Genomic DNA, 57671 nt, shown 5'->3' with positions numbered 1-57671 from the left:
AAATCTGAAGTGGACGCGGAAACAGCGTTGGAAAAAACGTTGGGCGCGCGCAAAGTTATTTGGTTGGATGGTGGTTTGATGAATGACCATACGGACGGCCATGTTGACAATGTGGCGCGTTTTGTGGGGCCCAGCCATGTTGTGTGTCAGGCACCAACAGGTGATGATGATCCAAATGCTGATGTGTTAAACGCAATCTATGATGTGTTGGTTCATTCAACGGACGCCGATGGCAATAAGCTTAAAGTGACGCAAATTCCTTCGCCTGGAAAATATCTCAATGATGAGGGAGATATTGTTCCGGCAAGTCACATGAATTTCCTGATTGGGAATGCATCTGTTGTGATGCCAACATATGGCGAGTTGAGTGAAGAAGCAGCTGAAGAAGCAGTGTCTATCTTGCAGGATGTATTCAAAGATCGGCAGGTCATTGGGCAGCCGTCCAACTATATCTTGACTGGAGGCGGATCGTTTCATTGCATCACTCAACAGCAACCTGCAGAATAGGTGTGCGTTGAAGCACTGAGTTTTGAATCTACTGGCTGGCAAATCAGCCAAGCATAAGGGGCGTGGCATGGCACGTACATTGAGTGTTGGTATTGTTCAATCTGCTTTTAGCGATGATATGGATGCAAACCTTACAAAGCTAGAAACGCATGTAAGGGAAGCAGCTGCATTGGGCGCAGGGGTTGTTCTATTGCCCGAGCTGTTTCAAGGGCTATACTTTTGTAAGACGCAGGAAGAAAAAGAGTTTTTGCGCGCATATCCTTGGCGTGAGCATCCATGTGTGACCTATTTTGCTCCAATTGCCAAAGAGCTTGGAATTGTGATGCCTATCTCTATTTATGAGAAAGCAGGACCACACTATTTCAACTCCATGGTGATGATTGATAGTGATGGAAGTCTGATGGGGGTTTATCGTAAGTCTCACATTCCAGATGGCCCAGGATATCAAGAAAAATTCTATTTCCGTCCAGGCGATACAGGTTTTAAAGTTTGGAACACGAAGAAGGGTCGCATTGGCGTCGGGATTTGCTGGGATCAATGGTATCCTGAATGCGCGCGCGCAATGGCATTGCAAGGTGCAGACTTGCTCCTTTATCCGACTGCGATCGGTGCAGAGCCACAAGATCTTGAAATGGATACGGCAGCACGTTGGCGGCGCGTAATGCAAGGCCATGCCGTCGCAAATGTGGTGCCGGTAGCAGCAGCAAACCGTGTTGGACTTGAGGAGGGGCAACTCTTCTACGGTACAAGTTTTATCTGTGATGCGACTGGAGAAGTGCAAACAGATATGGATCGCGTTGAAGAAGGCGTGCGAGTGGCGAATTTTGATCTGGATGAGAACGATCAAATGCGTGCGGCGTGGGGCTTTTTCCGTGATCGCCGTCCTGAGTTTTATGCAAGCTTGGTTTCGGGTGCTCCAACCGACGGACTTTCATGACCCGCGTTCTTGTCTTTGACAGTGGGGTAGGTGGCCTTTCTATAGTAAGGTCGATTGAAAATCAGGCACCGCATATCATCGTGGACTATGCGGCTGATGCTGGTTTTTTTCCTTATGGCTTGAAGACGGATGAAGAACTGCAAGCACGTTTGCCAATGTTGTGCGAGGCGCTGATTCAGGAAGCTAAGCCGGATATATTCGTGATGGCGTGCAATACGGCCAGCACTTTGGCGCTAGAAGGAGTACGCGCGCGTGTGAACATCCCTGTGGTGGGGACTGTTCCGGCAATAAAGCCAGCTGCCGCGTTGACGACATCGGGTGTGATCGGCGTTTTAGCGACGCCGGGTACGATTAGGCGCTCCTATCTTGATAAGCTTGAGCATGAATACGCAGCGAATATCACTGTCTTGCGCCATGGCACATCTGGACTTGTGGAGTTAGCCGAGCGTTATGTAAGAGGTGAAGCGCTATCGCAGGCGGCTTTTGATACTGTCATCGCGCCGTTATTTCAGATGGAGAACGGACATCGCATAGATGTGTTGGTGTTAGCTTGTACGCATTTTCCGCTCGTGCGCAGTCAAATTGAGAAAGCCTGCCCTGAGCATGTAATGCATATAATTGATACCGGAGAGGCGATTGCAAAACAGGTGTTGAGGCTCTCTTCGGGAGAAAAAGAAAATAAACATTCTCCAGATAGGCGTGTTTTACTTACTGGAGGAAAAGCGAACAGAAAAGCTTACGCTCCGGTATTAGAAAAATTTGGATTTACAAAAGTTAATACTTTAGATCTGTAGTAAAGGCGCTTATTGCCTTGATTTTATTTCATTCAGGTTTAGTTAATCATTACTAATGGAGTATTAATATTCCTTTAGAACATTCTGCAACTTTTTGCGGATGTGCGCGTTATTATTGTGACGGTTGGGAAGATGGGAATTCATTCCATCTATCAGGATCAATATAACGGTTTAATTTGGTAGGGGCCGATAATTATGAAATCTAGTTTGCAATCTAAAACACTTAAATCATTGTTGTTTGCGTCTGTCGCAGGTTTAGCAATGAGTTTTTCGCCCGCTATTGCTGAGGCTGCAAAAACGTCTCCGCAAGCGGAAGGTACGAAAGCTGAAGGTGCGGTGACTAATCACTTCACTATTACACCAAAGTTTATTCCAGTATTCTCACAAGCCGAAATTTCTTCAAACTTCGATGAAATGTTGGGTGCTGGTGCTGAAATCACAGTTTATGAAAAACAAGGTGATTGGGCACGCATCTCTGAAAACGGCGAAGCATCAAAATGGCTTTATCTTCCTTTTGTGAATGCTGCACCTGTTCTGGCTGAACAAGATTCTCTCACTAGCCTTGTAGCGCAAACTGTTGATGCGGACGCACCAGCTGCTCAAGAAGCAGTGGAAACTGAAGTTGAAGCTGAAGTCGCTGACATTGCTGAAGATGTGGAAGTTGATGCAGACATAAAAGCGGAAGCTGATGTAATGGCTGAAGCAGAAGCTGAAATTGATGCGATGGTGGAAACAGCTGACGCAGAAGATGCAATGGACGCCGTTGAGGCAGAGGTTTCTGACGAAGCTTCTGAGCTCGTGGAAGAAGTTGAAGTAGAAGTTGAGGACGCAGAAGCTGTTGTCGAAACTGAAGTAGATGCTCAAGCTGATGTACAAGATGTGATCGTTGAGGAAGTTGAAACAACTGTTGAGACAGTTGCAGTAGCGCCAATGGTTGCTGATGAGCCAGAAGACGAAGCATATGAAGCAGATGACTTAAACGCGAGCATTCTGGAGAAGCTAGATCAAGCAGATGCAGCTCTTGCTAAAGTTGAAGCAGCTGAGGCGGTTGAAGCTGAAGAAGTAGTGGAAGTTGAAGCTTTAGAAGCTGAAGAAATTTCAACTGAGGCTGTGGAAGCTGAAGTTGCCGGTGTTGCCGTTGACAGTACAGAAGCTGCTGTGGATGCAGCTGAGAATGCAAGTGAAGAAGTTGAGTCTGCGGTAGAGGCATTGGGCGAAGAGGTCGGTAAAGAAGAAGTTCAAGCCGATGCTGCTGTAGAAGAGGTTTCAGTTGATGCACTCGGCGCAAAAGCGGACGCAGTAGCTGCAGACGTTGCGGATGAAGCAGGCGTCAATCTCGATGCAGATGTTGATGCTGTTGCAACTGACGTAGTTGAAGATGCTAAAGCAGAAATGACTGAAGCTGCAGATGAAGCAGTTTCTGAGGTTGTTGCTGATACAACAGAAGAAATTGCAGCAGAAGCTGAGGCTGTTGCAGGTGTAACTGCGGCTGAAGAAGCTGTTGTCGAAGAACTGCAGACTGAAGCAGATGTTGCTGCTGAAGAGGCTGTAGAAGCTGCGACTGCTGACATTGAGGCCGAAGTTGAAGACGTTAAAACTGAAGCAATGGAAGATGCAAAAGCAGACATCGCAACTGAAGCTGAAGCTGTTGCACAACAGGCTGTAGAAGAAGCAGTTCAAGTTGAAAAAGCAGAACCAATCACGGATGTCGTGGAAGGTGTTGAAACTGACCTTGCCGCCGAAGCAGAAACTGCTTCAGACGCTATGGTGGAAGATGCTGCAGCGGCTGTAGAAGAAACACCATCTGGTGTTGTTGGAGAAGCTACAGAGACTGTGAAAACTGAAGCTGAAACAGTGACTTCCGATGTGGCAGCAGAAGTTGGCGCAGATGTTGAAGCTGAGGCCGAAATTGCAACTGAAGAAGTTGTAGAAGACGCTAAAGCAGATATCGCAACAGATCTTAAAGCAGCTGCAAGTGATGTTGTCGCTGAGAAAAAAGATGAGCTAACTGCAGACCTTAAAGAAAAAGCGAAAACTAAGGTTGAAGAAGTAGTTGAAGATAAAGCTGGTGACCTTGTAAGGGCTGACTAAGCTCTCTAGAAACTAAAATTAAAACCCCTCTACACTTGATGTGTGGAGGGGTTTTTTATCCGTTATAATTGCAGTTTCGACATGCGCGAGTGCTATGCATAGGGGCTGCTTATGGACTGGTCAGTGTGTGGTATTTCTCTGGTGTTGGCGAGTGTGTCAACCGGTCAGCTAGAGATGGTCAATTGGTTTTGGTGTGTCTGAGGTGTTGTTAAAACAGGAAGCGGGCGCGACCTTTAATTGGTCCGCGCCCGCATTTAAATTTATAGTCTTTAGGCAATTTAAAAGAGGTTTAGTTGAATGCGCCTGCTTTTCCGATGAGGTCTGTCGGCACTCCATTGAGAGTGAGTTTAGAATCCTCAACTGATATTTTTACATTTTCACCGTCTTTTATACGGCCTTCCAAAATCATCCGCGCAAGTGGATCTTGCACTTCTTTCTGGATCGCACGTTTAAGAGGGCGGGCACCATAGACTGGATCATAACCTTTATCCGCGAGCCATTTCCTTGCGTCCTCATCAATATCCATAGTGATACGACGGTCAGCCAGTAGTGTATCCAAACGTTTTAGCTGAACACTGACAATGGAGTCGATTTCGGCGCGACCAAGACGTTTGAAGAAAACAACTTCATCAACACGGTTAAGGAATTCAGGGCGGAAATGTCCCTGAATAGCTGTCATTACACTTTCGCGTGCTTCGTCTGACACATCTGTTTCTGACGTATCATTTGCCAATGCGTGTGCACCAAGGTTGGAGGTCATGACGATCAATGTATTGTTGAAATTAACAGTACGACCTTGACCGTCTGTCAGGCGACCATCATCGAGCACTTGCAATAAAGTGTTGAACACATCTGGATGTGCTTTCTCGATTTCGTCAAACAGGATGACCTGATATGGGCGACGGCGCACGGCTTCTGTTAAAGCACCACCTTCTTCATATCCAACATATCCTGGAGGTGCGCCGATCATGCGTGATACAGCGTGTTTCTCCATATATTCAGACATATCCAGACGCAAAACAGCGCTTTCATCATCAAACAGAAATTCTGCCAATGCTTTTGTAAGTTCTGTTTTACCTACCCCTGTCGGACCCACAAACATGAAGGAGCCAATAGGGCGATTGGGGTCTTGTAGACCTGCGCGCGCGCGGCGTACAGCATTTGAAACAGAGGAGAGGGCTTCTTCCTGTCCAACAACACGCTGGCGAAGGCCTTCTTCCATCGCTAAAAGCTTCTCGCGTTCACCTTCCATCATTTTGTCGACTGGAATACCTGTCCAGCGAGACACGACCGATGCGATTGCTTCTGCATCCACGACTTCTTTCACGAGACTGCCAGTGGCGCTATCGCCAACGGTTTCAGCGTCAGCAATCTGTTTTTCAAGACGCGGAATGGCAGAGTATTTAAGTTCACCTGCTTTTTCCCAATCAGCACGGCGCTCAGCATCAGCAAGTTCTGCGCGGGCGCGGTCGAGCTGTTCTTTCGCCTGTGTTGCGCCGCCTAGACGTGATTTTTCAGCCTCCCAAGCTGTCGTCATCTCGTTGGATTGAGCTTCAAGAGTTTGAATTTCAACATCTATATTTGATAAGCGATCTTTAGAGCCTTCATCTTTCTCTTTCTTGAGGGCTTCAGCTTCGATCCGCAATTGCATTAATCGGCGGTCAATCTCATCCAATTCTTCGGGTTTGGATTCCACTGCCATACGTAACCGTGATGCAGCTTCGTCCATCAAGTCGATGGCCTTATCAGGCATGAAACGATCAGTGATATACCGGTTTGAAAGCGTTGCAGCTGCCACAATGGCGGCATCAGAAATACGGATACCGTGGTGTACCTCGTATTTTTCTTTTAGACCGCGCAAAATAGAAATTGTGTCTTCTAAAGTTGGCTCTTCTACAAAAACAGGCTGGAAACGACGTGCAAGCGCTGCATCTTTTTCAACGTGTTTTTTGTATTCTTCCAATGTTGTTGCCCCGATACAGTGAAGTTCACCACGGGCGAGGGCAGGTTTTAACAAGTTAGACGCATCCATAGCGCCGTCTGACTTCCCAGCGCCGACAAGTGTATGCATCTCATCTATGAAAAGAATGATTTCGCCTTCAGCTGCGGTCACTTCATTGAGGACTGCTTTGAGGCGCTCTTCAAATTCACCGCGATATTTCGCGCCAGCGATCAGCGCCCCCATGTCTAGCGACAATAAGCGTTTAGTACGCAAGCTTTCGGGTACATCCCCATCAACGATACGGTTAGCAAGACCTTCGGCAATGGCTGTTTTACCTACGCCGGGTTCACCGATGAGAACAGGGTTGTTTTTGGTGCGGCGGGAGAGAACTTGAATGGCGCGACGTATCTCCTCGTCACGGCCAATGACAGGGTCTAGCTTACCAGCGCGTGCGGCATCTGTAAGGTCTAGCGCGTATTTAGATAGCGCTTCATAGCCAGCTTCTGCATTTGCGCTATCGGCTGTGCGACCTTGGCGCAATTGGTCAACAGCCTGTTGGAGTGCTTGAGGCGTAACACCTGAATCCTTTAAGGCGGAAGCGGCTTTATCGTTTCCCTTAGCGGCGGCGACAAGCAAACGTTCTACGGTGACGAAGGCGTCACCGGCTTTTTGGGCGTCCGCTTGTGCAGTTGTGAGGAGGGCAGCAGCGCCCTGACTGATGGTGAGCTGACCTGCGCCTGATCCAGAAACTCTAGGAATAGCGTTGAGGGCTTTTTCGACCAATTGTTGAGCTTGTTCTGGGCGACCGCCCGCAGCGCGGATAAGATTGGCGCTGAGCTGATCATTCTCTTTAAAAAGCTCGTTTAATATATGTTCGGAGGTGATCTGCTGATGGCCTGCAGCCAGAGCAGAAGTTTGCGCGGTGCCGATTAGAGTGCGGGCGCGATCAGTAAATTTTTCCATATCCATGGCAATCCCCTTTCAAAGGCAGATAGAATGAGCATCACACCGCAAAGAACGCATGTGACGTAATTTAGTTCATGTATGAGCACCGATGTCGGCTGCCCACAAATTGGATATGGGTATTCATAAAAAATGCTCAAGATACACCGAGGATAAAGTTCGGCATTTCTTGAGCATTTTATTTAAAATCAGTATATTAAGCGTAGGTTAGACAACTTTTTTGAGGAATTCATCCACGCTATTTCTAAGTTTGTCACTGGCGATTGCCACATTGCCAGATGCTGAAACGATTTTAGCGGCGATATCTGTTGTGGACTTAGCAGCAGCAATTGCAACTTTTACTTCATGGCCCACTTTGGATGTCCCCTGTGAAGCAATCCGTGTGCTGTTTGCGATTTCATTTGTTGCGCCGTTTTGCTCATCAACGTCCTGTGCCACAGAGGCCGTTTGGTGGGTGACTTCAGCAATAACTTTGGAAATTGCATCAATAATGTTGGATGTATCTTCGGATGCATTTTGAATGGATTGGACTTGTTCGGAAATTTCTACAGTTGCTTTTGCTGTTTGGTCAGCAAGCTGTTTAACTTCTGTAGCTACCACGGCGAAACCTCGACCCGCATCACCTGCCCGTGCAGCTTCGATAGTTGCATTGAGTGCGAGAAGGTTTGTTTGTTCGGCGATGTCACTAATGATGCTAATGACGTCGCCAATTTTGCGCGCATTATTTGAGAGTGTGGCGACGGTCGTTGTCGATGAACGTACTGATTCATCCGCATCAGATACGACAGCATTCATTGCTGCGATCTTTTTGGCGATTGTCGCAATAGAGGAAGACAGTTCTTCTGTTGCTGCGGCTGCGCTATCGACATTATGAGTTGCGAGTTGGGAGGCTTCATTCAAGCTTGTTGATGTGCCAATTGATGAATGTGCCGAAGCTTCCAGTTCAGTGGCGACATTATTTAACTCTTGTGCACGCTCTGTAAGTCCTTGCATCAATTCACAGACTTCAGCACGAAATTGTGTCGCAAAAGACTGTTGTGTTGAAAAACGGTGGGCGTTTTCTTCGGCAGCGGACTGTACCTTTTTTTGAAGCTCCAGGGCATCGCGAGTTGCTTTTTCTGATTGAAGCAGCGTTGTTGCATTGGCTTGAAAAAGTCTATGGATTTGGTGCGTTAGCCAGATAAGTACGGCACATTGAGAAAATAATATAACTGCATGAAGTGCAACACGAATAATGGGGGCACCATCAGGAAATACAGCAGCGGGGAAGACGAATGAGAGCGTAAGGTGATGAAAAATTACCACGCTTGAGAATGCGACAAGTGCCCGCCACTCAAGGAATCCGGCAACAATGGCTAGTCCTACAAAAAAGGCCATGTGCATATCAATTTGATACGCTACGCCTTCACCGCTCCAAGTAAAGTTGTACACTAAAACTGCGATAATTCCCGCAAAGGCCATGGAAATGCAGATGGAACCTGATTGGTTTCCCGGTGATTTTAGGTTTGCGAATGTTCCCAAAAGTGCGAGCAGGGTGGCCATTGCAATTGCAGGCCAACTATTGATGCCATTCTGATAAACACCAGATGCAATGATGATACCCACGAGCCCCCATAACATAAAAATGGAGTATTTGGAAAAGCTCGATCTCAGCGTTTCTATTGTAAAGGTGGGGGAGGAAGGTGAGCCCATTTTTGTGTACTCTATTTTCTGGTTTCTGAAGGGGTGTTTGAACAAAATTTAGCGAATTTTGCTTTCAGGACGAAGTTTGCGCCAGCGCGTTTAAGTCTATTTGGCGCATCGCCCTTTGGATTAGAAACAACGACATGTCGCCATTCCTCATCAAAGGAGACTATTTTCAAGCTTTGTGCATCTAGCTTGTTATAAATTTCAGGTAGAGAAAGATTCTTGTCAAAAGAGGCGAAAATATCGTCATTGGGTTGTGGCAGTAAGCATAGACCACTGACGCCCAAAGTAGCGATCAAACTCACGACAAAAGGCATGAGGTTCATATTTCTTCTTTCCCACCTAAATATTGCCGACAGTTCTTAACTATCTTTGGTGAAGAATTAGGTTGTGTTTATTAATATTTCGGAACCAAGAAAAGCGATGAGTGACATCAAATGCAGTTGAACATAAAAAAACCGCTGGCTTTGAACCAGCGGTTTTAAATTCATCAATCTGCTAAGGATTTAAGCAGCTTTTTTCAGAGCCTTTTTAGCTTTTTTAAGTTTTACTTCTTGTTTCGCGATTGTTTTTTTGCGGGATTTGATTTCGCTTTTGATCGCTTTAACTTTTTTGTTCGCCATGATGAAGGCTCCTTATATTTTCTTTTCCAATGACTGTTCCTATTCAGGTGTCAGAGGATTGAATTAAATGCAATAACATAGTTATGCATTGTGATGTCGTTGTATATACAAAACTAAATATAGAAAAGCAAGACTAGCTTGTGCAGAAAGTTTGAGGCTTGAAGCTTCATTGCAATTGAGGTGGATTTGATACGCCGTTTGGGGGGGGTATTCAAAGGCCAGCATTGGAGATGGTGTGTCCGCGCCGCATTTCCCATTGTTTACGGATGAATTTGCGCGATGGTTTTTCTACAAGGTGGTAGATAGGGCCAGACACAAGAATAACGACACTCATGAAAACGAGAGACGTCAAGGGTGTTGCGACAAATTCATATCCTGCAAGCGACCATATTTGTGCAAGGATGGTGTAGATTGGCGCATGCAGTATGAAGATGACATATGACCAGTTTCCCAATTCCTGCATGGGCTGACTGGAGAGACCGGTGGGGCATTTAAGTTCATCAAGGCGGGCTAAACCTATCATAAGAAATGCTGCGCCTAAGCCGACAAGGGGAACACCCCATTGCTGCATGGCGGAGGTAAACACTAATGAGATTCCCGCGATAGCAGTGATAATTGCCATTAGGGTATTGGGTTTGAAGATATTAAAAACAGACCGCGCTGCGACACCGCAAAACATAACAGATGCGCCGCGCAAAATTCCCCAATCTGTTGTCAGCTCATTCATAGGAAGGGGAGAGACGAATTGGAGGAAAATTTCGAGCAGTAAGACGAGGCCGATTGCAATCGCCAATAAGAGATAGGGTAGTTTTCGCGTGAGTTGCGCGAGATATATAAAGATCGGAAAAGCGATATATCCACCCATCTCGGCTGCGACAGCCCAAGCAGGGAAATTCCATGAATTTGTCTCTGTAAGTCCTGATGCTTGCAAAAAGAGAAGGTTCATCACCAAGTCAGAGAATGGGTAGCTGGTACTGGGCGCTTTGCCGAGTAAAGCACCGCCAGCAAGGTAAGCGATAATAATCCCTAAAGCGAGTAAATACATGGGGTAGATGCGGGCGAGGCGAGCCACCATGAAATCTGCGAAATTGAAGGGTTTTGTGCGCTGTGCCCAATATACATGGCTAAGTACAAAGCCAGATAGACAGAAGAATACATCTACACGTGCAATGCCTAGGCGTAAGAATGGAAGTGTTCCCATGCCCGCATCATCGAACATATGTCCGACGTGGAAATAGGCAATCCAAATTGCAAGGATGAAACGCAATCCATTGAGGGACAAAAAAACTTGTTTCGGCTTGGATATAGTATGCCCCGACATTGTGTACCCCCGCTATGTGCACCCGATGTATAATAATGGAGTGTTGCTTCTCGTTAAGGCAAGTAATACCAATGCCGTATTGGTCTATATGTTATCACAAGTGCGTGAAGTGGTGTTAGTCTGTCAGTTTGGCACAAAAAAATGGCAGGTTTTGATGCTGCCATTTCCTTAATTGATTAGATCGCCTTTTAGGATGCGTCGGCAAGTAAGATTGGCAATGGATGTTCATTGCGAATGTCATCAATACGTTGTTTTTCTTTTATGAAGGCTTCAAGCATATCGCCTGTAAGTTTGCGCCCTGTTGGTAATTTTAGGCTCATAGCATCCACATGCTTCCCATTGATCAGAACTTCATAGTGGAGATGGGGGCCAGTGGAGCGCCCAGTCGTCCCTACATATCCTATCACTTGTCCTTGTTTTACGCGGACGCCCGATTTGATGCCTGGCCCATATTTATTGAGGTGGGCATAGGCTGTTTTGTAGCCATCAGCATGACGAATACGTACGTAATTTCCGTAGCTACCATAGCGAGATGAGCGTTCAATGACGCCATTTCCGGCTGCGTATATTGGGGTGCCTCGTGGTGCAGCGAAGTCTGTGCCTTTGTGCACTTTTGTGTAGCCGAGAACAGGGTGACGACGTTTACCAAAATTGGATGAGAGACGCGCACCATTTATCGGCGTTTTCATCAAGAATTTACGCGCTGCTTTACCCGTTTCGTCATAATAGTCAGTAACGCCATCATCAGGTGTTGTGAAGCGGTAAAAGTTTCGGCTAACACGTTTCCCATCAAGTGAAGCATAAAGGATATTGCCGTTTTTAATGGGTTGGCCTAACTCATCGCGGAGAACTTCATAAGTGATTTCAAATGTATCACCTTCGCGGATTTCACGTTGAAAATCCACGTCATAAGCAAATATATCTGCAAAATCAGCTACTTGTTGGTCTTTTGCACCTTGTTTGAGCGCGAGTTCATATATTGTTGAATTGATCACGCCGCCAACTTTTGCAAAGTCTGGTGTGAGGCTGACCTTCAGCTCTCTGGACACCCAATTTCCGTTGTCATTGCGGGAGACTAAGACTTGGCGCTCAGCATCTGGTTGGAATGAAAGTGCCGTAAGGCTTGCATCATGTGTTTCATCAAAGAAAGCAACGACGTCTTGGCCTGGACGCAATTTTCGCATCTCAATATGTTGAGACGCTGCGTGTACAGCGCCATTAGATTGCTGGCGGTTGGCACCTAGGCGATCGAGGACGTTGATAAGCGTTTCGTTGCGTTTGAGCTTGTCTTGTTTGCGTTCCATCAACGGAGAGGGGGTAATGTCCTCTGCACTCAAGAAAGTGGCAAGTTCAGCCAGTGGATTTTTGGTTTTTTTGTTGGTTTCGTTTTGCGTTTTAGCAATATCAGTTGAAGTAGATTTGTTATCACAGCTTGTAATAACAAATGCAGTTAAAACGATTAAGGCGATATGACTTGCAGAAGCAGGTGTCTTTTGATTCCAAAGACTCTTCATTTTTGCAACGTCTCCAATACTCTACAATAACACAAATGCTCGTATGTTTGTTTGCTTCACAATTGATGAAATAAAAATACAATATTTGTATTAACCATCAACTTATCGACAGTGAACTTATTTTGGCAGTAAGGTCAGGCTTTCTGCAACTATAGAAAGCAGGAATTACGCCAGTTTTATTTTAAAGTGTTTGCTGTGACTGAATTAGATCAAGAACAATTGTCAGATATGCCTGATCCGAAAAAGAGCATTGCTAGAAAAAATGGCTTTGTTTGGGCAGGTTTTCTAATTCTTGCAGTGGTTTTGTGTGCAATTTATGTTGCCAGATTGGCGATTACGGATCGTTTTATTGCGGGAAAATGTTTAGATCTTGAAATTCCTTGTAATATCAAGGTGTCCCATATTGGCATAGACAGGGTTGATGTAACGCATCTTGAAGTTTCTATTTCAAACACTGAAAAAATATCTGGGCGTGACATAGAGATACAACTTGATTGGCTGGGTTTGTTCAAGCCGAATGTTTCAAAGGTGACGTTCAAAGAGGCTATTGCGAATGTGGATGTCTCGCAAGGGTCTGAAAATATTGAAAAATTTATAAGGCGATTACAGGATATAGCTGAGACGAATGGGCAGAGAGAGGCTCAGTCTTCGCCGATGCATGTCGAGATTGAATCTATTGGGCTAAAGCTAGCCACAAAAGGAGGAGATGTCGACGTCAAAGCATCAATGCAGGGAGAGCTATCTGACGGGCAAGGGCAGGTTGTTTTTCCGTTTGAAATTTTGCCGGTGGTTTATAAAACTTCTGACTTTCGGTCCGAAGTTAAGGTGTTGTCTGGTAAGGCTTTTTTGAATGGTGATCGCATTGAAAGTACGGTGGAATTTCAAGCAGAAGATACCCATATTGGGGCCACGAAATTAGGGGATGTATCTGGGACTTTGCCGTTTGAGCTTGATTTAAGCACGGGACAAATGTCGGGAATTTTAGACCTCGCGGTTGCTGATTTATTGTATGAAAACAAGGCTGCAGAAGAGCTGAGGGCGCAAATTGATTTGCGTGGAAAGTGGAATGTAGCAGATAGGTTGCTTAGTGATTTTTCCGCGCAAGGTGACGCTAAGTTTTATAAAATCATAGGATTTGAAAACGCATTTGCACAGATCAAGCATTACGCCTCCTTGTTTCCTGCTAATGGTCTGCTTGGGAAATGGTCTCCTTCTGAAGGGGGGGTAGATATGGTCTTGCCCTTCGCCTTCAACCTATCTGATGAGGGGATGGTGTTATCTTCGGTCCCCAAAGCAGTGACAGTTCAAAAAGTAGACGACTTTGAAATTAAATTGGGCAGCGCGTTATCACAGTGGGCTTATGATTTTGAAGCGCGAAAGTTTAACTTTACCGGTGACATGATTTTTCAATCCGATCTGGCGCGATTGGAAATGTCAGACCTAGACCTAGTTTTTCATGACAGTGAATTAAACGTTTTAGGAGCCGCGAAACTGAATGCAAGCAAGGATGCTGAAAGTTTAAAGGTGAGCGTTGAGGGAATGAAACTGATCTCAACCTCTCGGGCGGTTGAGGCAGAATTATTAAACACGCAGATAGATTTTTCTGGGCGCGCTTTTAATGCCGATTGGAAGGGCGTGTCTATCGGTGGTGATTTGAAGTTGGGTTTTGATGAGGGCGATTTTGCGTTCCACCAAGATCCAGTATTGGATATTAGCATTGAAAGTATCTCCACCCAGTCAGCTAAAATCGGTTCATTCAGAACGCAGTACAAATCGCGAAACTTTGCTTCCGCGAATGGAGGTTTTAGCGGTCAAGGCATGGTGGCGGGATTGAATGTTGATTTGCAACGAGCAGGGCAGATATTTGATATTGAAATAGATGGAGCTGATTTAGATTGGTCGATAGATGACACCTTAAATGCAAATATGGTGATTGCCGCGCCCAAGCTTTCATCGACATTTCAAGATAAACCCGTGCAGGCAAACGCACCGGAAATGGCAATTAGTCTGTACACGGACAGTCGTTGGCGGGTGGAAGGATATCTTGATGAGGGGCAGCTTAATTATCAAGCATTTGCGGTGAATGAGATAGCCTCAAAATTTCACATATCCGGTAGTGAAGCGGGTCTAATTGGAGGTATGAAATCGCTTTCATTTGGGGTGACAGATACAGCGGAGAATATCCGGTTTGTGCCTATGCGATGGAAGGGAGGGCTTGAGCTAGCAGCGGGTCATTTGCGTGCAATTGGGGAGTTGATGACAGAGCAGGAAGCGCATGCTTTGGGCAGCGTAGAAGTTAGGCATGACTTTGTTGAAAATGCTGGTGCTGTAAAGCTGTTTCCGACGAATCTAACTTTTTCGCCCGAGCGTATGCAGCCCTATTCAATTTTTCCTACCCTTCGGGGCGTAGCATCAAATGTACGCGGCAATGTGACATTGCAAGGCGGAATAAATTGGGTGAGGGGAAAGCTAAGTTCTTCTGGCATAATTGATCTTACAGATTTGGGATTTGTAACGGACAAGGCTGGCTTGTTTGAGGGGGTGTTTGGGCGCATTGAATTTGATGACATTCTAAAGCAGCACTCCTTGCCGCATCAGGAAATTTTGATTGATCAATGGAATGCGGGTGCGCCTATGGAGAATGGCAAGGTGCAGTTTCAAGTATTAGAATTTGGCGAAGTGTTTGTGCATGGTTCCCAATGGCCGTTTGCGACAGGCACTTTATCACTTGAGCCGATGATATGGAGTGTGTTTTCAGGAACAAACGCGGTCGAAGTGGAAGTGCAAAATGTTGACCTTGCTGGGTTTGTAAACGAGGTGAAGCTTCCCGGGGTTGAGGCGTCGGGAAAGTTGGATGGTCGTGTCAGTGCGGTATTCTCAACAGGAAGGGTGGCTATAGAGCGAGCGCATTTGGCCTCCTCCTCTGGAGGTATCATCCGATATTATACACCAGCAATGGAGGAATTAGCGACAACTGGAGATCGGGTCGCTCTATTGGTGAATGCGCTTAAAGACTTTCAGTATGATGAAATGGCTGTAGATGTGCGCGGCGACCTATCGGGTGAAATGATGCTGGATGTTTATCTGGCGGGGCAAAGTCCAGAGGTGATCGAGGGGCGGGGGATTGTCATGGATGTATCTATTGAATCTGAGCTGATGTCGTTATTGGGCAGTCAAAGAATGGTAGATGGCAAAATCAATGCTTTTGTGCAGCGTTTACATGAAAAGAAAAATGGAATGTAGCGTTAACGTCATCACTATGCCTAAAATAGAGTGCTCTATTATATTGGGTCATGTCAGATTGAAGGGAGGGCATTGAAATGAAAAATAAAAATAGCCTTCGCTTGTGTATTGGCACCGCCGCTTTAATGTCTCAGGCATGTTCTCCCATTATTCGGGTTCAGGCGCCTGACAAGCCAATCACCATCAATCTGAATGTGACAATTGATCAGCAAGTGCAGGTCAATTTGGATGAAGATGTGGATGATCTGATTGCAGAAAATCCTGATATTTTTTAACGGATGAATATAATGCGCGTCATTGCATATGTTGTTCTTTTATTGATCGCGAACCAAGCGTTTGTAGGTGCGGCTATAGCGCATCCTCAATTGGATGATGCAAAACGTTCTGGGCAGATTGGTGAGCGCTTTGACGGCTATATCGGCTTGGTGGATGCCGCGGGCGCTGATGTCGAGCTTAAACGATTTGTCGATGACATAAATGCGCGCCGCCGAGAAGCCTATACACGCTTGTCAGAAGAGACGGGCAAAAGCATGACGTCGATTGCGCGTAAAACAGCCGAAAAACAAATTGAGAAAGCCCAAATGGGTGAATTTGTAATGTATGACACCGGCAATTGGAAACTAAAGCAATAAAGCAAATAGGGGAGGCGTTTGGTGGCTATGTGTCATCTGCGTTGAACTGATCTTGCTGACCTGCATCACATTTGGATGGTGGGCCGAGCTTGAAATTTGCTCTGTTAAGTTGATTTCTGGAAAAAATCAGTGAAATACTGCTTTGAAATTCCCGTGTTGGGAAAGTCAATGCTTGTTTTAGCGCGTGCGAAGTGATTCGTATGGGGTAATTGAAACCGATTCATAGGGCTGTCATTCATCATGAAAGCATCGAAGCTAGCAGCGCTCGTCGCGTCACACATTTGCCATGAGCTCATATCTCCTGTGTCATCGTTCAAACTTGTGCAGGATTCTTTGAATGATCCTGACATGCGTGAACATGTTGAAGAGCTTATTCGCTCTGCATCTTTGACCGTTGAGTATAAACTCACTTTCTTGCGTTATGCGCTTGGGTCTGTGGGTATGCAGAATGGTTTTGCTGACCTGCATGAAGCACGTGGCTTATGTCAGAATTATATGAAGGGTTTCCGTGCTGACCTTGAATGGGATCACACGCCTGAAATCACAACGTATGCACAAGTGCGTCTCGTCATGAATATGATTATGATTGCATCGGCTGCATTGCCGCGCGGTGGTATGGTTACCGTGACCTCTGCAAAAATAGGCGATAAAGTTGAATTGAAGGTCGAAGGTAAGGGCGCACGCGTTCTTTTACCTACAGAAAAACGCGACTCATTGAACGGCGTTGAGCCAGAAGGTGGATGGACTGCGAAGACAATTCAGCCTTATTTTGCGCGTGTTTGTGCCGAAGAAATTGATGCCGTGATTGATTTGACGGACTCTGAAGGTGAAATTTTACTGAAATGTGTGACACCGGAGTAAGTTTTTGATTGAGAGTTAAGCGTTTGAACATGATTTCTTAACTCTCACAGCGTTTTCTATAGCCTGATCACCTGCCTCGATTTGGGGCGATTTGTGAAGCGGGCTATGATATGGACGATCTTCTAAGCGAATTCCTCACCGAAACTTCGGAAAGTCTCGATACGATTGATACCGAGCTAGTGCGATTTGAATCGCAGCCGAATGATAAGGAAACGCTCAATAATATTTTCCGTCTCGTGCATACCATTAAGGGAACTTGTGGGTTTTTGGGGCTGCCACGGCTAGAAGCTGTTGCGCATGCCGGTGAAACCTTACTTGGCAAATTTCGTGATGGTGCACTTCCTGTTACGCCGTCTGCTGTGACATTGGTTTTGGAGTCTATTGACCAGATTAAGTCTATTCTTGAATTTCTTGAGAGTTCGGGTGCAGAGCCAGCTGGTAATGATGAAGAACTTATTGCTCGCCTTGAAGATGCTTCCAATGGCGGACTTATTGCGGGAGCTATCGTTGAAGAGGCACCTGCCAATGATGCTGAGGCTGTGTTGGCAGGACTTGATGATGATGAAGATGAAGAAGATCCAAACGCACCGCCTCCAGGTATAGATCCAGCAAATTGGGATGCGCAATTGGGCCGTGAACTTCGCCCAGGCGAGGTTTCCCTTGCAGACCTTGAAGCTGCGTTCAATTCGGTTGAGCCAGACGAGATAGAACAACCTGCACCAGTTGTTGCTAAAGTTGAAGCGGCCGCAGCGGCTGCGCCTGTTGCCATTGAAAAAGCGTCTCCACTTGCAAACCAGACTATTCGCGTGGCTGTGGATGTTCTGGAAGATTTGATGACGATGGTGTCTGAGCTTGTGCTGACACGTAACCAACTTATGCAGATGGTACGTGGGTTAGACGATTCAGAATTTAAAGCACCATTGCAGCGTTTGTCTGCAATTACTGCTGAGTTGCAAGAAGGTGTCATGAAGACACGGATGCAACCAATTGGTACAGCGTGGAAGAAGCTTCCGCGTATTGTGCGTGATGCGTGTCAGGACTTGAACAAGAAGATTGATCTTGTTTTGGATGGTGAGAGCACAGAGCTTGACCGTCAGGTACTTGAGCTAATCAAAGACCCATTGACCCACATGATCCGTAACTCATGTGACCATGGTGTAGAGACGCCTGAAGCGCGTAAATCTAATGGTAAGCCTGAAACAGGAACAATCCATTTGCGTGCTTACCATGAAGGTGGTCACATCATTATTGAAGTTGCAGATGATGGTGCGGGATTAAACACGCAGCGCATTAAAGAAAAAGCGATTGAGAAAGAGGTTGTAGATGCGGCTGAAGCTGCAAATATGACGGATGCTCAAATTCATCGCTTGATATTTGCGCCGGGTTTCTCAACCGCAGCGAAAATTACAAATATTTCGGGTCGCGGCGTCGGTATGGACGTTGTGAAAACCAATATCGAATTGATTGGTGGGGTGATTGATCTACGTGCTGTGGAAGGTGAGGGGACGACGTTCCTTATCAAAATCCCACTGACACTAGCGATTATTTCTGCACTTATTGTGGGTGTCGGTGAGGAGCGTTTTGCGCTTCCACAATTGTCTGTCGTGGAATTGGTGCGCACTGGTAATGAGCGTGATCAACGTGTTGAGCGTATTTCCAATACGCAAGTGTTGAGATTGCGTGACCGTCTATTGCCACTTGTTACATTGAACCAAATATTGGGACTTGGTGACGGGGCTGGCAGTGATGTCGTCGATGAGGACGGAAATGCTTTTGTTGTCGTCATGCAAGTTGGCGATACGCGCTTTGGTCTTGTCGTTGATGAAGTGTTTGACACTGAAGAGATTGTGGTGAAACCGCTTACAAACATGCTTAGTGGTCTGCGCCAGTATTCAGGTGCAACAATATTGGGTGATGGGTCAGTTATCATGATCCTTGATCCTAATGGCGTGGCAAAAGAAGTCTCAAGTATTGAGGGCGCAAGTCAGGCGAATGCAGCTTCTAAAGCTGAAGACAATATCAATGATGATAGAATGTCGCTTCTTCTCTTCCGCGCGGGTGGTGATGAGCCTATGGCATGTCCGCTTAGCCTTGTGACACGTCTTGAAGATTTGGATGCATCCACATTTGAGCATGCTCAAGGGCACCAAGTGGTGCAATATCGCGGCAAGTTGATGCCATTGGTGCACGCTGCTGGTTCGCACATGATTAAGTCTGAAGGCAAGCAACCAATCCTCGTGTTTAACCAAGGTGATACAGTGATTGGTGTGGCGGTTGATGAAATTCTCGACATCGTTCACGAGACTGTAAACTATGAAATGGCCGAAATGACACCGGGTGTGCTTGGTGCTGCTGTTCTTAAAGGTAAAACCACGCAGATCATTGATGTTGCTCACTTCCTTAATGAAGGTCAGCGTGATTGGGCGAAACTTGCGACGTCAATGAAGCAAAAACAACGTCGCCGCGTATTGCTTGTTGAAACGCACCCATTCTTCCAGAACATGCTTTCACCATTGTTGAAAGCTGCTGGATATGACGTGACATTGGCTCCGACTGAAGACAAAGCGATTGAGATATTAAAATCTGAAGCAAGCTTTGATGCTGTTCTTGCCGATATTGATGCCTCACAAGGTGTAAGCCGTCTTGCTGTGGCCATTGATGCAAATGCTCAGTTGATTTCAGCACCACGCTTTGGATTGTCGAACCGTGATGATGCACAACCGACTGAAATGGGAATGAGTATTCCAAAAGCTGACCGCCAAGCATTGCTGATGGCCTTGGATACAGCGCTTAAAGCAAGAGGAGATGCAGCATGAGCTCGACAGAGTATGTGACTTTTCAAATTGGTTCGCAGACCTTTGGAACATCTGTTTTGGAAGTTCATGATGTTTTTCGTCCCACTCAAGTGACAAAAGTTCCATTGGCGAAGCCAGATATTGCAGGAGTTCTTAACCTTCGTGGGCGTATAGTAACCGCAATAGATGCCAGAGCGCGTTTAGGATTGCCTCCGAGAGAAGGTGATCCTGACGATATTATGGCCATAGGAATTGAACAAAACGGTGAAAGTTTTGGATTGATTATCGACACTGTTGGCGAAGTTGTTCGCCTTGAAGACGTTAATCTGGAGAAAAATCCAGTGAATCTGGACCCAATATGGGCTTCAGTTTCAAAAGGCGTTCACCGCTTGGGCGATAAGCTTTTGATTGTTATGGATATTGGTAAAATTCTGGCCGTAAATGAGCCCGATGAGGGTTTGGCAGCATAAAGGACGACTTTGATGAAGCGTTGTTTAATAGTTGATGATAGCCGTGTGGTGCGTAAAGTCGCGAGACGTATTCTCGAAGACTTGAAATTCGACACGATGGAAGCCGCAGATGGCCAGCAGGCATTAGAGCAGTGTCGTGCGGATATGCCTGAAGCTATCTTGCTTGACTGGAATATGCCGGTCATGAATGGGATTGATTTCTTGCGTGCACTGCGCCGTGAGCCAGGCGGAGACCGTCCAACAGTAGTGTTCTGTACGACAGAAAATGACATGTCGCACATTGCAGAAGCAATCCGTTCAGGTGCCAATGAGTACATCATGAAGCCTTTCGATAGCGAAATTATCGAGTCGAAATTTGCGGAAGTGGGTCTCGTTTAGCATCACACACATAATAGATGTGCGGGCTGTGTATTAGATTGAAGGGGTGCCGATGGTGAACGCTTTTGCGACAAACCGGTCCTATGGACAGTCAATCCGCGTCATGATTGTTGATGATAGCGCTGTGGTGCGCGGTCTCACAAAACGCTGGCTGGAAGTAGAAAATGACATAGAGATCGTAGCTGTCAGTACTGACGGTATGCGAGCTGTCGGCGATGTCGTAGCGGCAAAACCAGACGTAATTATCCTTGACGTTGAAATGCCGCGCATGGATGGGCTGACGGCGCTGCCTCAGCTATTGAAGCTTGCACCTCATGCTCGTATCGTCATGGCGTCAACGCTGACACGTGAAGGGGCAACCACAACCCTACGCGCTATGTCATTGGGCGCGGCGGACTATATATCCAAGCCAGAAGCAACAGGCTTAGGTGGAGCAACGGCGTATCAGAAGGATTTGATCGCTAAAATTCGTGCCTTGGGTGGTGCTGCACAAACTGCTGCTAACCCTGCCAAACGCACGCCAATACCGCCAATGCGTCCAGCATTTGCATCTAAACCAGCGGTATTTCGCCCTAAAGCTTTGATGATTGGTTCATCAACAGGTGGCCCGCAGGCATTACAGAATTTTTTAAAGCCAATTGCGCAACAGATAAATGCACCGATTTTTATCGTGCAGCATATGCCGCCAACATTCACAACGATTTTGGCTGAGAAACTTGCACAAGTTACAGGTCGTCCGTGTAAAGAGCCGGAAAATGGTGATGTTGTTCAAGCGGGACATATATATTTAGCGCGCGGTGATTGGCACATGCGAGTTGAAAAGCAAGGTATCAATCAAGTCATCAAGATTGATCAATCTCCACAAGTTAATTTCTGTCGTCCTTCTGTTGATCCTCTATTCCGTTCAGGTGTGGATGTGTATGGCGGGTCATTATTGAGTGTCGTGTTGACAGGCATGGGGCATGATGGCCGTGATGGCGCAAAATTAATAAATGAAGCTGGTGGTCGTGTGTTCGTTCAAGATGAGGCATCTAGTGTCGTCTGGGGAATGCCGGGTGCTATTGCGCAAGCTGGTTTGGCGGATGAGATCAAACCCATTCCTGAGCTGTGCAAGCTGGTCGTAAAATATATGAATGGAGCCGGTTAGGTGAATAGTACTGATTTTGATTTCGTTTCGGGGCTTTTGCGTCGTCGTGCCGGTATTCAGCTTACAACTGATAAGACCTACCTCTTAGAGAGCCGTTTAGCACCATTGGCGCGAAAAGAAGGTTTGGCTTCTATCGAAGATTTGTTGTCTGTTGTGCGTTCGCGTCGAGATGAGAGGCTGATTGCGCTTATCGTTGATGTGATGACAACAAATGAAACATTCTTCTTCCGCGATAAAACGCCGTTTGAATTAATGAAGGATGTGGCGCTTCCAGACCTCACCGCGAAGAATAAATCGCGTATCCGCATTTGGTGTGCTGCGTGTTCTACGGGACAAGAACCTTACTCATTGGCGATGATGTTGAATGAAAATCCTGCTTTAACGAAAGGGGCGGCTGTCGAAATTATTGCTACAGATATTTCACCGCGCGTTTTGGAGAAAGCAAAATCGGGTCTTTATTCTCAGTTTGAAGTTCAGCGTGGTCTGCCTATTCAAATGATGATGAAACACTTCAAACAAAAAGACGACTTATGGCAGATTTCAGATAAAATCCGCTCAATGGTGACGTTCCGTGAACATAATTTGATGGATCAACCAAATATGTTTGGCAAATTTGATGTCGTGTTTATTAGGAACGTATTGATCTATTTTGATCAGGCGACAAAGTCTGAAGTGTTGGATCGTGTTGCATCTGTGATGAACCCAGGTGGATTTGTCTTATTGGGTGCTGCAGAGACGGTGATCGGCATTACGCGCAAGTTTGAAGCGATGAAAGAGCGCCGTGGCTTGTATCAATTGGCTGTGGGAGAGAGTAAATCAGGCATTCGTGCTGCTTAAACTATGGTTGCTTTCGCATGAGAAATAACAATAATGCCGCACACGACTCATAGGGTGCGGCATTATTGTTTATAAAAACTGGCATATTCTGATCGTTGAATTGTTGTCAGTTCTATAACCCCATGCTACGACCCGCGCGGTTGAGGCGTAGTCCCCGCGAAGGACTACAAATACCTCAAGTTATTTTGGGACATCTAATCCTGTAGTATTGTCGCGGCGATGCTCCAGATTAAGCGGGCAAGATTTTGGGCGCATCATCTAACTCCTCCTCTACCGGAGCAGCACAACGTTATGCACTAGCGTTGTTTGACTTGGCACTGGAAGCGAAAGAATTGGACAGCATTGAAGCTGGTCTAAAAACTTTGGCGACTCTTATTAATGACAATGACAGCCTATCAAAAGTGTTGGGCGCACCTTTACACTCTGTTGACGAGAAAAAGGCTGTGTTAGATACACTCGCAGACAAAATTCAACTTCCTGAACTGGCAAGACGTTTTATTGGTGTGGTCACGCAAAATGGCCGCGCTGGAGATCTTGTTGGGATTGAAAAAGCATTTTCTGAGCAAGTAGCGTTACACCGTGGTACGACACGTGTTGTAGCGGTAAGTGCTCAAAAATTAACGGCCGCTGAGGCCACTAAACTGACGTCTACTGTCTCTACAGCACTTGGTCGTGATGTAGAGGTGGAATTAGAGGTCAATCCCGCTCTCATTGGCGGGCTTCAACTTCGTGTGGGATCACGTCTTATTGACGCGTCTCTTCGCACGAAACTCGATGGTTTGACGAACGCGATGAAAGGGGCCTAGCCCAATGGACATTCGTGCCGCTGAAATTTCAGAAATCCTGAAGGCGCAGATTACTAATTACGGTGCTGAGGCAACTGTATCCGATGTCGGTCAAGTACTGTCCGTTGGTGACGGTATTGCCCGTATCTACGGTTTGGACAACGTCCAAGCTGGTGAGATGGTACAGTTCGAAAGTGGTGTTAAGGGGATGGCCCTTAACCTTGAAAGTGACAATGTTGGTGTTGTTATTTTCGGTGATGACCGCGGAATTAAAGAAGGCGAAAACGTAAAACGCCTTGAAGAAATTGTGTCTGCACCTGTTGGTAAAGCTATGCTTGGTCGCGTTGTTAACGCGCTAGGTGAGCCTATTGATGGTAAAGGCGAATTGGCTGGCGTTGAAAAACGTAGCCGTGTTGACGTGAAAGCACCTGGTATTTTGCCACGTAAGTCTGTTCACGAGCCAATGGCGACAGGTATCAAGGCAATTGATACACTTGTTCCAATCGGTCGTGGTCAACGTGAGCTCATCATTGGTGACCGTCAGACAGGTAAAACTGCGATTGCTATTGATGCAATCTTGAACCAAAAAGCCATTAACGAGAGCGGTTCTGAAAGCGAAAAGCTTTACTGTATCTACGTTGCTATTGGTCAAAAACGTTCAACAGTTGCTCAAGTTGTTAAAACTCTAGAAGAGCGCGGTGCACTTGATTACACAATCGTTGTATCAGCGACTGCTTCTGAGCCTGCACCTCTTCAATACATTGCACCATTTACTGCGACTGCAATGGGTGAGTATTTCCGTGACAACGGAATGCACGCTTTGATTATTTACGATGACTTGTCTAAGCAAGCTGTGGCATACCGCCAAATGTCTTTGCTTCTTCGTCGTCCTCCTGGTCGTGAAGCTTACCCTGGTGATGTTTTCTATCTTCACAGCCGTTTGCTTGAGCGTTCTGCGAAATTGAACGAATCAAATGGTTCTGGTTCTTTGACAGCTTTGCCTGTGATTGAAACACAAGGTAACGACGTATCAGCGTTTATCCCGACAAACGTGATCTCGATTACAGATGGTCAGATCTTCCTTGAAACAGATTTGTTCTACCAAGGTATCCGTCCTGCTGTGAACGTTGGTTTGTCTGTGTCTCGTGTGGGTTCATCTGCACAGCACAAAGCGACAAAACAAGTAGCAGGTACAATGAAGTCTGACTTGGCTCAGTTCCGTGAAATGGCAGCATTTGCTAAATTCGGTTCTGATCTTGACCCAGCTACTCAGCGCCAATTGGCACGTGGTGAGCGTTTGACTGCTCTCTTGAAGCAGCCACAATACTCTCCTTTGGCTATGGAAGAGCAAGTTGTCTCTATCTATGCTGGTACACGTGGTTATTTGGATAAAGTTCCTGTGGATCAAGTGCAGCGTTATGAAGCTGAGCTTCTAAGCTTTGCACACGCAAACCACAGCGCTTTGCTGAAAACTATTCGCGACGAGAAGAAACTGACTGGTGACACAGAAGGCAAAGTGAAAGAGTTGATCGAAACGTTCAACAAAACATTTAGCTAAACGTAGATCAGGCAAACAGTTGAGAGGCTGATAAATGGCCAGCTTGAAAGATCTTCGCGGTCGCATAGCGAGCGTGAAGTCAACGCAGAAAATCACGAAGGCCATGCAAATGGTGGCCGCAGCGAAGCTGAAACGGGCGCAACAAGCGGCTGAAGCTTCACGTCCATATGCACAGCGTATGGCTGCGGTTATCGGTAATTTGGCCGATTCCGTTGGTGTAGGTGAGGGCGGTCCCCGTCTTCTCGCCGGCACCGGCAGCGACCAAACACAGCTTGTTGTCGTTTTGACAGCAGAACGTGGATTGTGTGGCGGTTTTAACGGGAATGTCGCTAAATTGGCGCGCAAGAAAGTATTATCGCTTCAAGCTGATGGTAAGGATGTGAAAGTTCTTACTATTGGTAAGAAGGGTAATGACGTTCTTAAGCGTGAATTTGGTTCTATAATTGTTGATCACATTGATTTGCGCGGTGAAAAAGAACTGAACGGTGAAGTCGCCGCAAAGATCGGCCGCACGATCACTGGCATGTATGACGATGGCGCGTTTGATGTCTGCTCCTTTATCTATGCAGAGTTTAAAAACGTGTTGACCCAGAAGCCTGTTGTTCAGCAGCTTATTCCAGCTGTTGCACCAGAAGATGCACCAAAAGTGGATCTTAAAGGGGCAACATACCTGTATGAGCCAAATGAAACAGAGATTCTTGAGGCACTATTGCCACGTTATGTGAACACTCAAATCTTATCAGCACTTCTTGAAAGTTCAGCTGGTGAGCAAGGTGCTCGTATGACAGCTATGGACAACGCCACACGTAATGCTGGCGAAATGATCGATAGCTTGAACTTGACATATAACCGCGCCCGTCAGGCGCAGATCACAACAGAACTTACAGAAATCATCTCCGGCGCGGAAGCGCTGTAGGACCGACCGGGAGCAAAGACTATGGCGACGACAGCCAAAGGAAAGATCAGTCAGGTTATTGGAGCCGTTGTAGACGTCGAGTTCGACGGCACACTTCCAGACATCCTGAACGCACTTGTGACTGACAACAACGGCAACAAGCTTGTTCTCGAAGTTGCTCAGCACCTAGGTGAAAACACTGTTCGTACAATCGCGATGGACGCGACTGAGGGACTAACACGTGGTCACCCTGTAGAAGACACAGGCGCACCAATCATGGTTCCTGTTGGTCCTGCTACGCTGGGCCGCATCATGAACGTTATCGGTGAGCCGATTGATGAAGCAGGCGAAATCGCTACTGCTGAACGTCGTCCAATTCACGCGGATGCACCTGATTTTGTAGACCAAAACCCAGAGTCAGAAGTTTTGGCGACAGGTATCAAGGTTATCGACCTTCTTTGTCCATACGCAAAAGGTGGTAAAATCGGTCTCTTCGGTGGTGCCGGTGTGGGTAAAACAGTTCTTATCATGGAATTGATCAACAACATCGCGAAAGCATATGGTGGATACTCTGTGTTCGCTGGTGTGGGTGAGCGTACGCGTGAAGGTAACGACCTTTACTGGGAGATGATCGAATCTAAAGTGAACGTTGAGGGCGGCGGCGGCGACTCTCGTGCGACGCTTGTTTACGGTCAGATGAACGAGCCTCCAGGTGCACGTGCACGTGTTGCTTTGACGGGTCTTGCCCAAGCTGAGTATTTCCGTGATGAAGAAGGTAAAGACGTTCTGTTCTTCGTGGACAACATCTTCCGCTTCACGCAAGCTGGTTCTGAGGTGTCTGCGCTTCTTGGTCGTATCCCATCTGCTGTGGGTTACCAGCCAACACTTGCGACAGACATGGGTGGACTTCAAGAGCGTATTACATCAACACACAAAGGTTCTATTACCTCTGTGCAAGCGATCTACGTTCCTGCGGATGACTTGACTGACCCTGCGCCAGCCACATCATTTGCTCACTTGGATGCGACAACAGTTCTTAACCGTGCGATTTCAGAGAAGGGTATTTACCCAGCTGTGGACCCGCTAGACTCAACATCACGTATCCTATCTGGAGACGTTGTAGGTGAAGAGCACTACCAAGTCGCACGTGACGTTCAGTCAATCCTTCAGAAATATAAAGAACTTCAAGACATTATCGCGATCTTGGGTATGGATGAGTTGTCAGAAGATGACAAAATGACCGTTGCCCGTGCGCGTAAAGTTGAGCGTTTCTTGTCACAGCCATTCCACGTTGCTGAGATCTTTACAAACACACCAGGTGTGTTGGTTGATCTTAAAGAAACAGTGGAAAGTTTCCGTGACATCATTGCTGGTAAATATGATGACTTGCCTGAGCAGGCATTCCTCATGTGTGGTGGCATTAAAGACGTTGTTGAAAAAGCTCAAAAAATGGCAGCTGACGCTGCTTAAGGGCTGAGATGAAAAACGGATCGCTCGACATAAAGGATTGTGTGAATAGCATATGTCCTTGGTCGGGCGAACCAGTCAGCGCGGATGCGTTGACACTTTACAGGGGAGAAGTTGTCGGGTTTTGCAACACGGGTTGCCGCGACAAATTCGAAAAAGCTACCCAGCTTTTTGATCCTTTGGTTGATAAGAATTTGGACACCGGAGTTCAGGAATGAGCGACAAACTACACTTTTCTCTCGTATCGCCTGAGCGCGAACTTTTCGCTGGCGAAGTCGACCAAGTCGATGCACCAGGTTCTGAGGGCCAGTTCGGTGTATTGCCGGGCCACGCACCTTTCATGGCAACATTGAAAGCGGGTGTTGTGGTTGTGTTTGAAGGCGACAAGCGCACACGTCTGTTCGTACGGTCAGGTTTTGCGGACGTAACGCCTCAAGGTCTGACTATCCTTGCTGAAGAAGCGATAGACCTCATTGATTTTGACGCGACAAAATCTGAGGCAGCATTAGCATCTGCAAAGCTTGAGTTGGAATCTGCGGATGAAGATGATGCTAAAGTACGTCTCATAGAAACAATTTCATATCTTGAGGCATTGATCGCATCAGCGGCCTAAGTTTCAGAATATAATCTACAAGACGATAAACCGATAAGCATTGAGCTTGTCGGTTTTTTTGTGCTTGGGCGAATTGTGATAAATGAGTGCATAATACCAGCAGCGGTGTCTATCTGCTCATATTATGCATCTGGTTGGGGGAAGAGGGCGCTTTTACTTATCTAAGCGGCTGATAGAGATATTATTTTTGCTGTTTTGCGCGGCATGGCGGGGCGTGTTTTGATGCATTCAACTGTATTAGCCCATTCTAATACACTACTAAACATCGTTTCAGAGCCGACTTCTTTGAAGGGCCAATGACCTATATTCGGGAAGGTGAGAGATAAGCCTACTGTTTTTGCTTTTGTCCAATTGGCAGCAGTGAGTTGCACGGTGCTTTTGGAAATTGCGCGGTCTTTTCCGCATGTGATTGTCATAGTCGGGACATTTACTTCTTGCGTGGTCACGCGGCTCGTTTGTCCCGGTATTGAGAGCGGGTTTGCTAATTCGGAAGATAGGCGGGAGGATTCATATCGCATGTTCTCTATGATAGCTGCACGCTCATGTGAAGCTACATTGTTTAACATGCCCCAGCCTAAACCAACTGACCTTAAAGGAGAGTTGTTAGCTCTCATGGTCAAAAGGAAAGCAGAGAAGTTCAAGGATTTAGAGAGTTTTCTTCCTGTGATGTGGCTGGCTGCATCGGGTGTAGGGCTGATGAACACGCCGCCAGATACATCACCGTATTCAACGAGTTTTTGAGCAACAAGACCACCAATGCAGTGACCAATAACGAGAGGCTTTTCGCCTTCTTCATTGGTAAGGTGTTCTGCATAAGCCGCGCTCGCTTTTATCCAGTCATTGAAGCCCAAATTGTCGAGGGCTTCAGGTGGAGTTTGACGGGTACGAAGGTGCTGGAAAAGAGTTGGTGCTTCACACCGCCAACCGCAAGCTTCAAAGAGAGGGATCACTTGATCCCAATCATCGCCGCTGCCGCCCAATCCGTGTAAAAACAGAATGGATTTTCCCATAACCACCTCAACTCATACTCTTTTTTGTTAAGACTTAGAGTGGGTGAAAATGGTTAATGAGTTAACTAAACACTCTGTCTAATTCGTCCAATGCGCAAATTTATCTGCAATAAATGTGTATATATCTCGCTTGAATGGCACGATCAGTTCTGGGACTTCATGCAGGGAAACCCACTTCCACGCATCAAATTCTGGCGTGTGCAAATCCAACTTAATATCACTTTCCAATCCTTTGAATCGGAACGCGAACCATTTCTGTTTCTGTCCAGAAAAGGGGCCAGCTAAACGTTTTTTTACATCCTCAGGGAAGTCGTAATAAAGCCAAGGGTCTAACTGTTCCAAAAGCTCGACTTTGTCTTTGGCGATGCCTGTCTCTTCTTCCAATTCTCTGTATGCGCCTTTGAGCACATCCTCACCTTTATCAATGCCGCCTTGGGGCAGTTGCCATTGATATTGGCCAGAAGAGCCGGCGCGACGGCCGACAAATACATGCCCTTTTTGAGAAAATACAGCCAAGCCCGCATTAGGCCGGTAGAGGTCTGGATCCCGGTTACCTTGGAGTGGGTTATTCGTTCCCTGTGTCATCGCCGCTGCCTTCTGGTCTTGCTGTGTTAATACCAGCCGCAACCGAGGCAGGTACGAGTTCATAGACGTCTGAGTCTATGGTTTCGGACCATTGTTTAAATTGATCGACAGTGACAGGGAAGGCAAAACCAACACCTAAAGCTGAATTATTCTGCAGTGCGAGTGCTTCAAGGTGAAGAAGATTTCTGTCGATGGCATCAGCGGAAGGGACAGTGTCAACAATCCTATCAGCTTCAGCAAAATTCATATCAATCTCTTCAGCAATTGAAGGAAAGACGGAACGATTTGCGGCACCATCATATATAAGCGCCAATCCACGACGGTTAAGCTCTTCCATTATAGGCTTTAAGACGCGTGATTCGGTGGCCAGTCTTGCGCCTTGATAGTTGATTACACCAAAATACCCTGTGGTTTGTCCTAGAACAACTTTGAGGCGTCTTTCATTTTCTTCTGCTGAGAGCGTTGTTAGCAATGTGTCTGGGCCGGTATCCACATTTGGATAATCGTAAGGCTCCATAGGCATTTCTAGCAATACTTCATGGCCGGCTGCGCGTGCACGATTTACCCATGTTTGAAGGTCTGCAGAATAGGGTACAAAAGAGAGAGTAACTTCGGGTGGCAGATCACTAATGGCTTGCATTGTAAGGCTTCGCTTAATGCCAAGACCACCTACGATAAGCGCAATTTGAGGCTTGCCGGTTGGTGTGTGTGGACGCGCATAAACTTCTGCAGGGCGGCGTCCATCATCGGCAATTTTCGGTAGCCGTCCAACAGCACCGTTTTCATATAGTCCACTGACGGGTGCCCTCGTAAGCGGGATGCGTTCTTTTTCAGCTTCGGGTTCAGGTGCCACTTCAGGAGCGAGGCGGGTGATACGAATATCGCTGCCATCACCAGTGCTAGCTATCTCTGCCTGCGCTGTGGCTCCTTCCGCCGGATATGAAACGGGCAAGCTCGGTTCATCATCTTCCGTGTGGGAGGCCGTTTGTGTGCCATGCTCTGAAGGCACTTCATGTATAAGAGGTGGCTCGTCCAGTCGAGATTTTAATGCTGGTGCCGGACCTGCACGCTCTGCAAACAAGCCAACACTAGCTTGGGGGCTGCCTGCATCTTCATTGCCTGTTAGCTGCACGAATGCGGCACTCAACCCAAACACAATCCCTATAGATGTTAAGCCCAAGGCGGCATGCTTGAGGCCGGTGTTTAGCGGGGATGTGTTGTGTTTTAGAGTCGAAGACATGACTTGCGTAATCCGTTGAAATTCCTGTCGGCCCAGCTGTGGTCTCGGAGCAAACGTTTATAGGAAAGAAACTTTGTCTCTATTATCGGTTAAACGCGGTTAACAAGTTGGAAACAATAAAGGTCTGCCGGGTAGAAATTGCCCAGCAGACCTTAGAATTTCTACATTTGCTGTGTTCTATCCCTTGTGGGCGAGCTCTGTTGCAAAATCTGTAGACCGTAAATACGAAAGAGCGCGTTCCAATTGGTAATCTTCGCCCTCATAGTCAGCGGGAGGTTGGTCGGCTGGAATATGAGGTGGACGACGTTCACGGCCTTGGTCGTTTTCTAGAGCATTGCGCAAATTGGCCTCTGAATATCGTTTCTGACGCGTTTCTATGTGTTCCATTTCTTCATCAGTGAGGCGTGATTGTGCGACCTCAATATCAGGATCAATACCGGCCCCCTGAATAGATGCGTTTGATGGAGTGTAATAACGTGATGTTGTAAGGCGAATTGCGCCGCGTTGTGGGCCTAGCGGAATAACCGATTGCACAGAACCTTTCCCAAAGGAGGTTTCGCCCATAACAGTTGCGCGTTTATGATCTTGAAGCGCTCCAGCTACAATTTCAGCTGCTGAAGCGGAGCCGCCATTTATCAGTATGACGATTGGCATGTCTGGTAGGCGCTCACCTGGGCGAGCATTATAGCGCTGTACATCATTGGCTTGGCGGCCACGCGTAGATACAACTTCTCCACCATCAAGAAAGGCAGAGGATACGCCAACAGCTTGGTTGAGTAGTCCGCCTGGATTGTTACGTAAATCTAGGATGAGGCCTGTCATTTTTGACCCTAGGTCACGCTTTAAGGATGTGATCGCATCGTTTAAGCTATCTGTGGTTCTCTCATTAAAGCTGGAAATACGAATATAACCAATCGTGTCTTCGGCGTGATAGGTGACGGAATTTTGTTTGATGATCTCACGTGTAAGCGTGACATCGAAGGGCTCTTTGTCTTCACGCAAGATTGTGAGCGAAATATCTGTGCCGGGTGCGCCGCGCATTTCTTTTAGGCTGTCATTCATTGGCTGGCCCACTATAGGTTCACCATTGATTGCCGAGATATAGTCACCAGGTTGAATGCCAGCCCGGCTAGCGGGCGTGTCATCCATCGGAGAAACAACGAGGATGAAGCCATCTTGTTGTGTGATTTCAATACCCAATCCGCCATATTCTCCAGAGGCTTGAACCTGCATGGAGCGATATTCTTCAGGGTTTAGATAGCTTGAATGTGGATCCAAAGATGTGAGCATGCCATCAATTGAAGCTTCCATAACTTCGGCTTCGTCGACACCTTCAACATATTCGGTTTGCACACGTGCAAGAATTTCAGCAAAAAGATCCAGTTGAGCATACGTATCAGCGTGGTTTGTTTCAGGAGCGCTATCTGCATTCCACACAAAAGCGCTCAAGCCTAATACGCCAGCAAGTGCTGGTCCGATAAATCTTAATCGCATATAGTCACGCTCCATCTTTTCTCGCACCTGCTCGTCGCTGAAATGGCACTCTCATATAATTTAGGGGATTTCCTCAATTTATCTAGTGCAAGCATGCTTTGCACACAGATGATTTTCCCTAACGTTTGGTTTTATTGTCTGCGAGTAATGTCTCTGGGTCTATGGGAGCACCATTATGGCGCAGTTCAATATATAATTCTGGCGTTTGTTTGGCGTTGTCTGACATACGGCCAACGGGCTCACCGCTTAAAACAGATTGCCCCACTTCTGCGTAAATAGAATCCAGTCCCGCGAGTACCATGATGTAATTGTCGCCTAAATCAAGAATCAATATTTGACCATAACTGCGGAAAATACCAGCATATTCTACACGACCATCTCTTGGTGAAACAATGTGCGCGCCTGCTCTGGTTTGCCAAGTTTGTCCCTTGGATTTTTCCGAACTGGTGTTGGAGCTGCCAAATGCACTCACAAGCGTCCCAATTGCTGGCCGCTGGATATGTGAACCTGATCCAAAAACTGGGGGAGAGGGGCGGGATTTTGAGGTGCTTTTTTTAGGTGCTTCCACTGGCTTTTGAGCAAGTTTGGCAAAGCGTCGAGGAGGGAGCGGCTTCAGGCTCGGTGTTGTTGGTGCTTTGGAAACAATAGAGGAGAGAAGGGCTTGGAGCGTGTCAGCTTCGCCTGCCAAAGCTTTATTCTGCGCTTTTAGGCTGGCTGTAGCTTTGGCTAAATCAATGCGTTTTGAGCGTTTTTCTTCATACAATGCTTCAATTTCTTGGCGTCTTGCTAGCAAAGTCTGCTCAGCTCGGATGAGCTCTTCTTTCTCGGCGCGGATATTTGCTTGCAATGATGCGAGTGTATCGAGTTCTTCGGCAAGCGCTTCTGCTTTCGCAGCGAGTTTCGGGGCCACGTCTCCCATGAGGATCGCTGCACGAATAGCTGCGCTCGTGTTCTCTGGGCTTGTTGTCAGAGCTGGTGGCCGTTTGGAGCCAAAACTCATCAATGTTGCCAATACATCCGCGAGCGTATCTTTGTCTTTGAGTAGCTCTTGGCGCGCAGCAATTTCCTGTATTTCTAGGTCATTTAGCGCCATCTGTGCGTTGATAGCAGATTCTTCACGGCGACGACTATCGGCTGCTGCTGCAACAAGATCATCGTCAATTTCTTGGAGTTCGCGATCAGCTTTTTTGCCGCTTTTTTCCAATTTTTTGAGCCGTTTGAGCACTTCATCACGCTCTGCTTCAACGCGCTCTAGGTCACTTATGGAAAATGTATCTTTGTCAGCTTTTTTATCTTGTGCCCATATGGGCGGCGCGAAAGCGACGCTGAGAGCAAGAGAACAAGGTAAAATAAAACGAAACAACATATGCCAACTTATAAAAAGAGCTTCGCTAACCGAGGGTGAACATTCTATATGTTTGACATGGTTTCGCGTATTATTGGCATAACAAAAGCAATATTTTTATTCGCGGTGATAGGGAGAACCAGCTTCGATAGATAAAGCGCGGTAGATTTGTTCAGCTATCATCACGCGCACAAGCTTGTGGGGCCATGTTTGCACACCAAAAGAAATCGCGTCAGGGGCCTTTGGAGTTAGGGATTTGTCGTGGCCATCTGCACCGCCTATTAGGAAAGCGACATCATCACCTGTATCGCGCCAATTGGCGATTTTTTTAGAAAATTCCATAGACTTTAACGCCTTGCCGCGTTCATCTAATCGAACTAAGCGTGCGTTTCCAACTCGTGCAAGAATGCGTTCAGATTCTTTGGTTTTGCCGCCACCTGCTTCCACCTCAATTTCTTCAACAGAACGGATACCAAGGCCGCGTCCAGTTTTGGCAGCACGTTGAATATAATCATTCACCATGTCGCGCTCGGGGCTATCTTTCATGCGTCCAACGCAGACGATTTTAATATGCATGGTGGTGTGTAATCCAGATATGAAAACACCAGCTCACGGCCTGACATAAGGCTGCAAACTGGTGGTTTATGTTTAAAATCAGGTTTAGGCTGAAAGGTGATCTGAAGAAGGTGTTTCAGCACCCCAGATGCGTTCGATATTGTAGAATTCGCGCACTTCTGGACGGAAAATATGAACCACAATATCACCTGCATCAAGTAAAACCCAATCGCAGTTTTGAAGACCTTCGGTGCGTACACCCGTCACGCCGGCTTCTTTTAGAGCGCGTGAAATGTGATCAGTCAGAGCATTCACATGGCGCGCTGAACGGCCAGAAGCAATGATCATTGTATCGGCAATGGAGGACTTATCTACCAAGTCAATTTCGATGATGTTTTCTGCTTTATCGTCGTCGAGACGTGCAACTATCATCTTTGAAATTTCGGCTATTTGAGCGATTGAGACCTTATGCTGCGTCTCGTCATTGTCACTGGCAGTGTTGTCAGCGGCAGTACGCATATCTTGAGCGGACAGGGCTAAAACCTTTCTTTAATACTATTGGTCAATTGCGACCTTACTTTCCCTTTTAACACGTAGACTGGAATAGGGAAAGGATTGGGCTAAATTAGTGAGATTTTGATATAGGGTTGAGCTACCACATATTCGAGGGGCCACGTAGACGAGTGGAACTTTCGCTGTTGAGTGGTGCCCTTAAATGCACCCAATGAGGTGCTTTGGATGTGGGTAGAGACGCTGCACGGGCATCAGCGATTCTTGCATGTGCATAGCGGCGGGCGAATTTTGAAAAACGCGCACGTGCACCTGCACCGGGACGGGCAACAACAGCGATTGGGACGGAATCTGCAATTTGGGTCCAGCCTTGCCACTTATGGAAGTTGATGAGGTTATCTCCTCCCATAATCCAAACAAAATGTGCTTTCGGTGCTGTTTGTTTTAGTTGTTGAATCAAGGCATTAGTATAACTGAGGTCGAGGCGTTTTTCGATGTCTGTAACACGCATATGAGGCCCGCGGGCCATGCGTTCAGCGGAAGCGAAACGCTTTTCGAATGGCGTTTGCGTTGATTTTAAAGGATTTCCTCGGGCTGGAATCCACCAGACATAATCAAGCTGTAAGCGCTTCAATGCTGTTTCAGCGACATGGGCATGGCCTTCATGGGCGGGATCGAAAGAGCCGCCCAAAAGTCCGATTTTGATACCATCCGTTGCAGACGGCAAGCGCAAAAGATGGCGGCTCATTGAGCCACCTGAATGCTTTTGGCAATGTCTGAAACGGCGTTATTTTTCATAAAACTATTCTATTTCAATGAATTAAGAAGGGCGAGTTTGGCCATTCCCGCGGACCATGTATTTGAAAATTGTGAGTTGTTCAGCCCCCACAGGGCCGCGTGCATGCAAGCGGCCTGTGGCAATTCCTATCTCTGCGCCCATACCAAATTCACCACCATCCGCAAATTGTGTAGAAGCATTATGCATAACAATAGAGGCGTCGATCTCGTTCAGGAAGCGTTCTGCTGCTGCCGTGTCTTCTGCAAGGATAGCCTCTGTGTGGCCTGAGCTATAGGTCTGCACATGCTCTAGTGCCTCAGTGATATCGGTCACCACCTTGATAGATATAGTAGGAGCTAGATATTCGGTGCGCCAGTCTTCTTCGGTCGCGGCAATCATTGGCACAATAGCTTGTGCTTTGTCATTTCCACGCAATTCACATCCAAGTTCCTGAAGTGATTTTGCGATTTTCGGCAAAAGCTCAGAAGCAACGCTGGCATCAATCAGCAAAGTTTCAGTTGCGCCACAAATTCCAGTCCGTCGCATTTTGGCGTTGGAAACGATTTCTATCGCTTTAACTGGATCAGCGCTTTCGTGAACATAAGTGTGGCATAAACCTTCAAGGTGTCCGATGACAGGCACACGCGCTTCTTCTTGTACACGCGCCACAAGGCTTTTGCCGCCCCGTGGAATAATGACATCCAAGTTGCCGCTTAGACCTTTGAGCATAAATCCAACGGCAGCGCGATCAGTTGTTGGAACCATTTGCACAGCATCACGTGGCAAGCCTGCATCTGCAAGTCCGTCTTGAAGTGCAGCTGTAATTGCTGTGGCGGAATGGACGCTTTCAGACCCTCCGCGCAAAATGGCAGCATTCCCAGAGCGCACACATAAGGAGCCAGCATCTGCTGTCACATTTGGGCGGCTTTCATAGATGATACCGATCACACCGATAGGACCACGCACCCGAGAGATTTGTAACCCGTTTGGACGTTCCCAACTTGCGAGTACGTCACCGACTGGGTCAGCAATTTCTGAGACGCTTTCAAGCCCTTGCGCAATGGATTCAAGGCGTGCAGCTGATAGCTCTAGGCGGTCTAGAAGAGAAGGGGTGAGGTCTTTAGCACGTGCTGCTTCCATATCTTTGGCATTTGCAGCGATAATCATATCGGCATTCTCACGAATGCGGTTTGCCATCGCTTTTAGCGCTTTTGTGCGTGCCTCAGGGCCCGCTTTCACCAAGAGCGCAGAAGCTTTACGCGCGCGTGCGCCCATGGCGTTCATGGTGTCATTGAGTGACGCTGTGTCAGTTGGGGTCATGGTCATGATTAGGCTCGGTTAGATTAGGGCTGTAAGTATTTAGAGCAGAATAAGGTCGTCACAATGGATTAGTGCAGGGCGACCCTTAAATCCAAGGATAGATTCAATCTCAGAAGAATTGCGACCTATAAGGCGCGTTGCGTCTTCTGATGAATATGCGCTTATGCCTCGCGAAACAGGGTGTCCTTGAGGATCAACAACTTCAATAGCATCGCCGCGATCAAAATGGCCCTCTATATGTGTGACGCCCGCTGGCAAAAGACTCTTGCCTTTGCGCAGAGCACGAGAGGCACCTGCATCTACCGTGACTTTTCCAGCAGGTTTTAACGATCCCATAAGCCATTGAATACGCGCGGTATCTGGGGACACAGGCGGAATGAACCATGTTGCCAGCGCGCCATTTTTTAGGGCGGCCATCGGTAAATCACTGGCGGCATCAGTTGGTTCGCCGCGTGTGATGACGGTTGCGCACCCTGCCGTCATGGCAATGCGAGCAGCTTGAAGTTTTGTGGCCATACCGCCTGATCCAACGCCAGCTTGGGCATTGGCGCTACCGCCCATATTCATAATATCTGGTGTGAGGTCGGTAACGACAGGAATGTGTTTCGCACTTGGATCATTGCGCGGGTCAGCTGTATATAGACCATCAATATCGGAAAGAAGCACTAATACGTCTGCGCCAGTCATTTGGGCGACACGTGCCGCAAGGCGGTCATTATCGCCATAGCGAATTTCTTCGGTTGCAACTGTATCATTCTCGTTGACGATAGGGATCGCGCCCGCTTCTAGTAGCGTATTGAGCGTTGCGCGCGCATTTAACCAGCGGCGTCGGATTTCAGTGTCATCTAATGTGAGAAGTGCTTGAGCAACAGGGACATTGTGAACAGCAAAAGCATCTTCCCAAGCCCGCATGAGACGGATCTGACCAGATGCCGCAGCGGCTTGCTTTTCTTCTAGTTTTAATGCGCCAGATTTCAATTTTAGCGCTTTGCGTCCCAACGCTATTGAGCCTGAAGACACGATAACGATTTGTTTTCCTTGGGCGCGCAGAGAGATAATATCACGCGAAATTGCCTGAATACGGGCAGCATTCGCTTTGCCCTCAGCATTGATAAGCAGTGCTGAGCCGAGTTTTATGACGATGCGTTTCGCACTGGATAAATATTCCGCGCCAGATTGTATTGTATCAGGCTTGGTTCCAGAGACCGTTTCTACGGTGTCCATCCTTGATCTTCTTCCCCAGCTTCAAAGGCTTGCTTTGCGGCCTCTTTATCTCTTTGCACTTGTCGTTTTTCTTGGATGGCAGCAAATAGCTCACCCAAAACATCTTTTACATTGTCGCCTGTCGCACCGGAAATGATATGTGGTTTTTGACCACACACTTTTTCAACCTTGGCGGCTTGTTCCTCAAGAATTTCCGGATCAAGCGTATCAGATTTGTTGAGGGCTACAATTTCAATTTTTGACTCAAGGTCAGCCCCGTAATCTTCCAGCTCTTTGCGTACCGTTAGATAAGCTTGGTCTGGATCATCCTGTGTGGCGTCTATCAGGTGAAGCAAAACAGTACAGCGTTCGATATGACCAAGGAAACGCGTGCCTATGCCAGCACCTTCAGCGGCACCTTCGATAAGGCCCGGAATGTCAGCTAACACAAAAGACGAACCAAGCCCTAGGCTAACGACCCCAAGATTTGGGTGAAGCGTGGTGAAGGGATAGTCTGCGATTTTTGGTTTGGCTTCTGAACTTGCGGCAAGGAATGTAGATTTACCGGCATTTGGCAAACCAACGAGCCCTGCATCTGCGATGAGTTTCAAACGCATCCATATCCAACGCTCATCTCCGGGGAGACCAGGGTTGAAACGGCGGGGCGCTTGGTTCGTGGATGTTTTGAAGCGTAGATTTCCCCATCCACCATTGCCGCCTTCAGCCAATAAAACCTTGTCGCCAACTTTTGAAAGGTCAGCAATCATAGTTTCCTGATCGTCTTCAAAAATTTGTGTACCGACGGGGACTTTAATGATGACATCCTCTGCAGCTGCACCTGTGCGGTTGCTTCCCATACCATGGCCACCGCGCGCAGCTTGGAAATGCTGCTTATAGCGGTAATCAATCAATGTGTTGAGACCTTCAACAGCCTCGGCCCAGACGCTGCCGCCATTGCCACCATCGCCGCCATTGGGACCACCATTGGCGATATATTTTTCACGTCTGAACGCCACACATCCATCGCCGCCATATCCGGCAGCGACAAAAAGTTTACATTGGTCCAAAAATTTCATTTCGTGTGTCCAGTCGAGTTAGCGCTACTCTAATGTAGCGCTGAAAGAGGTGTGGTGGCAGCTTTAGAGGCTGGCCAAATATATACAAGGCCGGGCGATCTTCCGCCCCGCGCCAAAGAGAACATCGGCTTTGTTTCATTTTCTTTGCCGACACGTGCAAACCCTAGCTTGGTGAGTACCCGACCAGAGGCGGGATTATCAGCAAAGTGTCCTGCAACAAATGTATCTGCATCCAAAGCGGCCTTTGCCCAATCTAGGACAGCATTTCCAGCTTCTGTTGCAAGTCCCTTGCCCCAGTGTTTTTGCCCAAGCCAATATCCCAATTCATAATGGGATGTGGGTTTGCGTTTAAAAATACCACATCCGCCAGCAATTTCCTGAGTATCTTTGCAAATAAGTGCGAACTCATAACACAAGCCGCGCAAAAATTTTCCGTGTTGAGAAGCAATCACCCCAAAGCCAGAATTTGGAAGATAAGGATATGGCTTTGAGCCTGTCATTTTGGCAACTTCATAATTGCTGAAATGGGCATCAATTGCTGGGCCGTCGTCTAGTTTCCATGGGCGCAGAGTCAGCTGTGCTGTCTCCAATACTGGAAGCGTGGTTATTCTGCGAGATGTATCGTCGCGCGTTTCCATAATCTGCGTGTCCATTTACTCGGGTATGCCCCTTTTAAATGTCGCCTTATGATGAAAATGAGGCGAAAAAAAAGGAGAGGCGGTCACCCGCTTCCCCTTTTTGGGTCTTGTCGCGAGCGCGGCCTTCAAAGTCTTGAAGCGGCTCGGTCCTGTCTTTCAGACGTCTACCGCTATTCAGCTGCCTTTGGAGCATCTGCCGGAATGACGTTAATGTATTGACGGTTTCCAGCACGCTTGCGGAAGTTTACATTGCCTTCCACTTTAGCGAAAATTGTGTGGTCTTTACCCATGCCGACATTGTCGCCTGGGTAGTATTGTGTTCCGCGTTGGCGAACAATGATGTTCCCCGGAATAACAACTTCACCACCGTATTTTTTTACGCCAAGACGTTTTGACTCTGAATCGCGGCCGTTGCGGGACGAACCACCTGATTTTTTGTGTGCCATAACAGCATCTCCATGTTAGGTGCGCAGTCAGCGCTACGTTACGATTACGCTAGGTCTTTTGACTCAGCTACGATTTGATCAAAAGGTACACGACCTTTGAAGATGTTTGTGTCTAATTCAGCAAATTGAGCTTCAGTTAGAGCAGCAAGTTGAGCAAAGCTTGTGTAGCCTGCTTCTGCTAGCTTACCAGCAGCAACTTTACCAACACCTGTTAGCTTTGTGATGTCATCGCTAGATGCAGCTTTTGGTGCTGCGGCAGCTTTAGGAGCAGCCTTTGGTGCAGCAGCTTTTGCTTCTGCCTTTGGAGCTTCTGCTTTCGGTGCAGCTGCTTTAGCAGCAGTCACTTTTTTGCCGCCTTTAGCGAGGATGTCAGTAATACGAACCATTGTAAGGTTTTGGCGGTGGCCAAGCTTACGACGGTATGTGTTACGCTGACGTTTCTTAACGGTGATAACTTTCTTAGAGCGTGTTTGCTCTACAATTTCACCTACAACTTGAGCGCCAGCGATAACTGGAGCACCCATGTCTACTTTTTCACCTTCGCCAATCATCAGCACGTTGTCGAAAACGAATTCAGAACCAGCTTCAGCAGCTAGCTTCTCTACTGTGATGACGTCGTCTTGGGCGACTTTATATTGTTTTCCGCCCGTTTTGATGACCGCGAACATAACTTAACGACCTTTTGCCTGTCGGTTGACGCACCAAGGAGGCATGTTGCCAGCCTGTGCGAATTCTTCCAAAAACTTGAGACGCTTCCTAGTAACAATCAGGTAAATACCGTCAGGTTTAAAAGCGCGAAGCGCGCATATAGACGACAAGAAGCGAGAAAGTCAAATGTTTCGTGACAATGAATCGCGTAAATTTGGGATATTTCTCCAAACCGCAGACGAAATGTCAGTGAATCGCTTCTAAATGCATTCTAAAATGCTGGCAATGACGAGATTCAAATCTTTTCTCGTCATTGCCGGATAAATTCAAATATTAAGGCGCGACGCCCAATCTTTCCAATGTCGCGAGCGTTAGGCCACCGGTTGGTAGACCATCACGAAGTTGGAAGTTGCGAACTGCTGTGAGCGTTTGGCGCCCAAGCACACCATCTGCTGTACCGGCGTTGAAGCCTTGATTGTTGAGTGCTTGTTGTAATCTGCGGACGGTGTTTTGCTTTGTGTTTGTTTCACACAAGATTTCACGCCATTCCAAACGCTCGCCTGATGTTTGTGTACGTTGCTCGACTTGATCATACACAGGCGGCACATATTCTACCTCTGTGCGTTCAGGCTGAACGATACGGCGTGTCGTGCGTGTATCATACTTTGCAGGGATTTCTTTACGTTGAACAGTTGCCTGTTCGACGACCACGCGGCGACGTACAGTCTCATATTTAGCAGGTACTAATTCTTCGACCACGCGCTCTGGTTCTAAAACGACGAGACGTTTCACTGTTTTGTACTCTGCAGGAATCTCAACACGACACATGATTTCGCCTGTTGCATCATCCACACGCTCTAAAGCGCCGCGTCCAGGTTTCCATTCAACGCGGGCTGGGCGGACCATGACTTTTTCTTCGACGGTTTCAGTACGTGCTGGAATAACTTTCTTTTCCATACGTTCCGGTGCAACGACTACATTCTCTTGTACATAATCATAGCGCGGCGGCACAGGCACATATTCAAATGACGCTTCTTGCACGAGATATGTTTCTTCAAATGTTTCATATTGTGCTGGGATTTTCTTGATCTTCTGAGATTCAGGTTTAATCAAGATTTGCTGAACGCTTGTGGAGTATTGCGCAGGCACAAGTACTTTGGCGTAACATTCGCCTGCACGTGCGTTTGGAGGCAAATCAACTTGCGCAAATGCTGGTGCGCTAAAGGCGCATAAAGATACAGCGACAAGCGCCTTCGAGTTTAGTTTCATGTCGTTCACCCTGCGAAATACGTGTAATTTCATATAGTATATTAACGTCTCATTAAGAAAGCGTCACGTCTAGCGTGTTCGTCCTTGAGGGGTAATTGTGACTGCAATTGCGACATGAAAACAACGCTTAGGGGAGTTTTTATGCAGTTGGAGGGGCGCGTGTTGCTAAGTTAACGGCTTTGTCGTTAGGGCTGCTAGGGCGGATAATTTTTGTTTCAATGCTGTGAGAGCTGCTTCTGGTGATAGACTGATGAGGGTGATCTGGTCGCCTGCTTGTATCTGGCCCAGCCTGTGCCTGTCACATGATGCTATCGTGCCTATGCGCGGATAGCCGCCTGTTGTTTGCGCGTCTGCAAGTAAGATAAATGGTAGGCCATTTTCAGGGCATTGAATGGTGCCCGCAAAAACGGGTGCGCTTTTCATCTTTCCATCTGAGCTTAAATTTAGAGGCGTTCCTTCCAATTGGATTCCCATACGGCTCAGTCGGGAACTTGCTTTGAAGGGAGAATGCGTGAGTTGTTTTGCGCTTTCTTGCGTTAGCACGTGGAACTCTGGCCCCTCGCAAAACCGGAGACTCCATTGACGACTGAAAAAGGGACGAATGTGTTGAGGTATAATTTGAGAGGGAAGGGAGGGAGGATTATCTGCAAATTTCAATATATCGTCTTTTTGCAATCCGCGCCCTAAATGTCCGCCGAAATTGGCGGGAAGATAGGTCGATGTGCTTTTAAGAAATGTCTGCGCTTCAAATCCGCCAGTAACCGCTAGATAGATACGCAGGCCTAAACTGGGAGGTGGGATAATCAGAGTGTCGCCCGCATTGGCGTGTATGGGGGTATAAAAATGAAGCGGGACGTTATTTAGTGTTGCTGAACTAGGTGCGCCAGTAAGAGCAATGGAAATGGGCGCGTTGATAACCGCTTTGAAACCACCGCCAGTGATTTCAATATTTGCCGTGTCAGCTTCATTGCCCAGTGCAATATTGGCAAGCGCATGTGATAGGCTGTCTGCGGGCCCAGATGAGGGCACACCTTGGTGGCGGAATCCAAGACGGGGATTTCCTTGCAAAGTTGCCTGCATACCAGATGCTAATATTGTGAGACTCATGATTTTACCGCCTCAAACTTAACTTGCATGCCCGCTTTTAATATGAAGGGGTCATCTTGCGCGGCATCAAAAAGGGTTGCGTGAGTGCGTCCTATGAGAGGCCAGCCGCCCGGTCCTTCAAGGGCGTAAATACCAGTATATCCCCCAGCTATTCCGATTGAACCAGCAGGCACACGAATGCGCGGTTGTTTGAGGCGCGGGATATTCCAATCAGCGCCACTTATGTATGCAAAACCAGGGGTGAAACCGATTATCTCAATCGGGTAAGTTTTACTTGTGTGGGCCGTGATAAATGCGGTGCGATCAATACCCAGACTTTCACACACTTGATCTAAGTCGGGGGCTGCACTTGGACTATAATCTATTGGGATGGTGAATGTGTCTGGGTTTGCTTGAGGTGCATCTGATATGTGTGCGGCTGTTTTTTGCAGCATTGCCAAAAGCGTTTGTGCATTCTGAGTGAGCGGATCAAATTGAACGCAAATACTATCAATGCCCTCAACGACCTCTTTAAAATGAGGCAGGGCACGCAAAGACGCGGCAATCGCAGTGCGGTTTAATGAGGGGGGGTAAGTGATAGAGATGAGATCATCAGCGATCTGCAAACAATTAAGAAGTTGACGTGCCATGAATGTGTGCTTGGACTGTGAAACTGGCTATTTCCAAAGCGCGTTTAATATAGCGAGCGCTCTGAACCGCATTTGGGGTGTCGCCATGAATACAGATACTATCAATATTGAGCGAGAGTGTGTTGCCTGTGTCTGTTTGAATAAGTTCGCCTTCAGCCAATGCGAGCGCTTGAGCACAACGCTCCAAATCTGAATCAATCATCGCGCCGTCGCGCACACGCGGTACGAGTTGGCCTGCATCTGTGTATCTGCGATCGGCAAATCCTTCACGGATAAAATGACGATTTTGTTGTTTTGCGACCAATTCGAGCTTGCTGTTTGGCATGCCCATAATTGCGGCGTGTGGAAAGATTTCACGCGCCGAACATACAACAATCCAAGCCAATTTTTCTGATGTTAATGCATCATTATAAAGTGCGCCATGCGGTTTTACATGGACGATTGGCACGCCATAATGCACAGCTGCTTTTTTAAGGGTGCTCATTTGATCAAGAAGATTGGTTTCAAGATCAATATCGCGCATCGTCATTGATGTGCGGCCAAAATTTTCTCGGTCGGGATAGGAGGGGTGGGCACCAATGCGTACATTGTTGAGTTTGGCGAGCATAACTGCTTCCGCCATACTTTCAGCATCCCCTGCATGACCACCACACGCTATATTGCAGCTTGAAATATAGGGCATAAGCCCTGCATCATCTCCGCACCCTTCGCCAAGGTCGGCATTGAGGTCGATCATACGTGTCATATGTCTATTGAAAACGCTCTCGCGATTCCGCGCAAGCCCAAGCCAAGGGTTATTATTACCACCAAGCCGCCAGCAATATTGGTTTTAAGCGTATTGGTGTGCGCGCCCAGCAGGGATTTTTTGTTCATTATGACAAGCAGGAAGCTGGCGATAATGGGTAAAAGTAGCCCATTCGCTGTTTGCGCAATGAGGATGAGTGAGATTGGACTTATGCTTGTAAGGCTAAATAGAACCCCAATTAAAAGCACACTTAATGCTGTGATACGGAAGATGCGTTTTTTCTGAGCATCATCTGATGTGGGCCATATTTCGGTGATGACATAAGCCGTTGCGAGCGGGGCAGTGATGGCGGATGTCAGGCCCGCGCCGAAAAGACCTATCCCAATGAGATATTTTGCGCCGGCACCAAAGACTGGCTCTATAGAGCGCGCTAGATCAGCGGCGCTGCTAATGCCGAGGCCTGATTTAAACATAGAAGCGGCGGCGGTGGTGAGGATGAGTATGGAGACTAGCCCGCCCAAACCAACAGATAGAATCGTATCTGAACGTGCGGCTTGGATATCACCATTCGGGCCCCAGCGTTCACGCGCTGTGGCGGCATGGAGGAACAAATTATAAGGCACGATTGTTGTGCCGATTAGGGCGATGGCTGTGAGCGTGCCGCCGTCTGGAATGCGGGGGATAAGGCCGGATGCAAATTGAGATATATCCGGCTTTACAATACATGCCGCGATTAGGAAGGCAGCACTCATGACTAAAACAAGGCCGACCAAAATACGCTCTAACAGCTTGTACTTCCCATAAAGAAGCAGGCCACCCGCGATGAGGGCGATACAGAGTAAAATGATAGATCTATCTGGCCCGCTTGGTCCCAATATCGCTTGAAGCCCCAATGCACCGCCGGATAAATTGCCGGCTTCATACGCTGCATTGCCGATAGCGAGGGCCGCAAATACCAATATTGCGGATGCCATTTTAAGCATAGGGTTGGACGTGTTACGCATGAGCGCTTCACCCAGTCCTAATTTAGCACCAACGCCAAGGCGGGCTGCCATATCTTGCAAAATAATCGTGGCAAGCGTGGCAAACACCAGCGCCCAAATAAGGGCATAACCAAAATTAGCACCTGCAAGCGTGCAGGCTGTGACAGTGCCGGGACCTATAAAAGCAGCGGCAACTAATGCTCCTGGGCCAATACGCAGTTTCATTCTGAGGCAGCGGATGCGATGCCGCGTTTAGTGGTTAGGTATGTCGCGAAACTGCCGAGCCAATGGCTTCCTGAATAGTGTTCATCTGAAACAGAAGCGATACCTTTTTCTGTGTGCAATTGGGCGGATGCCAGCAAGCTTGCGCGTCTTGCATCATCTGCTGGTAGAGCGGACGCAATACCTTCCAATGCCCAAGCGCGCGAGAGGTTTACGCCATCCAAGTGGACAAGTTTTCCGTCGGTAGCATCCAAAACGATACCCGGTGCCAGCCAGTCCGCGCTACCATCTTCAGGAATATCGGGAAGGAAGGCGCTAAGCCATGTCGCGAATGTGTTTTGAGGCATGATGCGGCGCATAAGGTCTGCTTCCATGAGGCAAGGAGAGAGGAAATCTTCTCCAGAAGGCTCGTATGTAAGCGGGCAATTTATGTCATTCTCGTGGAAGCGCATTGCGCTGTCCGAGAGAGATTTTTCAAAGTCTGAATTGCCTATCGTGCGGGCATAATCGAGCATTAAACCAAAGGCAAAAGATGATTGGTTATGTGTGCCGGATCGGATCGGGTAAGCGAGTGATTTGAGCCAGGTTTGGGTTTGCTCAACAATGATTTTTTCCAATGGCTGCAATATGTTGCGCCATTCTTGCATTTTGGGGTCTTCACTCGTGTGAAGTTCGGCGACTAATTGCAAAAACCACGCGCGGCCATAAGGACGTTCGAAGGCACCTTTGCCGTTTGTGGAGAAATACTCCACCTCTCCAGCAAGGTTTTCTGGCGTGAAACTTTTGTCTAATTCTTGAATAATAAGCGTGCGCAAGGGTGTGTCAGGATCGACGGTTAGAATGCGTGTGAGAAGCCAGTGTCCGTGTACGGATGAATGCCAATCAAAGCAGCCGTAAAACGCGGGAAATAACTGCGAAGGTGGCTTTGAATCGCTATCTTGATCGAGGACAATAGAGACTTTGTTGGGGTATTCTTGATGCAGACAAGTCAGGGCTAAACCCGCAAATCTATCCTCAACAACACCTGCGCGCGGAACGGGCAGATGGAGTGGTTGTTGGGTGTGGTCTGTTTGGACAGTTGGACTTGGTGTCGTGCTGGTTTCAGGCGGCGGTGTGTCCTGCTGGGAGCAGGCAGCTGCACTGATGGCGACGGCACTTAGAAGTGTGCAAATGATTTGTTTCATAATTGACCCCGCTTAATTGTGAAAAAGGGAACACAAAAAAGCGGATAAGGGAAGGCCAATTTGGAAAATGAGAGAGGCTTAGCTCACGCCTGCTTTCAATAGGTCATGCATATGAATAACGCCGACAGGTTTGTTATCCTCAAGGATGAACATTTGCGTAAAGCGCTTTTCATTCAATGTATTAAGGAGGGTGGAGGCGAGTGTTTTTGTGTTCGCTGTGATGGGCGAGCGTGTCATGGCTTCATCAACGGTAGAGACTGTCTTGCCTGAGGTGACGAGACGGCGGACATCTCCGTCTGTGAGCATACCGATAAATGCGCCGTTTGCATCCGTAATGCCGACACATCCCCATCCTTTTTGAGACAAAACATTGAGCGCTTCTGACAGGGTTGCACCTGTTTGAACGAGGGGAAGTTCATCCCCTGTATGCATGAGATCCGTGACTGTTTTGAGCATCGCGCCGAGTTTTCCGCCGGGGTGGAAAACGCGGAAATCTTCAGCTTTGAAACCCTTACGTTCAAGCAAAGCAACCGCTAAAGCATCGCCTAAAGCGATGGTGAGGGTGGTAGATGTGGTGGGCGCGGAGGTTAGTGAGCATGCTTCAGGGCCATCAGGGATTAGCAAGGAGATATCCGCAGCTTTTGCGAGCGTGGATTCTGCTTTTGCACAAATGGAGATGAGCGGGATTTGGAAGCGGCGCGTATAGTGGATAATATCTGATAATTCGCTGGTTTCACCCGAACGTGACATGGCAATCACAACATCACCTTTTGCAATCATGCCAAGGTCACCATGGGACGCTTCTGTGGGGTGAACGAATATAGAGGGTGTACCTGTGGAGGCTAAAGTTGCTGCGATTTTTCGGGCGACATGACCTGATTTCCCAACCCCAGAAACAATGACGCGGCCTGTTGCGCCAAGGCAGGTTTCAACTGCTTGAACAAAGCGATCATCCAGAGAATTTGCCATTAAATTCAAGGCTTCAGCTTCCATTGAGAGGACGCGGCGGGCTGTCGCTATGTCGGCATTGGAGGCTGTGTTTGAAGAAGATGTCATGGTGGGATCACACTCTACTTTATGATTTCAATTTAACTATCAGATGGGGCTGGTCTTAGGTTCCAGTCAAGCACTTGGGCGTGCGTTTTATTGTCTATTGTCTGTACACGGACGATGCCGTAAGCGCCTGTTTTCAGCTTTAATTCATAGCCATTGGTGTCATTTGCAGCTTGCAGGGCAAAACGGGCAACACCGTTTGATGTGACGATAAGAACAGGCGTTGCAGGGCCTGTTTCTGGCAGAGGCAGGCGGGCGATTTGTGTAAATAAATCTTTCCACGCAGCAATGATTTGCTGAGGATTAACCTGCCAGCCATCGGGTGGAATGGCATGATTTTCCCACGCTGTGAGGGCATCCTGACCTATGCGTGCTAGGACGGTGCTTTCGGGCTGGTTCTCGTCTGGTCCATAGTCGATCTCGCGCAAGAATTCGAGTGCTTCAAGGTCGTATGCGTCAGATGCTTGCTGGCTTAAAATTGCGGCGGCGGTTTCGCGTGTGCGCTTTAGCGGGCTGCAATAGATTTTCTCAAATCCTGAGACGGATACAGAAAAATGTGCAGCAAGAGCATCGGCTTGAGCTTGGCCTGAAAGAGAAAGCGGCAAATCGGTGCGCGCACCGACACGTGTAACAACATCGCCCTTATCAAATGTATTGCCGTGACGAACAATATATATATCGCGCATGGATTAAGCCTTGTTCTCTGTCGGCATATCTAGGGGATCACCATGTTGAGCGATGAGTTTTTCTGCGTGTTCTGCATCGTCTAAAGTATCTACACCCCACATTGCATTTGGCCCTGTTTGGACTGCGACTGTCATGATGCGCATACCGTTTTCGAGGAAACGAAGCTGCTCTAAGCCTTCGAGCTTTTCATAATAGCCTTCAGGCAGTGAGGTGAAACGGGCTAATGCGGCGCGGGTATAGCCATAAAGACCAATATGACGCCAAACAGGAGATAAGGGGGCTGAGCTACGAAGTGCGTCTTCTTTGCGGATAGCGGGTAGGATGTTTTTGGAAAACCATAAGGCTTCTCCATCTCTGCGCCTAACGCAAGACGTGCCGGAAAAGGGTTGGATTTGCTTTTGTTCACGCATGATATCAAGCGCATCCCACGGCATTTGCAAAACGGGGGTGACGACATCAGCGCGGCTCGTTTTGCCTGCATTGATGATCGCGTGGACGTGCTCAGGCGGCGTAAAAGGAGCATCGCCTTGAAGGTTTACGATAAAATCAGCATCAGCTTTGAAAATATTCGTGGCAGCGAGGGCGCGATCCGTACCCGAGGCAAGATTTGGGTCTGTCATGACAACAGGTGCGCCAATTTCTTTTGCGTGCGCCTCAATCCGCGTGTCATCTGTGGCGACAACATAGGAGACTTTACTATCAGCTGCGCACACTCTTTGAGCGATATTTACGACGCGTGATAATAAGGTGTGGCCTGCGATTTTATGGAGTGGCTTTGCTGGAAAGCGCTTGGAGGCATAACGTGATGGAATAACGATAAGTGATTTCACAGGCTAATCTCGCAGGCGGTATGTGGGTTGTTAAGGGTGTAACGTGCTTTGGGTGTTGGCAATTGTGCCTTGAAAGTCAACTCTATGTAAGGCGTGGGCTTACATATTTAGGGCCGTAAATGGTGTTTTTCACCACAAGTATTAACCTTACCACTTTCCCTGCTGGCAAACCCTGTTACATCTTAGCGCCTCAAAGGAGACGCTTCTATGCCTGTGACACGCGAACTCAACGAAGATAGCCATGTAATGTTGGTGGATGCTTCGGGATATATATTCCGCGCATTTCATGCTTTGCCGCCTTTAACGCGCAAATCTGATGGCTTACCGGTTGGGGCTGTGTCTGGCTTTTGTAATATGTTGTTTAAGCTGCTTGAAGATACAAAGGGCAAGGATGAAGCAACGCATTTTGCATGTATCTTTGATGCGTCCAGCAAAACTTTCCGAAATGATTTAGATGCGCGCTATAAAGCGCAGCGCCCGCCTGCGCCTGAAGACTTAGTGCCGCAATTTCCGCTGGTGCGGCGTGCTGCCATTGCATTCGGGACACCAGCGATTGAATTAGAAAATTATGAGGCAGATGATTTGATCGCTGCCTATGCGCGTATTGCGGAAGAAAAAGGCGCGCGCGTGACGATTATCTCATCAGATAAGGATTTGATGCAGCTCGTCACAGATAAAGTGTCGATGCTGGATACAATGAAAGATCGGCATTTATCGTTTGATGCGGTGATGGATAAATTTGGCGTGGCACCAGATCGCGTGACGCATGTGCAAGCGCTTGCAGGCGATAGCGTTGATAATGTGCCGGGTGTTCCGGGAATTGGATTGAAAACCGCCGCGCAATTAATCAATGCTTTTGGTGATCTTGAAGGCTTGCTTAAATTTTCGAGTGAGCATGCGCCAGATAAGAAGAATAAGCCGCATGAGCTTTTAACATTTAAGCGCCACGAAAACCTTTATCAGTATGCGGATGATGCGCGTATCTCGCATAAATTGGTGACGCTGGATGTGCATACGCCTGTGCCTGTTGCGATTGAAGAATTTGGTGTGTGTGAGCCAAAGCTTGAAGAGCTTGTGCCGTTTCTTGATGAAATGGAGTTTCGTACCATTACGCGGCGCGTGCAGGAAAAAATAGGCAATGGTGCAGCGCCGACTGCGAGTGCGGCAAGTGAAGGCGGTGTGGATGCGAGCATGCCTGTGGCGGCGAGTGCTGAAGCGATTGATGCCTCTAAATATGTGACTGTGATTGCGCCCGAGGATTTACGCGAATGGATGGCGCGTGCTTCTGCAGTGGGTGTGATTGGGGTTGATACCGAAACCGATGGGTTGGATTCTGTAGCGGCGAATTTGGTGGGCGTCTCATTGGCATTGGGGCCAAATGATGCGTGCTATATTCCGCTAGGCCATACGGGTGATGGGGACTTGCTAGGCGATGGACGGCCTGAGCAAATGGATATGAAACTGGCATTGGAAATTTTAAAGCCCATGCTGGAAGACCCTTCTATTTTAAAAGTGGGGCAGAATTTTAAATACGATATCAACGTATTTTATCGTGCTGGCATGGAGGTGCTGGGTGCGCCGATTTTGCCATCCCCTGTGGATGATACAATGCTGATTTCAGCCACGCTTGAGGCGGGTTTGCATGGTCATGGCATGGATGCACTGGCGGAGCTGCATTTCAATCACAAGCCTATCGCGTTTAAAGATGTGGCTGGGACGGGCAAGAAGCAGATCACCTTTGATAAGGTGTCAGTGGGCGAAGCTACGAAATATGCGGCGGAAGATGCGGATGTGACGCTGCGCCTATGGGCATTGCTTAAACCGCGCCTGTCTGCGGAAGGCATGGCGACGCTTTATGAAACGATTGAGCGGCCTATGGTGCCTGTTGTTGCGCAAATGGAACGCGCTGGGATATTTGTCGAGCGGGAAACATTGTCGCGATTGTCCGGCGATTTTGCACAGCGCATGGCTCAATATGAAGCTGAAGCATTTGAACTTGCAGGACGCGAGTTTAACATGGGTAGCCCGAAACAGATTGGTGAAATTTTGTTTGGCGAAATGGAGCTGCCAGGCGGGAAGAAAACCAAAACGGGTGCATGGGCTACGGGTGCTGATGCGCTAGAAGACCTTGCAGCGGAGGGGTATGAATTTCCCAAAGCGTTGCTGGGGTGGCGCTCTCTTTCAAAATTGAAATCAACTTACACAGACGCGCTGGGCGAGTGCATTAATCCGCAAACAGGGCGCGTGCATACAAGCTTTAATTTGGTGGGCGCACAAACAGGGCGTTTGTCATCCTCTGACCCGAATTTGCAGAACATTCCTATCCGTACCGAAGAGGGACGTAAGATAAGGGCGGCTTTTGTGGCGCAAGAGGGCAATGTGCTGATCGCGGCGGACTATTCACAGATTGAGCTGCGATTATTGGCACATATTGGAAATATCGACTCGCTGAAAGATGCGTTCAACAATGATCTCGACATCCACGCCATGACGGCATCGGAAATGTTTGGTGTGCCGATTGAGGGCATGGACCCAATGATTAGGCGCAAAGCCAAGGCGATCAATTTTGGGATTATCTATGGAATATCTGCGTTTGGGTTGGCGCGGCAATTGGGTATTCCACGTGGAGAAGCGTCTGAATATATCAAGGCCTATAATGCGAAATTCCCCGGCATATTGAAATATATGGATGAGATGAAAGCCTTTGCCCGCGAGAAAGGGTATGTGGAAACAGCCTTTGGTCGCCGCATTTGGATGAAGGGGATAAATGGCAAAGGCCCAGAGCGAGGTTTTGCTGAACGCCAAGCCATTAATGCGCCTTTGCAGGGATCTGCGGCGGATATTATCAAGCGGGCGATGGTGAAAATGCCAGCGGCTTTAGAAAAATCGGGTCTGCAAGCTAAAATGCTGTTGCAAGTACATGATGAATTGATCTTTGAAGCGCCAAAAGCTGAGGCAGAAAAGACGATTAAGCTGGTGAAAAAAATCATGGAAACAGCAACATTTCCAGTGATGGATTTATCTGTTCCGCTATTGGTGGAAGCTGAAGCTGCGCATTCATGGAATGAAGCGCATTAGGCGTTAACTCATCACAAAATAGAGGCGATGAAACAATATCGCATGCCAATCTGAAGATCGGTATAATTATTGCTGATAGTTACATGAATTTGTAAAGGTAGGCGGTTAAGTAGCTTTATAAATTCAGTCGAATTTGAAAGTGCCTGTGAGTTTGAAGGTAGTATGTTGAGTAATTTGGAAAGCGAGAGTTGGGGATGACACTAAAGATTGTACCTGCGATTTTGTGTGGTGGTAGCGGAACACGTCTTTGGCCTCTATCGCGGTCTCATGAGCCTAAACAATTGCAAACCCTGTTTGGTGAGCATTCATTGCTGACGCATACAGCATTGCGCATGAATGCCGTGCCAAATAGTGCTGCGCCTTTGATTATTTGTTCTCAGGCTTATGCAAATGAAGTTGAGACACAGCTACTTGAAAACAATATTCCTGTAAGTGCCATTCTTGAAGAGCCAATGGGACGTGATACGGCTGCGGCTGCGGGTATTGCTGCGCATTGGGTGAATGATAATTTAGGCGAAGATGCGGTTTTGGTATTGGTTCCTGCGGACCATTATATCGAAGATATGGAGCATTTTCAGACAGCTATCTTAGAAGCAGCCCAAACAGCTGCAAAAGGCAATATCTGTACAATTGGTGTGACACCCGATCGTCCTGAAACGGGATTTGGATATATTAAGCGCGCGCCAAGTCAGTTGGATGGTGTGCCAGGATATCCAGTTGAAAAATTCGTTGAAAAACCAGACGCTGACACGGCTCAATCCTATGTGGACAGTGGAGACTATGTTTGGAATGCGGGGATTTTCGCTGTGCGTGGCTCCACTTATCTAAGTGAGCTATCGAATTTTGAGCCAGATATTTATGCCAAAGTGATTGCCGCGTGTGATTGTGCACGTCTGGAAACGTCCGCGAATGGCTATAAGCATTTGCAATATGATCCATTGCTATTTAGCGCGATTGAGAAAAAATCAATCGATTATGCGATCATGGAACGTACAGAAAATGCCGCTGTTGTGCCTGCCAAGTTTGGTTGGTCTGATGTTGGAAGTTGGGCCAGTGTTCGTGAGCTTGGCACGATGGACAAGAATGGTAACAATCTCACAGGTGATGTGCGGATTGTAGATTCTAAAAACTGTCTCGTGCAAGCAAGTGGTCGGGTTGTCGCTGTTATTGGGCTTGATGATGTCGCGATTATTGATACGCCTGATGCATTATTGGTGTGTCACACTGAGCATGCTCAGAGCGTGAAAAAAGTACACCAAGCGCTTGAAAAAGACGGACACTCCACCGCACTTGGACATGGGTCGCGTTCAAAATCATTTGAGTCGCGTTCGCGTGGGTGGGCTAGAAATTGGCTGTTTAACCAAGCATTGCCATTATGGGCTGATATTGGTTTGGACCGTGAATATGGCGGTGCATATGAAGCGCTGGATATGGATGGTAAACCTATCCACGACATGGGACGTCGTTTCCGTGTTCAGGCGCGTCAGGTGTATGCATTTGCACACGCACATGAAATGGGCTGGAAAGAGGGTGCGCACGCACTGGAATCGCCCCTAAATTACATGCTCAAGCATTGTTGGCTGGATTCTGGCGGTTGGGGTCATACTTTTAACCGAGACGGGTCTTTGCGCGATAGTCGTGTCGATACATACGACCAAGCTTTCGCACTATTGGGGCTTGGATGGGCGTATAAAGTGACCGGCGATAAGAAGGTCATGGATGCAGCCAATAAAACAAGAGATGTGCTGTTTAACCGTCTGCGTCATCCGGTGATCGGGTTTGTGGAAGGTATTCCGGCGACAACACCGCGCCGCGCGAATCCACATATGCATTTGTTTGAAATGGCGATGGCCTGGATGGAATTGTTCGGCGATGAGCAAATGGCTGATCTCGCACAGGAAATTTTTGAGCTTTATACGCAGCGTTTCTGTGTGGATGGTTTGCTGCGTGAGTATTTCCACGAAGACCTGACACCCTTGCCTGATCGTGCAAACCCTAAATATTTGATGCTGGAGCCGGGTCACTTGCTGGAGTGGGCTTACTTGCTGCGTAAATACGAAAAACTGACGGGCCGTAAAACAAACACAACAGCTGTTTTGGAAGCCTTTAGTGACACATATGGGATTGCGCCAAAAACGGGCTTGGTGATGAACCAATGCTATCCTGATGGGACACACCCTGAAGAGGTAAAATGTCGTCTATGGCCGCAAACAGAATATATCCGCCTAAAGCTCACACAGGGATCTATTGTTGAGCAGCGCAAAGGGCTGGAAATGCTTGAACGTTTGAAAAAGCACTATCTCACAGTTGGCGGCGAGAATATGGGTTATTGGCATGATGAAGTGGATGCACAAGGCAAGGTGCTTTCGAGCAATTCGCCTGCGTCCACACTCTATCACGTGCTGGGCTGTTTGATGCCGCTATTGGCGGAAAAAGAAGCAAAGAAATAACAGCGTTTTTCGCCGTTGATTTTAAACGGGGCATGCAATATCTGCGTGCCCTTTTTTGTGTGTGGTTGACTTTAAAAATTTGAAAAAAGGTACAAAAATAACTGCACCAGGCATGATCCTGTGCAGTTTTATCCTATGTCGTCCAAGTTGGGGCGCGAGGCGCTCAATTGGCATATGTGCCAGCCGAAACTGGCGGGTAGTCTATGCTGGTCCCGATCCAAACACGAGATACCAGCGGTGTTGGCTGCCAATTGGCGCGCCTCGCATGGGATAAACCCATTCACCCTCAGCACGTTTGATCGCGAACCGCCCCTGTGAGGTGTGATGGCGTCAATATAGGCGGAGTTGGAAGAAGGGGGATAAGTTTTGGGATATCCCTGTTTTTTTAGGGTTTTGAGCTTTCTTCTTCCTGATCAAGTTTGCAGATTTTAGCACTTGTGGAGTCAGGGGTTTCAGAGATGTCGCTACGATCACTCAAGACAACTTTTGCAATTTTGGTTTGCAGGGCCTTGGCAAGCATTAAGCCATTATGTGGGGAGAGCTTAAAGGCGGCGGTGCCGAACGTGTCTTCGCTAAGTGGGTGCTTGGATTTGAGCACGATGACGACATCATCATCTTCATTAATCTCAACATAGGGGCGTTCGCGTGCATCTATAATCAACATTCCATGTCTCCTTTCATGCAGGAGGCGCATGCTATTTGGGGTCGCACGTCCTACGCTTGGAGTTTGGCTAGGTTAAGCAAAAGCCACAGGGCCAAACCCGTCTTATGCGTAAAGAACGTGTGGAGCATGTGGAAGGTTCCCATTGGGCGTTTTTGCTTTGATTGCTAGAGAATGCGTTTTTTCAAGTTTGCTTTGTTTAAGCGAGTGTATGAGCAACAAGAGCATTGGCATGTCCATGCCCGATCTGATGATGCTCTTTTAAGAAGGTGACGATTTCCATATGCTTTTTATCTGGCATGGTTTGGATAATGGCTATCCATTCATTGATAGGACGACCGTATTTTCTCTCAATCGACGGGAAATAGGACGCCGGACCTTTTGGAGGTAATGTTTTTGTTTCAGACATGACAAACTCGTTTAATGTATGAAAAAGAGTGATTTTAAGTCTCTGAAATTACATCAAAACTACCAAAAATCATGCGTTTGCCATCAAAGGGCATAGGCATATCGCTCATGGTCTCTGTCATTTCAATCATAGCATTTTGCATGCCAGTGTCGTGTGTGGCTTTGTCTGGCCATGAAATCCAAGAAAAGACGATGGTTTCATCTTCCTTGCGATCAACGGCAGTGTGGAAGGAATTGATTTTACCTTCAGGGACATCATCCCCCCAGCAGTCTACAACTGATAATGCGCCGTGTTTTTTGAATATAACAGCTGCTTTGCTGGCGTGTGCGATATAGGCGTCTTTATTCGCAGTTGGAACTGCGGCGACCATTCCGTCGATGTATGACATAATGTTATCTTCCTATTGATTGTGAAAATCGGGGGATTGGGCGAGTGTATTGAGTTGATCGGCAGCGGCATTCCAGCCGGCTTCAAAGCCCATCTCTAGATGTTTTTTTACATCATCCTCATTGGAGTGTCGGGCGCTCCAGATCATTTTGGTCTGGTCTTGCCCGTCATCAGAAAGCTCAACGATGCCTGTCATGAAAGAAGTGGGACGTGGCATGAAGCCTTCGCTATAGGCGTCGGTGAAGACAAGGCGCTGCAGGGGAGCAACTTCAAGATATGAGCCGATATTTTCCATGCGCTCGCCATTTGGCCCTGCCATGACGATATTCATGCGGCCGCCTGCCTTTACGTCTATATCAGCTTCAGGAACGCTCCACGGTTTGGGGCAGAACCACTGCTTGAGCAATTCTGGTTCTGTCCAGCAGCGCCAGACGATTGGACGTGGAGCCTTTATCGTGCGGGTGATGCTGAGCACGTATTTGGAAGGCACATTCATACTGCATACTCCATTGTTGAAGGGTAGTTGAACAAGAATTCAATATAATGTTTGAGGTGATCCACGCTTTCTAACGCAACTGCTTTATCATTTTTGGCTTTCGCGAGAATGAAAGCACCCTGCAGGACGGCTTGGGTGTGGTTGGCAAGGCTTTGAGCTGTCCAGTTGGTATTGGTAAGGTGGCGCGCTTGCATTGCGGCTTCTATGTCGGGAATGAGTGTGTTTGCATGATTGAAAATACTATCGGCACACGCATCACGAATTTCTGGGTGAGAGCCATAAACTTCCTGTGTCATCGTGCCGACCAGGCAAGTAAATTGAGCGATATCTCCATCAATTATAGCTTTACGAAAATCGATATAGCCAAGCACACGTTCGAGTGGGTCTGCGTGTTGGTGATACGGGGCGGACTGGAAAAAAGCGCCTGTTGTCTCACCCCAAAACTGGGCCGCTGCGACGCCAAGTTCTTCTTTGCTTGAAAAGTGATGAAAGAACGCTCCTTTAGAAACATCTGCTGCGCGGCAGAGATCTTCCACTGAAGTGGCGGTATATCCGTTTTGTCGAATAATCTGCA

At 47.6% G+C, this 57671-nt stretch carries 53 protein-coding genes (2 of these 53 running past the window's edge); 20 read left to right on the top strand and 33 right to left on the bottom strand.

All coding sequences use genetic code 11. From position 1 onward, the window contains the following. The 4 genes from ACFQS8_RS11125 to ACFQS8_RS11110 all read left to right on the top strand — a co-directional run. Positions 1-507: the final stretch of an agmatine deiminase family protein gene (locus ACFQS8_RS11125; RefSeq protein WP_382167407.1), read on the top strand. The gene continues 528 nt to the left of window position 1, outside the view; the window shows 507 of its 1035 coding nt (coding positions 529-1035); its start codon lies beyond the left edge, outside the window; it ends in the stop codon at positions 505-507. Positions 508-574: 67 nt separating this feature from the next. Beyond that, positions 575-1444, top strand: a complete 870-nt coding sequence (aguB, locus tag ACFQS8_RS11120; protein ID WP_382167406.1) for an N-carbamoylputrescine amidase — start codon at positions 575-577, stop codon at positions 1442-1444. Beyond that, positions 1441-2238: a glutamate racemase gene (murI, locus tag ACFQS8_RS11115; protein WP_382167405.1), complete on the top strand. Its 798-nt coding sequence runs from the start codon at positions 1441-1443 to the stop codon at positions 2236-2238. Before aguB ends, murI begins: the two co-directional genes overlap by 4 nt. Before the next feature lie 195 nt (positions 2239-2433). After that, positions 2434-4329 carry a hypothetical protein gene (locus ACFQS8_RS11110; RefSeq protein ID WP_382167404.1) on the top strand — a complete coding sequence of 632 codons (1896 nt, stop codon included), beginning with the start codon at positions 2434-2436 and terminating at the stop codon, positions 4327-4329. A gap of 289 nt (positions 4330-4618) precedes the next feature. Here the strand turns inward: ACFQS8_RS11110 and clpB are convergent, their stop codons facing one another. The 5 genes from clpB to ACFQS8_RS11085 all read right to left on the bottom strand — a co-directional run bounded on the left by clpB (position 4619) and on the right by ACFQS8_RS11085 (position 12378). Next, positions 4619-7240, bottom strand: a complete 2622-nt coding sequence (gene clpB, locus ACFQS8_RS11105) for an ATP-dependent chaperone ClpB (RefSeq protein WP_382167403.1) — start codon at positions 7238-7240, stop codon at positions 4619-4621. 201 nt (positions 7241-7441) lie between these two features. Next, positions 7442-8839, bottom strand: a complete 1398-nt coding sequence (locus ACFQS8_RS11100; protein ID WP_382167402.1) for a methyl-accepting chemotaxis protein — start codon at positions 8837-8839, stop codon at positions 7442-7444. A gap of 98 nt (positions 8840-8937) precedes the next feature. Next, positions 8938-9246 carry a hypothetical protein gene (locus ACFQS8_RS11095; RefSeq protein WP_382167401.1) on the bottom strand — a complete coding sequence of 103 codons (309 nt, stop codon included), beginning with the start codon at positions 9244-9246 and terminating at the stop codon, positions 8938-8940. Positions 9247-9754: 508 nt separating this feature from the next. After that, positions 9755-10864, bottom strand: a complete 1110-nt coding sequence (locus tag ACFQS8_RS11090) for an acyltransferase family protein (RefSeq protein ID WP_382167400.1) — start codon at positions 10862-10864, stop codon at positions 9755-9757. 188 nt (positions 10865-11052) lie between these two features. Further along, entirely contained in the window at positions 11053-12378 is a 1326-nt protein-coding gene (locus ACFQS8_RS11085; protein ID WP_382167399.1) for a M23 family metallopeptidase, read from the bottom strand. A gap of 195 nt (positions 12379-12573) precedes the next feature. Between ACFQS8_RS11085 and ACFQS8_RS11080 the strand changes: the two genes are divergently transcribed. The 14 genes from ACFQS8_RS11080 to ACFQS8_RS11015 all read left to right on the top strand — a co-directional run bounded on the left by ACFQS8_RS11080 (position 12574) and on the right by ACFQS8_RS11015 (position 28059). Continuing rightward, entirely contained in the window at positions 12574-15621 is a 3048-nt protein-coding gene (locus ACFQS8_RS11080) for an intermembrane phospholipid transport protein YdbH family protein (RefSeq protein WP_382167398.1), read from the top strand. 77 nt (positions 15622-15698) lie between these two features. After that, a complete protein-coding gene (locus ACFQS8_RS11075; protein ID WP_382167397.1) occupies positions 15699-15896 on the top strand; it encodes a YnbE family lipoprotein in 198 nt (65 codons plus the stop codon). A gap of 12 nt (positions 15897-15908) precedes the next feature. After that, positions 15909-16253 carry a YdbL family probable chaperone protein gene (locus ACFQS8_RS11070; protein WP_382167396.1) on the top strand — a complete coding sequence of 115 codons (345 nt, stop codon included), beginning with the start codon at positions 15909-15911 and terminating at the stop codon, positions 16251-16253. A 240-nt stretch (positions 16254-16493) separates the two neighbouring features. After that, the gene (locus tag ACFQS8_RS11065; RefSeq protein WP_382167395.1) at positions 16494-17114 is read left to right on the top strand and encodes a histidine phosphotransferase family protein; all 621 of its coding nucleotides are present in this window, start codon (positions 16494-16496) and stop codon (positions 17112-17114) included. Between the two features lie 110 nt (positions 17115-17224). After that, positions 17225-19930: a chemotaxis protein CheW gene (locus tag ACFQS8_RS11060; protein ID WP_382167394.1), complete on the top strand. Its 2706-nt coding sequence runs from the start codon at positions 17225-17227 to the stop codon at positions 19928-19930. Continuing rightward, complete coding sequence (locus ACFQS8_RS11055; RefSeq protein ID WP_382167393.1) at positions 19927-20379, top strand: chemotaxis protein CheW; 453 nt, start codon at positions 19927-19929, stop codon at positions 20377-20379. Before ACFQS8_RS11060 ends, ACFQS8_RS11055 begins: the two co-directional genes overlap by 4 nt. A 12-nt stretch (positions 20380-20391) precedes the next feature. Beyond that, the gene (locus ACFQS8_RS11050) at positions 20392-20757 is read left to right on the top strand and encodes a response regulator (RefSeq protein ID WP_012778007.1); all 366 of its coding nucleotides are present in this window, start codon (positions 20392-20394) and stop codon (positions 20755-20757) included. Between the two features lie 52 nt (positions 20758-20809). Continuing rightward, positions 20810-21904, top strand: coding sequence for a protein-glutamate methylesterase/protein-glutamine glutaminase (locus ACFQS8_RS11045; RefSeq protein ID WP_382167392.1), 1095 nt, complete (start codon positions 20810-20812; stop codon positions 21902-21904). Beyond that, entirely contained in the window at positions 21905-22741 is an 837-nt protein-coding gene (locus tag ACFQS8_RS11040) for a CheR family methyltransferase (RefSeq protein ID WP_382167391.1), read from the top strand. 245 nt (positions 22742-22986) lie between these two features. Next, the gene (atpH, locus tag ACFQS8_RS11035) at positions 22987-23547 is read left to right on the top strand and encodes an ATP synthase F1 subunit delta (RefSeq protein WP_382167390.1); all 561 of its coding nucleotides are present in this window, start codon (positions 22987-22989) and stop codon (positions 23545-23547) included. Between the two features lie 4 nt (positions 23548-23551). Further along, positions 23552-25084, top strand: a complete 1533-nt coding sequence (gene atpA, locus ACFQS8_RS11030) for a F0F1 ATP synthase subunit alpha (RefSeq protein ID WP_382167389.1) — start codon at positions 23552-23554, stop codon at positions 25082-25084. A gap of 34 nt (positions 25085-25118) precedes the next feature. Beyond that, entirely contained in the window at positions 25119-26000 is an 882-nt protein-coding gene (locus tag ACFQS8_RS11025) for a F0F1 ATP synthase subunit gamma (protein ID WP_382167388.1), read from the top strand. Positions 26001-26021: 21 nt separating this feature from the next. Then, positions 26022-27449 (top strand): F0F1 ATP synthase subunit beta, encoded by a 1428-nt coding sequence (gene atpD, locus ACFQS8_RS11020; RefSeq protein ID WP_382167387.1) that lies wholly within the window; start codon positions 26022-26024, stop codon positions 27447-27449. A 211-nt stretch (positions 27450-27660) separates the two neighbouring features. Then, positions 27661-28059 (top strand): ATP synthase F1 subunit epsilon, encoded by a 399-nt coding sequence (locus ACFQS8_RS11015; protein WP_382167386.1) that lies wholly within the window; start codon positions 27661-27663, stop codon positions 28057-28059. Between the two features lie 161 nt (positions 28060-28220). Here ACFQS8_RS11015 and ACFQS8_RS11010 read toward each other — a convergent pair whose 3' ends face one another. The 23 genes from ACFQS8_RS11010 to ACFQS8_RS10900 form a co-directional block, all read right to left on the bottom strand. Beyond that, on the bottom strand, positions 28221-29069 hold the full coding sequence (locus ACFQS8_RS11010; protein ID WP_382167385.1) for an alpha/beta hydrolase: 849 nt from the start codon (positions 29067-29069) through the stop codon (positions 28221-28223). 78 nt (positions 29070-29147) lie between these two features. After that, the gene (locus tag ACFQS8_RS11005; protein WP_382167384.1) at positions 29148-29654 is read right to left on the bottom strand and encodes an RNA pyrophosphohydrolase; all 507 of its coding nucleotides are present in this window, start codon (positions 29652-29654) and stop codon (positions 29148-29150) included. Beyond that, on the bottom strand, positions 29635-30894 hold the full coding sequence (locus tag ACFQS8_RS11000; RefSeq protein ID WP_382167383.1) for a divergent polysaccharide deacetylase family protein: 1260 nt from the start codon (positions 30892-30894) through the stop codon (positions 29635-29637). Before ACFQS8_RS11000 ends, ACFQS8_RS11005 begins: the two co-directional genes overlap by 20 nt. A 177-nt stretch (positions 30895-31071) precedes the next feature. After that, entirely contained in the window at positions 31072-32388 is a 1317-nt protein-coding gene (locus ACFQS8_RS10995; RefSeq protein ID WP_382167382.1) for a S41 family peptidase, read from the bottom strand. 118 nt (positions 32389-32506) lie between these two features. Next, positions 32507-33754: a murein hydrolase activator EnvC family protein gene (locus ACFQS8_RS10990; protein WP_382167381.1), complete on the bottom strand. Its 1248-nt coding sequence runs from the start codon at positions 33752-33754 to the stop codon at positions 32507-32509. Positions 33755-33850: 96 nt separating this feature from the next. Further along, entirely contained in the window at positions 33851-34309 is a 459-nt protein-coding gene (locus ACFQS8_RS10985; RefSeq protein WP_382167380.1) for a 23S rRNA (pseudouridine(1915)-N(3))-methyltransferase RlmH, read from the bottom strand. 84 nt (positions 34310-34393) lie between these two features. Further along, the gene (gene rsfS / locus ACFQS8_RS10980) at positions 34394-34807 is read right to left on the bottom strand and encodes a ribosome silencing factor (RefSeq protein WP_382167379.1); all 414 of its coding nucleotides are present in this window, start codon (positions 34805-34807) and stop codon (positions 34394-34396) included. 133 nt (positions 34808-34940) lie between these two features. Next, the gene (locus ACFQS8_RS10975; protein WP_382167378.1) at positions 34941-35546 is read right to left on the bottom strand and encodes a nicotinate-nucleotide adenylyltransferase; all 606 of its coding nucleotides are present in this window, start codon (positions 35544-35546) and stop codon (positions 34941-34943) included. 72 nt (positions 35547-35618) lie between these two features. Next, positions 35619-36902: a glutamate-5-semialdehyde dehydrogenase gene (locus tag ACFQS8_RS10970; RefSeq protein ID WP_382167377.1), complete on the bottom strand. Its 1284-nt coding sequence runs from the start codon at positions 36900-36902 to the stop codon at positions 35619-35621. A 33-nt stretch (positions 36903-36935) separates the two neighbouring features. Beyond that, positions 36936-38078 (bottom strand): glutamate 5-kinase, encoded by a 1143-nt coding sequence (proB, locus tag ACFQS8_RS10965; protein WP_382168602.1) that lies wholly within the window; start codon positions 38076-38078, stop codon positions 36936-36938. Between the two features lie 29 nt (positions 38079-38107). Continuing rightward, positions 38108-39175 carry a GTPase ObgE gene (obgE, locus tag ACFQS8_RS10960; RefSeq protein ID WP_382167376.1) on the bottom strand — a complete coding sequence of 356 codons (1068 nt, stop codon included), beginning with the start codon at positions 39173-39175 and terminating at the stop codon, positions 38108-38110. Positions 39176-39204: 29 nt separating this feature from the next. Then, positions 39205-39828 (bottom strand): GNAT family N-acetyltransferase, encoded by a 624-nt coding sequence (locus ACFQS8_RS10955; RefSeq protein WP_382167375.1) that lies wholly within the window; start codon positions 39826-39828, stop codon positions 39205-39207. Positions 39829-39983: 155 nt separating this feature from the next. Continuing rightward, positions 39984-40259, bottom strand: a complete 276-nt coding sequence (gene rpmA / locus ACFQS8_RS10950; protein WP_382167374.1) for a 50S ribosomal protein L27 — start codon at positions 40257-40259, stop codon at positions 39984-39986. 44 nt (positions 40260-40303) lie between these two features. Then, positions 40304-40927 (bottom strand): 50S ribosomal protein L21, encoded by a 624-nt coding sequence (locus ACFQS8_RS10945; RefSeq protein ID WP_382167373.1) that lies wholly within the window; start codon positions 40925-40927, stop codon positions 40304-40306. Between the two features lie 313 nt (positions 40928-41240). Then, entirely contained in the window at positions 41241-42176 is a 936-nt protein-coding gene (locus ACFQS8_RS10940; RefSeq protein WP_382167372.1) for a peptidoglycan-binding domain-containing protein, read from the bottom strand. Positions 42177-42341: 165 nt separating this feature from the next. After that, positions 42342-43283, bottom strand: coding sequence for a 5-oxoprolinase subunit C family protein (locus ACFQS8_RS10935; RefSeq protein WP_382167371.1), 942 nt, complete (start codon positions 43281-43283; stop codon positions 42342-42344). Continuing rightward, positions 43280-43912, bottom strand: a complete 633-nt coding sequence (locus ACFQS8_RS10930; protein ID WP_382167370.1) for a 5-oxoprolinase subunit B family protein — start codon at positions 43910-43912, stop codon at positions 43280-43282. Before ACFQS8_RS10930 ends, ACFQS8_RS10935 begins: the two co-directional genes overlap by 4 nt. Then, on the bottom strand, positions 43893-44657 hold the full coding sequence (gene pxpA, locus ACFQS8_RS10925; RefSeq protein WP_382167369.1) for a 5-oxoprolinase subunit PxpA: 765 nt from the start codon (positions 44655-44657) through the stop codon (positions 43893-43895). The genes ACFQS8_RS10930 and pxpA overlap by 20 nt, the downstream gene beginning before the upstream one ends. Next, a complete protein-coding gene (locus ACFQS8_RS10920) occupies positions 44654-45865 on the bottom strand; it encodes an Nramp family divalent metal transporter (protein WP_382167368.1) in 1212 nt (403 codons plus the stop codon). The genes pxpA and ACFQS8_RS10920 overlap by 4 nt, the downstream gene beginning before the upstream one ends. Continuing rightward, positions 45862-47046, bottom strand: coding sequence for a DUF2891 domain-containing protein (locus tag ACFQS8_RS10915; protein ID WP_382167367.1), 1185 nt, complete (start codon positions 47044-47046; stop codon positions 45862-45864). Before ACFQS8_RS10915 ends, ACFQS8_RS10920 begins: the two co-directional genes overlap by 4 nt. A 78-nt stretch (positions 47047-47124) precedes the next feature. Continuing rightward, on the bottom strand, positions 47125-48102 hold the full coding sequence (locus ACFQS8_RS10910; RefSeq protein WP_382167366.1) for a KpsF/GutQ family sugar-phosphate isomerase: 978 nt from the start codon (positions 48100-48102) through the stop codon (positions 47125-47127). 32 nt (positions 48103-48134) lie between these two features. Next, positions 48135-48785, bottom strand: a complete 651-nt coding sequence (locus ACFQS8_RS10905; RefSeq protein WP_382167365.1) for a histidine phosphatase family protein — start codon at positions 48783-48785, stop codon at positions 48135-48137. Positions 48786-48788: 3 nt separating this feature from the next. Continuing rightward, positions 48789-49616 carry a 3-deoxy-manno-octulosonate cytidylyltransferase gene (locus ACFQS8_RS10900; protein ID WP_382167364.1) on the bottom strand — a complete coding sequence of 276 codons (828 nt, stop codon included), beginning with the start codon at positions 49614-49616 and terminating at the stop codon, positions 48789-48791. A gap of 207 nt (positions 49617-49823) precedes the next feature. On the opposite strand from ACFQS8_RS10900, the gene polA reads away from it, so the two are divergent. Continuing rightward, on the top strand, positions 49824-52694 hold the full coding sequence (polA, locus tag ACFQS8_RS10895) for a DNA polymerase I (RefSeq protein ID WP_382167363.1): 2871 nt from the start codon (positions 49824-49826) through the stop codon (positions 52692-52694). A 194-nt stretch (positions 52695-52888) separates the two neighbouring features. Then, positions 52889-55144 carry a mannose-1-phosphate guanylyltransferase/mannose-6-phosphate isomerase gene (locus ACFQS8_RS10890; protein WP_382167362.1) on the top strand — a complete coding sequence of 752 codons (2256 nt, stop codon included), beginning with the start codon at positions 52889-52891 and terminating at the stop codon, positions 55142-55144. Between the two features lie 385 nt (positions 55145-55529). Here the strand turns inward: ACFQS8_RS10890 and ACFQS8_RS10885 are convergent, their stop codons facing one another. From ACFQS8_RS10885 to ACFQS8_RS10865, 5 genes are all read right to left on the bottom strand, one after another. Further along, positions 55530-55808, bottom strand: coding sequence for a hypothetical protein (locus ACFQS8_RS10885; RefSeq protein ID WP_382167361.1), 279 nt, complete (start codon positions 55806-55808; stop codon positions 55530-55532). A 196-nt stretch (positions 55809-56004) separates the two neighbouring features. Beyond that, entirely contained in the window at positions 56005-56214 is a 210-nt protein-coding gene (locus ACFQS8_RS10880; RefSeq protein ID WP_382167360.1) for a DUF4287 domain-containing protein, read from the bottom strand. Positions 56215-56248: 34 nt separating this feature from the next. After that, a complete protein-coding gene (locus ACFQS8_RS10875; protein ID WP_382167359.1) occupies positions 56249-56602 on the bottom strand; it encodes a DUF1428 domain-containing protein in 354 nt (117 codons plus the stop codon). A gap of 12 nt (positions 56603-56614) precedes the next feature. Further along, positions 56615-57097: an SRPBCC family protein gene (locus tag ACFQS8_RS10870; protein ID WP_382167358.1), complete on the bottom strand. Its 483-nt coding sequence runs from the start codon at positions 57095-57097 to the stop codon at positions 56615-56617. Continuing rightward, a protein-coding gene (locus tag ACFQS8_RS10865) for a TetR/AcrR family transcriptional regulator (RefSeq protein WP_382167357.1) crosses the window boundary here: on the bottom strand, positions 57094-57671 show its 3' portion. Its footprint extends 67 nt past the window's final position; the window shows 578 of its 645 coding nt (coding positions 68-645); its start codon lies beyond the right edge, outside the window — the gene reads right to left on this strand; it ends in the stop codon at positions 57094-57096. Before ACFQS8_RS10865 ends, ACFQS8_RS10870 begins: the two co-directional genes overlap by 4 nt.

Source organism: Hirschia litorea (assembly GCF_042665075.1).
GTDB lineage: Bacteria > Pseudomonadota > Alphaproteobacteria > Caulobacterales > Hyphomonadaceae > Hirschia > Hirschia litorea.
Note: the sequence above shows the minus strand (reverse complement) of the source record. Positions and strands in the feature narration are given on the sequence as shown.

Excerpts from the sequence above, each read along its gene's own strand:
- aguB (WP_382167406.1), top strand. The coding sequence starts at position 575 with ATGGCACGTACATTGAGTGTTGGTATTGTTCAATCTGCTTTTAGCGAT.
- murI (WP_382167405.1), top strand. The coding sequence starts at position 1,441 with ATGACCCGCGTTCTTGTCTTTGACAGTGGGGTAGGTGGCCTTTCTATA.
- ACFQS8_RS11110 (WP_382167404.1), top strand. The coding sequence starts at position 2,434 with ATGAAATCTAGTTTGCAATCTAAAACACTTAAATCATTGTTGTTTGCG.
- clpB (WP_382167403.1), bottom strand. The coding sequence starts at position 7,240 with ATGGATATGGAAAAATTTACTGATCGCGCCCGCACTCTAATCGGCACC.
- ACFQS8_RS11095 (WP_382167401.1), bottom strand. The coding sequence starts at position 9,246 with ATGAACCTCATGCCTTTTGTCGTGAGTTTGATCGCTACTTTGGGCGTC.
- ACFQS8_RS11090 (WP_382167400.1), bottom strand. The coding sequence starts at position 10,864 with ATGTCGGGGCATACTATATCCAAGCCGAAACAAGTTTTTTTGTCCCTC.
- ACFQS8_RS11085 (WP_382167399.1), bottom strand. The coding sequence starts at position 12,378 with ATGAAGAGTCTTTGGAATCAAAAGACACCTGCTTCTGCAAGTCATATC.
- ACFQS8_RS11075 (WP_382167397.1), top strand. The coding sequence starts at position 15,699 with ATGAAAAATAAAAATAGCCTTCGCTTGTGTATTGGCACCGCCGCTTTA.
- ACFQS8_RS11070 (WP_382167396.1), top strand. The coding sequence starts at position 15,909 with ATGCGCGTCATTGCATATGTTGTTCTTTTATTGATCGCGAACCAAGCG.
- ACFQS8_RS11065 (WP_382167395.1), top strand. The coding sequence starts at position 16,494 with ATGAAAGCATCGAAGCTAGCAGCGCTCGTCGCGTCACACATTTGCCAT.
- ACFQS8_RS11060 (WP_382167394.1), top strand. The coding sequence starts at position 17,225 with ATGGACGATCTTCTAAGCGAATTCCTCACCGAAACTTCGGAAAGTCTC.
- ACFQS8_RS11055 (WP_382167393.1), top strand. The coding sequence starts at position 19,927 with ATGAGCTCGACAGAGTATGTGACTTTTCAAATTGGTTCGCAGACCTTT.
- ACFQS8_RS11050 (WP_012778007.1), top strand. The coding sequence starts at position 20,392 with ATGAAGCGTTGTTTAATAGTTGATGATAGCCGTGTGGTGCGTAAAGTC.
- ACFQS8_RS11045 (WP_382167392.1), top strand. The coding sequence starts at position 20,810 with ATGGTGAACGCTTTTGCGACAAACCGGTCCTATGGACAGTCAATCCGC.
- atpA (WP_382167389.1), top strand. The coding sequence starts at position 23,552 with ATGGACATTCGTGCCGCTGAAATTTCAGAAATCCTGAAGGCGCAGATT.
- ACFQS8_RS11025 (WP_382167388.1), top strand. The coding sequence starts at position 25,119 with ATGGCCAGCTTGAAAGATCTTCGCGGTCGCATAGCGAGCGTGAAGTCA.
- atpD (WP_382167387.1), top strand. The coding sequence starts at position 26,022 with ATGGCGACGACAGCCAAAGGAAAGATCAGTCAGGTTATTGGAGCCGTT.
- ACFQS8_RS11015 (WP_382167386.1), top strand. The coding sequence starts at position 27,661 with ATGAGCGACAAACTACACTTTTCTCTCGTATCGCCTGAGCGCGAACTT.
- ACFQS8_RS11010 (WP_382167385.1), bottom strand. The coding sequence starts at position 29,069 with ATGGGAAAATCCATTCTGTTTTTACACGGATTGGGCGGCAGCGGCGAT.
- ACFQS8_RS11005 (WP_382167384.1), bottom strand. The coding sequence starts at position 29,654 with ATGACACAGGGAACGAATAACCCACTCCAAGGTAACCGGGATCCAGAC.
- ACFQS8_RS11000 (WP_382167383.1), bottom strand. The coding sequence starts at position 30,894 with ATGTCTTCGACTCTAAAACACAACACATCCCCGCTAAACACCGGCCTC.
- ACFQS8_RS10995 (WP_382167382.1), bottom strand. The coding sequence starts at position 32,388 with ATGCGATTAAGATTTATCGGACCAGCACTTGCTGGCGTATTAGGCTTG.
- ACFQS8_RS10990 (WP_382167381.1), bottom strand. The coding sequence starts at position 33,754 with ATGTTGTTTCGTTTTATTTTACCTTGTTCTCTTGCTCTCAGCGTCGCT.
- ACFQS8_RS10985 (WP_382167380.1), bottom strand. The coding sequence starts at position 34,309 with ATGCATATTAAAATCGTCTGCGTTGGACGCATGAAAGATAGCCCCGAG.
- rsfS (WP_382167379.1), bottom strand. The coding sequence starts at position 34,807 with ATGCGTACTGCCGCTGACAACACTGCCAGTGACAATGACGAGACGCAG.
- ACFQS8_RS10975 (WP_382167378.1), bottom strand. The coding sequence starts at position 35,546 with ATGAGCCGCCATCTTTTGCGCTTGCCGTCTGCAACGGATGGTATCAAA.
- ACFQS8_RS10970 (WP_382167377.1), bottom strand. The coding sequence starts at position 36,902 with ATGACCATGACCCCAACTGACACAGCGTCACTCAATGACACCATGAAC.
- obgE (WP_382167376.1), bottom strand. The coding sequence starts at position 39,175 with ATGAAATTTTTGGACCAATGTAAACTTTTTGTCGCTGCCGGATATGGC.
- ACFQS8_RS10955 (WP_382167375.1), bottom strand. The coding sequence starts at position 39,828 with ATGGACACGCAGATTATGGAAACGCGCGACGATACATCTCGCAGAATA.
- rpmA (WP_382167374.1), bottom strand. The coding sequence starts at position 40,259 with ATGGCACACAAAAAATCAGGTGGTTCGTCCCGCAACGGCCGCGATTCA.
- ACFQS8_RS10945 (WP_382167373.1), bottom strand. The coding sequence starts at position 40,927 with ATGTTCGCGGTCATCAAAACGGGCGGAAAACAATATAAAGTCGCCCAA.
- ACFQS8_RS10940 (WP_382167372.1), bottom strand. The coding sequence starts at position 42,176 with ATGAAACTAAACTCGAAGGCGCTTGTCGCTGTATCTTTATGCGCCTTT.
- ACFQS8_RS10935 (WP_382167371.1), bottom strand. The coding sequence starts at position 43,283 with ATGAGTCTCACAATATTAGCATCTGGTATGCAGGCAACTTTGCAAGGA.
- ACFQS8_RS10930 (WP_382167370.1), bottom strand. The coding sequence starts at position 43,912 with ATGGCACGTCAACTTCTTAATTGTTTGCAGATCGCTGATGATCTCATC.
- pxpA (WP_382167369.1), bottom strand. The coding sequence starts at position 44,657 with ATGACACGTATGATCGACCTCAATGCCGACCTTGGCGAAGGGTGCGGA.
- ACFQS8_RS10920 (WP_382167368.1), bottom strand. The coding sequence starts at position 45,865 with ATGAAACTGCGTATTGGCCCAGGAGCATTAGTTGCCGCTGCTTTTATA.
- ACFQS8_RS10915 (WP_382167367.1), bottom strand. The coding sequence starts at position 47,046 with ATGAAACAAATCATTTGCACACTTCTAAGTGCCGTCGCCATCAGTGCA.
- ACFQS8_RS10910 (WP_382167366.1), bottom strand. The coding sequence starts at position 48,102 with ATGACATCTTCTTCAAACACAGCCTCCAATGCCGACATAGCGACAGCC.
- ACFQS8_RS10905 (WP_382167365.1), bottom strand. The coding sequence starts at position 48,785 with ATGCGCGATATATATATTGTTCGTCACGGCAATACATTTGATAAGGGC.
- polA (WP_382167363.1), top strand. The coding sequence starts at position 49,824 with ATGCCTGTGACACGCGAACTCAACGAAGATAGCCATGTAATGTTGGTG.
- ACFQS8_RS10890 (WP_382167362.1), top strand. The coding sequence starts at position 52,889 with ATGACACTAAAGATTGTACCTGCGATTTTGTGTGGTGGTAGCGGAACA.
- ACFQS8_RS10885 (WP_382167361.1), bottom strand. The coding sequence starts at position 55,808 with ATGTTGATTATAGATGCACGCGAACGCCCCTATGTTGAGATTAATGAA.
- ACFQS8_RS10880 (WP_382167360.1), bottom strand. The coding sequence starts at position 56,214 with ATGTCTGAAACAAAAACATTACCTCCAAAAGGTCCGGCGTCCTATTTC.
- ACFQS8_RS10875 (WP_382167359.1), bottom strand. The coding sequence starts at position 56,602 with ATGTCATACATCGACGGAATGGTCGCCGCAGTTCCAACTGCGAATAAA.
- ACFQS8_RS10870 (WP_382167358.1), bottom strand. The coding sequence starts at position 57,097 with ATGAATGTGCCTTCCAAATACGTGCTCAGCATCACCCGCACGATAAAG.